The organism is Micromonospora sp. NPDC005299 (assembly GCF_042872345.1).
Taxonomy (GTDB): Bacteria; Actinomycetota; Actinomycetes; order Mycobacteriales; family Micromonosporaceae; genus Micromonospora.
In genome coordinates this window covers 292,618-347,299 of the sequence record NZ_JBIAKG010000001.1, presented here as the reverse complement: position 1 = coordinate 347,299, position 54,682 = coordinate 292,618, and the positions used below count along the sequence as shown (strand labels likewise).

57 protein-coding genes, 2 tRNA genes and 1 pseudogene (2 of these 60 running past the window's edge) are annotated in these 54,682 nt (G+C 74.1%); 35 read left to right on the top strand and 25 right to left on the bottom strand.

The annotated features are described in order from the left end of the window. The 3 genes from ACFYPD_RS01690 to ACFYPD_RS01680 form a co-directional block, all read left to right on the top strand. On the top strand, nt 1-1,840 hold the 3' portion of the coding sequence (locus ACFYPD_RS01690) for an ATP-dependent DNA helicase UvrD2 (RefSeq protein ID WP_387107618.1). Its footprint begins 314 nt before the window's first position; the window shows 1,840 of its 2,154 coding nt (coding positions 315-2,154); the start codon falls outside the window, past its left edge; the stop codon is at nt 1,838-1,840. 130 nt (nt 1,841-1,970) lie between these two features. After that, nucleotides 1,971-2,225: a hypothetical protein gene (locus ACFYPD_RS01685; RefSeq protein ID WP_387107616.1), complete on the top strand. Its 255-nt coding sequence runs from the start codon at nt 1,971-1,973 to the stop codon at nt 2,223-2,225. A 136-nt stretch (nt 2,226-2,361) separates the two neighbouring features. After that, nucleotides 2,362-2,727, top strand: coding sequence for a WhiB family transcriptional regulator (locus ACFYPD_RS01680; RefSeq protein ID WP_387107613.1), 366 nt, complete (start codon nt 2,362-2,364; stop codon nt 2,725-2,727). A 297-nt stretch (nt 2,728-3,024) separates the two neighbouring features. On the opposite strand, the gene ACFYPD_RS01675 is transcribed toward ACFYPD_RS01680, so the two are convergent. The 3 genes from ACFYPD_RS01675 to ACFYPD_RS01665 form a co-directional block, all read right to left on the bottom strand. Further along, on the bottom strand, nt 3,025-4,371 hold the full coding sequence (locus tag ACFYPD_RS01675) for an ABC1 kinase family protein (protein WP_387107611.1): 1,347 nt from the start codon (nt 4,369-4,371) through the stop codon (nt 3,025-3,027). A 10-nt stretch (nt 4,372-4,381) separates the two neighbouring features. After that, nucleotides 4,382-5,494 (bottom strand): TOMM precursor leader peptide-binding protein, encoded by a 1,113-nt coding sequence (locus ACFYPD_RS01670; RefSeq protein ID WP_387107609.1) that lies wholly within the window; start codon nt 5,492-5,494, stop codon nt 4,382-4,384. A 180-nt stretch (nt 5,495-5,674) separates the two neighbouring features. Further along, nucleotides 5,675-5,842: a DUF5679 domain-containing protein gene (locus tag ACFYPD_RS01665; RefSeq protein WP_012014940.1), complete on the bottom strand. Its 168-nt coding sequence runs from the start codon at nt 5,840-5,842 to the stop codon at nt 5,675-5,677. A 475-nt stretch (nt 5,843-6,317) separates the two neighbouring features. Here ACFYPD_RS01665 and ACFYPD_RS01660 point away from each other — a divergent pair, with 475 nt between their 5' ends. Together ACFYPD_RS01660 and ACFYPD_RS01655 are read left to right on the top strand one after the other, a co-directional pair. Continuing rightward, the gene (locus tag ACFYPD_RS01660) at nt 6,318-6,848 is read left to right on the top strand and encodes a M48 family metallopeptidase (RefSeq protein WP_387107608.1); all 531 of its coding nucleotides are present in this window, start codon (nt 6,318-6,320) and stop codon (nt 6,846-6,848) included. A gap of 136 nt (nt 6,849-6,984) precedes the next feature. Next, entirely contained in the window at nt 6,985-7,587 is a 603-nt protein-coding gene (locus ACFYPD_RS01655; RefSeq protein WP_387107605.1) for a hypothetical protein, read from the top strand. Nucleotides 7,588-7,650: 63 nt separating this feature from the next. Here the strand turns inward: ACFYPD_RS01655 and ACFYPD_RS01650 are convergent, their stop codons facing one another. Then, nucleotides 7,651-8,853, bottom strand: coding sequence for a zinc-dependent metalloprotease (locus ACFYPD_RS01650; RefSeq protein WP_387109131.1), 1,203 nt, complete (start codon nt 8,851-8,853; stop codon nt 7,651-7,653). A 184-nt stretch (nt 8,854-9,037) separates the two neighbouring features. Here ACFYPD_RS01650 and ACFYPD_RS01645 point away from each other — a divergent pair, with 184 nt between their 5' ends. The 7 genes from ACFYPD_RS01645 (at nt 9,038) to ACFYPD_RS01615 (ending at nt 15,419) form a co-directional block, all read left to right on the top strand. Beyond that, nucleotides 9,038-10,051, top strand: a complete 1,014-nt coding sequence (locus ACFYPD_RS01645) for a PDZ domain-containing protein (protein WP_387107603.1) — start codon at nt 9,038-9,040, stop codon at nt 10,049-10,051. Nucleotides 10,052-10,174: 123 nt separating this feature from the next. Beyond that, the gene (locus ACFYPD_RS01640) at nt 10,175-13,156 is read left to right on the top strand and encodes a UPF0182 family protein (protein WP_387107602.1); all 2,982 of its coding nucleotides are present in this window, start codon (nt 10,175-10,177) and stop codon (nt 13,154-13,156) included. 149 nt (nt 13,157-13,305) lie between these two features. Then, nucleotides 13,306-13,815, top strand: a complete 510-nt coding sequence (locus ACFYPD_RS01635; protein WP_387107600.1) for an RNA polymerase sigma factor — start codon at nt 13,306-13,308, stop codon at nt 13,813-13,815. Further along, entirely contained in the window at nt 13,805-14,725 is a 921-nt protein-coding gene (locus ACFYPD_RS01630) for a hypothetical protein (RefSeq protein WP_387107597.1), read from the top strand. The genes ACFYPD_RS01635 and ACFYPD_RS01630 overlap by 11 nt, the downstream gene beginning before the upstream one ends. 60 nt (nt 14,726-14,785) lie before the next feature. Beyond that, a tRNA-Met gene (locus ACFYPD_RS01625) sits at nt 14,786-14,859 on the top strand. A 126-nt stretch (nt 14,860-14,985) separates the two neighbouring features. Next, nucleotides 14,986-15,059 (top strand) — tRNA-Met (locus ACFYPD_RS01620). 111 nt (nt 15,060-15,170) lie between these two features. Continuing rightward, a complete protein-coding gene (locus ACFYPD_RS01615) occupies nt 15,171-15,419 on the top strand; it encodes a hypothetical protein (RefSeq protein ID WP_357938388.1) in 249 nt (82 codons plus the stop codon). 46 nt (nt 15,420-15,465) lie between these two features. Here the strand turns inward: ACFYPD_RS01615 and ACFYPD_RS01610 are convergent, their stop codons facing one another. Further along, nucleotides 15,466-16,788: an ABC transporter substrate-binding protein gene (locus tag ACFYPD_RS01610; protein ID WP_387107595.1), complete on the bottom strand. Its 1,323-nt coding sequence runs from the start codon at nt 16,786-16,788 to the stop codon at nt 15,466-15,468. Between the two features lie 137 nt (nt 16,789-16,925). On the opposite strand from ACFYPD_RS01610, the gene ACFYPD_RS01605 reads away from it, so the two are divergent. Together ACFYPD_RS01605 and ACFYPD_RS01600 are read left to right on the top strand one after the other, a co-directional pair. Beyond that, a complete protein-coding gene (locus ACFYPD_RS01605) occupies nt 16,926-17,759 on the top strand; it encodes a phosphoribosylaminoimidazolesuccinocarboxamide synthase (RefSeq protein ID WP_387107593.1) in 834 nt (277 codons plus the stop codon). Nucleotides 17,760-17,813: 54 nt separating this feature from the next. Continuing rightward, on the top strand, nt 17,814-18,752 hold the full coding sequence (locus ACFYPD_RS01600; RefSeq protein ID WP_387107590.1) for a ribose-phosphate diphosphokinase: 939 nt from the start codon (nt 17,814-17,816) through the stop codon (nt 18,750-18,752). Between the two features lie 21 nt (nt 18,753-18,773). On the opposite strand, the gene ACFYPD_RS01595 is transcribed toward ACFYPD_RS01600, so the two are convergent. Then, nucleotides 18,774-19,238, bottom strand: a complete 465-nt coding sequence (locus ACFYPD_RS01595) for an ATP-binding protein (protein WP_387107588.1) — start codon at nt 19,236-19,238, stop codon at nt 18,774-18,776. 115 nt (nt 19,239-19,353) lie between these two features. Here ACFYPD_RS01595 and macS point away from each other — a divergent pair, with 115 nt between their 5' ends. Next, complete coding sequence (gene macS / locus ACFYPD_RS01590) at nt 19,354-20,478, top strand: MacS family sensor histidine kinase (RefSeq protein WP_387107585.1); 1,125 nt, start codon at nt 19,354-19,356, stop codon at nt 20,476-20,478. Nucleotides 20,479-20,489: 11 nt separating this feature from the next. Continuing rightward, nucleotides 20,490-21,122: a response regulator gene (locus ACFYPD_RS01585; protein ID WP_387109128.1), complete on the top strand. Its 633-nt coding sequence runs from the start codon at nt 20,490-20,492 to the stop codon at nt 21,120-21,122. A 3-nt stretch (nt 21,123-21,125) separates the two neighbouring features. Here the strand turns inward: ACFYPD_RS01585 and ACFYPD_RS01580 are convergent, their stop codons facing one another. The 3 genes from ACFYPD_RS01580 to ACFYPD_RS01570 form a co-directional block, all read right to left on the bottom strand. Beyond that, on the bottom strand, nt 21,126-21,698 hold the full coding sequence (locus ACFYPD_RS01580; RefSeq protein ID WP_387107583.1) for a DUF5709 domain-containing protein: 573 nt from the start codon (nt 21,696-21,698) through the stop codon (nt 21,126-21,128). A gap of 80 nt (nt 21,699-21,778) precedes the next feature. Next, entirely contained in the window at nt 21,779-22,507 is a 729-nt protein-coding gene (locus tag ACFYPD_RS01575; RefSeq protein WP_387107581.1) for an ATP-binding protein, read from the bottom strand. A gap of 59 nt (nt 22,508-22,566) precedes the next feature. After that, the gene (locus tag ACFYPD_RS01570; RefSeq protein WP_387107579.1) at nt 22,567-23,565 is read right to left on the bottom strand and encodes an SDR family oxidoreductase; all 999 of its coding nucleotides are present in this window, start codon (nt 23,563-23,565) and stop codon (nt 22,567-22,569) included. Between the two features lie 237 nt (nt 23,566-23,802). Here ACFYPD_RS01570 and ACFYPD_RS01565 point away from each other — a divergent pair, with 237 nt between their 5' ends. Next, complete coding sequence (locus ACFYPD_RS01565; protein WP_387107576.1) at nt 23,803-25,056, top strand: glycosyltransferase; 1,254 nt, start codon at nt 23,803-23,805, stop codon at nt 25,054-25,056. Here ACFYPD_RS01565 and ACFYPD_RS01560 read toward each other — a convergent pair. The 4 genes and pseudogenes from ACFYPD_RS01560 to aroA all read right to left on the bottom strand — a co-directional run bounded on the left by ACFYPD_RS01560 (nt 24,951) and on the right by aroA (nt 29,258). Continuing rightward, nucleotides 24,951-25,924 (bottom strand): annotated as a pseudogene (locus ACFYPD_RS01560) (hypothetical protein). The gene ACFYPD_RS01565 and the pseudogene ACFYPD_RS01560 overlap by 106 nt on opposite strands. Before the next feature lie 60 nt (nt 25,925-25,984). Beyond that, nucleotides 25,985-26,803 carry a histidinol-phosphatase gene (gene hisN / locus ACFYPD_RS01555; RefSeq protein ID WP_387107574.1) on the bottom strand — a complete coding sequence of 273 codons (819 nt, stop codon included), beginning with the start codon at nt 26,801-26,803 and terminating at the stop codon, nt 25,985-25,987. A 60-nt stretch (nt 26,804-26,863) separates the two neighbouring features. Continuing rightward, the gene (gene rsgA / locus ACFYPD_RS01550; protein ID WP_387109125.1) at nt 26,864-27,793 is read right to left on the bottom strand and encodes a ribosome small subunit-dependent GTPase A; all 930 of its coding nucleotides are present in this window, start codon (nt 27,791-27,793) and stop codon (nt 26,864-26,866) included. A 163-nt stretch (nt 27,794-27,956) separates the two neighbouring features. After that, nucleotides 27,957-29,258: a 3-phosphoshikimate 1-carboxyvinyltransferase gene (gene aroA, locus ACFYPD_RS01545; protein ID WP_387107571.1), complete on the bottom strand. Its 1,302-nt coding sequence runs from the start codon at nt 29,256-29,258 to the stop codon at nt 27,957-27,959. Nucleotides 29,259-29,359: 101 nt separating this feature from the next. On the opposite strand from aroA, the gene ACFYPD_RS01540 reads away from it, so the two are divergent. From ACFYPD_RS01540 to rsrA, 5 genes are all read left to right on the top strand, one after another. Continuing rightward, the gene (locus ACFYPD_RS01540) at nt 29,360-30,067 is read left to right on the top strand and encodes an SOS response-associated peptidase (protein ID WP_387107569.1); all 708 of its coding nucleotides are present in this window, start codon (nt 29,360-29,362) and stop codon (nt 30,065-30,067) included. Nucleotides 30,068-30,277: 210 nt separating this feature from the next. Further along, the gene (locus tag ACFYPD_RS01535) at nt 30,278-30,670 is read left to right on the top strand and encodes a WhiB family transcriptional regulator (RefSeq protein WP_355056140.1); all 393 of its coding nucleotides are present in this window, start codon (nt 30,278-30,280) and stop codon (nt 30,668-30,670) included. Between the two features lie 100 nt (nt 30,671-30,770). Then, the gene (locus tag ACFYPD_RS01530; RefSeq protein ID WP_387107567.1) at nt 30,771-31,388 is read left to right on the top strand and encodes an alpha/beta family hydrolase; all 618 of its coding nucleotides are present in this window, start codon (nt 30,771-30,773) and stop codon (nt 31,386-31,388) included. A 250-nt stretch (nt 31,389-31,638) separates the two neighbouring features. Further along, nucleotides 31,639-32,445 carry a sigma-70 family RNA polymerase sigma factor gene (locus tag ACFYPD_RS01525; protein WP_313718336.1) on the top strand — a complete coding sequence of 269 codons (807 nt, stop codon included), beginning with the start codon at nt 31,639-31,641 and terminating at the stop codon, nt 32,443-32,445. A 2-nt stretch (nt 32,446-32,447) separates the two neighbouring features. Further along, entirely contained in the window at nt 32,448-32,735 is a 288-nt protein-coding gene (gene rsrA, locus ACFYPD_RS01520; protein ID WP_151465002.1) for a mycothiol system anti-sigma-R factor, read from the top strand. A gap of 100 nt (nt 32,736-32,835) precedes the next feature. On the opposite strand, the gene ACFYPD_RS01515 is transcribed toward rsrA, so the two are convergent. After that, nucleotides 32,836-32,910, bottom strand: coding sequence for a 50S ribosomal protein bL37 (locus ACFYPD_RS01515; RefSeq protein WP_369700219.1), 75 nt, complete (start codon nt 32,908-32,910; stop codon nt 32,836-32,838). Between the two features lie 228 nt (nt 32,911-33,138). Here ACFYPD_RS01515 and ACFYPD_RS01510 point away from each other — a divergent pair, with 228 nt between their 5' ends. Together ACFYPD_RS01510 and ACFYPD_RS01505 are read left to right on the top strand one after the other, a co-directional pair. Continuing rightward, nucleotides 33,139-33,354, top strand: a complete 216-nt coding sequence (locus tag ACFYPD_RS01510; RefSeq protein ID WP_089012714.1) for a biotin/lipoyl-binding carrier protein — start codon at nt 33,139-33,141, stop codon at nt 33,352-33,354. Next, on the top strand, nt 33,351-33,863 hold the full coding sequence (locus ACFYPD_RS01505) for a GNAT family N-acetyltransferase (protein WP_387107565.1): 513 nt from the start codon (nt 33,351-33,353) through the stop codon (nt 33,861-33,863). The genes ACFYPD_RS01510 and ACFYPD_RS01505 overlap by 4 nt, the downstream gene beginning before the upstream one ends. Before the next feature lie 27 nt (nt 33,864-33,890). Here ACFYPD_RS01505 and ACFYPD_RS01500 read toward each other — a convergent pair whose 3' ends face one another. Beyond that, nucleotides 33,891-34,460 (bottom strand): TetR/AcrR family transcriptional regulator, encoded by a 570-nt coding sequence (locus tag ACFYPD_RS01500; protein ID WP_387107562.1) that lies wholly within the window; start codon nt 34,458-34,460, stop codon nt 33,891-33,893. 115 nt (nt 34,461-34,575) lie between these two features. Between ACFYPD_RS01500 and ACFYPD_RS01495 the strand changes: the two genes are divergently transcribed. Next, the gene (locus ACFYPD_RS01495; protein ID WP_387107560.1) at nt 34,576-36,168 is read left to right on the top strand and encodes an MDR family MFS transporter; all 1,593 of its coding nucleotides are present in this window, start codon (nt 34,576-34,578) and stop codon (nt 36,166-36,168) included. 68 nt (nt 36,169-36,236) lie between these two features. Here ACFYPD_RS01495 and ACFYPD_RS01490 read toward each other — a convergent pair whose 3' ends face one another. Beyond that, nucleotides 36,237-37,949: a tetratricopeptide repeat protein gene (locus ACFYPD_RS01490; protein ID WP_387107557.1), complete on the bottom strand. Its 1,713-nt coding sequence runs from the start codon at nt 37,947-37,949 to the stop codon at nt 36,237-36,239. A gap of 185 nt (nt 37,950-38,134) precedes the next feature. On the opposite strand from ACFYPD_RS01490, the gene ACFYPD_RS01485 reads away from it, so the two are divergent. Beyond that, on the top strand, nt 38,135-39,166 hold the full coding sequence (locus ACFYPD_RS01485) for an SIS domain-containing protein (RefSeq protein WP_387109122.1): 1,032 nt from the start codon (nt 38,135-38,137) through the stop codon (nt 39,164-39,166). Between the two features lie 25 nt (nt 39,167-39,191). Beyond that, a complete protein-coding gene (locus ACFYPD_RS01480) occupies nt 39,192-40,739 on the top strand; it encodes a histidine kinase N-terminal domain-containing protein (protein ID WP_387107555.1) in 1,548 nt (515 codons plus the stop codon). 16 nt (nt 40,740-40,755) lie between these two features. Here ACFYPD_RS01480 and ACFYPD_RS01475 read toward each other — a convergent pair whose 3' ends face one another. Next, complete coding sequence (locus ACFYPD_RS01475; protein ID WP_387109119.1) at nt 40,756-42,213, bottom strand: glycosyltransferase family 39 protein; 1,458 nt, start codon at nt 42,211-42,213, stop codon at nt 40,756-40,758. A 463-nt stretch (nt 42,214-42,676) separates the two neighbouring features. On the opposite strand from ACFYPD_RS01475, the gene ACFYPD_RS01470 reads away from it, so the two are divergent. Genes ACFYPD_RS01470 through ACFYPD_RS01455 form a run of 4 tightly spaced genes read left to right on the top strand, consistent with a single transcriptional unit; the run spans nt 42,677 to nt 46,048 of the window. Further along, nucleotides 42,677-44,389, top strand: a complete 1,713-nt coding sequence (locus tag ACFYPD_RS01470) for a nitrite/sulfite reductase (RefSeq protein WP_387107552.1) — start codon at nt 42,677-42,679, stop codon at nt 44,387-44,389. Further along, nucleotides 44,386-44,544 (top strand): IS1 family transposase, encoded by a 159-nt coding sequence (locus ACFYPD_RS01465; protein ID WP_146167879.1) that lies wholly within the window; start codon nt 44,386-44,388, stop codon nt 44,542-44,544. Before ACFYPD_RS01470 ends, ACFYPD_RS01465 begins: the two co-directional genes overlap by 4 nt. Further along, nucleotides 44,541-45,305, top strand: a complete 765-nt coding sequence (locus ACFYPD_RS01460) for a phosphoadenylyl-sulfate reductase (protein WP_387107550.1) — start codon at nt 44,541-44,543, stop codon at nt 45,303-45,305. Before ACFYPD_RS01465 ends, ACFYPD_RS01460 begins: the two co-directional genes overlap by 4 nt. Continuing rightward, nucleotides 45,287-46,048, top strand: a complete 762-nt coding sequence (locus ACFYPD_RS01455; RefSeq protein ID WP_387107548.1) for a sirohydrochlorin chelatase — start codon at nt 45,287-45,289, stop codon at nt 46,046-46,048. Before ACFYPD_RS01460 ends, ACFYPD_RS01455 begins: the two co-directional genes overlap by 19 nt. A gap of 114 nt (nt 46,049-46,162) precedes the next feature. Here ACFYPD_RS01455 and ACFYPD_RS01450 read toward each other — a convergent pair whose 3' ends face one another. Continuing rightward, the gene (locus ACFYPD_RS01450) at nt 46,163-46,420 is read right to left on the bottom strand and encodes a WhiB family transcriptional regulator (protein WP_088975879.1); all 258 of its coding nucleotides are present in this window, start codon (nt 46,418-46,420) and stop codon (nt 46,163-46,165) included. A 447-nt stretch (nt 46,421-46,867) separates the two neighbouring features. Continuing rightward, nucleotides 46,868-47,818, bottom strand: a complete 951-nt coding sequence (locus tag ACFYPD_RS01445) for a diacylglycerol/lipid kinase family protein (RefSeq protein WP_387107545.1) — start codon at nt 47,816-47,818, stop codon at nt 46,868-46,870. Between the two features lie 43 nt (nt 47,819-47,861). On the opposite strand from ACFYPD_RS01445, the gene ACFYPD_RS01440 reads away from it, so the two are divergent. Beyond that, complete coding sequence (locus ACFYPD_RS01440) at nt 47,862-48,251, top strand: hypothetical protein (RefSeq protein ID WP_387107543.1); 390 nt, start codon at nt 47,862-47,864, stop codon at nt 48,249-48,251. A gap of 20 nt (nt 48,252-48,271) precedes the next feature. On the opposite strand, the gene ACFYPD_RS01435 is transcribed toward ACFYPD_RS01440, so the two are convergent. The 3 genes from ACFYPD_RS01435 to sodN form a co-directional block, all read right to left on the bottom strand. Next, complete coding sequence (locus tag ACFYPD_RS01435; RefSeq protein ID WP_387107541.1) at nt 48,272-48,679, bottom strand: ATP-binding protein; 408 nt, start codon at nt 48,677-48,679, stop codon at nt 48,272-48,274. 32 nt (nt 48,680-48,711) lie between these two features. Further along, a complete protein-coding gene (locus ACFYPD_RS01430) occupies nt 48,712-49,167 on the bottom strand; it encodes a GNAT family N-acetyltransferase (protein ID WP_387109116.1) in 456 nt (151 codons plus the stop codon). A gap of 65 nt (nt 49,168-49,232) precedes the next feature. Further along, entirely contained in the window at nt 49,233-49,637 is a 405-nt protein-coding gene (gene sodN, locus ACFYPD_RS01425) for a superoxide dismutase, Ni (RefSeq protein ID WP_091262331.1), read from the bottom strand. Nucleotides 49,638-49,721: 84 nt separating this feature from the next. On the opposite strand from sodN, the gene ACFYPD_RS01420 reads away from it, so the two are divergent. The 3 genes from ACFYPD_RS01420 to ACFYPD_RS01410 all read left to right on the top strand — a co-directional run bounded on the left by ACFYPD_RS01420 (nt 49,722) and on the right by ACFYPD_RS01410 (nt 52,420). After that, nucleotides 49,722-50,066 (top strand): S26 family signal peptidase, encoded by a 345-nt coding sequence (locus ACFYPD_RS01420; RefSeq protein WP_387107538.1) that lies wholly within the window; start codon nt 49,722-49,724, stop codon nt 50,064-50,066. Between the two features lie 140 nt (nt 50,067-50,206). After that, nucleotides 50,207-51,382, top strand: a complete 1,176-nt coding sequence (locus tag ACFYPD_RS01415; protein ID WP_387107536.1) for an NADP-dependent malic enzyme — start codon at nt 50,207-50,209, stop codon at nt 51,380-51,382. 75 nt (nt 51,383-51,457) lie between these two features. Next, nucleotides 51,458-52,420, top strand: a complete 963-nt coding sequence (locus tag ACFYPD_RS01410; protein WP_387107534.1) for a zinc-binding dehydrogenase — start codon at nt 51,458-51,460, stop codon at nt 52,418-52,420. A gap of 55 nt (nt 52,421-52,475) precedes the next feature. Here the strand turns inward: ACFYPD_RS01410 and ACFYPD_RS01405 are convergent, their stop codons facing one another. From ACFYPD_RS01405 to ACFYPD_RS01395, 3 genes are all read right to left on the bottom strand, one after another. Next, nucleotides 52,476-53,441, bottom strand: coding sequence for an alpha/beta hydrolase family protein (locus ACFYPD_RS01405; protein WP_387107532.1), 966 nt, complete (start codon nt 53,439-53,441; stop codon nt 52,476-52,478). 66 nt (nt 53,442-53,507) lie between these two features. Beyond that, a complete protein-coding gene (locus ACFYPD_RS01400; protein WP_387107531.1) occupies nt 53,508-54,035 on the bottom strand; it encodes a nucleotidyltransferase domain-containing protein in 528 nt (175 codons plus the stop codon). Nucleotides 54,036-54,063: 28 nt separating this feature from the next. Further along, nucleotides 54,064-54,682 carry the 3' portion of an alpha/beta hydrolase family protein gene (locus ACFYPD_RS01395; protein WP_387109115.1) on the bottom strand. Its footprint extends 326 nt past the window's final position, so 619 of the gene's 945 nt are visible here — the last part of the coding sequence; its start codon lies beyond the right edge, outside the window — the gene reads right to left on this strand; the stop codon is at nt 54,064-54,066.

Sequence of the window (54,682 nt, the reverse complement as noted above, 5' to 3'; positions counted from 1 at the left end):
CCTGCTGGAGGGCCGGGCCATGCCGGAGTTGCTGGACAGCAAGGTCCGGGTGGTCACCCTGGCCGCCGCCAAGGTGGGCCTGCGGGCCGACCGGGCCGCCGCCCGGGATCTGGCCGGGGAGATCGAGTGGGCCAAGTCGTCGCTGGTCGAGCCGGGTGAATACGTGGTGGCCGCGGCCAAGGCGCTGCGCGAGACCCCGCACGAGCCGGCGAAGGTGGCCGAGGTCTTCGCCGCGTACGAGCGGCTCAAGCGCGGCAACGGGGTGATCGACTTCGAGGACATGCTGCGCGCCGCGGTCTGGGGGATCGAGGAGCACGCCGACGTCGCCGAGCAGGTCCGTGGCCAGTACCGGCACTTCGTGGTCGACGAGTACCAGGACGTCAACCCGCTCCAGCAGCGGCTGCTGGACGCCTGGCTCGGCGGCCGGGACGACCTCACCGTGGTCGGCGACGCGAGCCAGACCATCTACTCGTTCACCGGGGCGACCTCGTCCTACCTGATCGACTTCCCGCGCCGCCACCGCAACGCCACCGTGGTCCGGCTGGTCCGCGACTACCGCTCCACCCCACAGGTGGTCGGGCTGGCCAACGCCGTGATCTCCCAGGCCCGGGGTGCCGAGGCCCGGCTCCGGCTGGAGCTGCACGGCCAGCGCCCGCCCGGCCCCGAACCCGAGTTGCGGATCTTCACCGACGAGCCGGCCGAGGCCAACGCCGTCGCCGCCCGCTGCCGGGCGCTGGTCGACGGCGGCACCCCGGCCCGGGAGATCGCGGTGCTGTTCCGCACCAACGCGCAGTCCGAGGCGTACGAGAAGGCGCTCACCGAGGCCGCGGTGCCGTACGTCGTGCAGGGGGCGGAGCGGTTTTTCGAGCGCCCCGAGGTGCGTCAGGCCATGATCGCGCTGCGCGCCGCCACCCGGTCGATCCCGGGGGAGACCCCGCTGCCGGCCGCCGTCGTGGAGGGGCTCGCCGCGGTCGGCTGGGCGCCCGACGCGCCCCCGGCCGGCGGGGCCGCCCGCGAACGGTGGGAGGCGCTCGCCGCCCTGCTCCAGCTCGCCGAGGAGTACGCGGCGACGCCCGAGGTGGTGCCCATCGGCGAGGCCGTCGCGATCGAGCGCCCGGTCACCCTGGGCGACTTCAACGAGGAGCTGGCTCGGCGGGCCGCCCAGCAGCACGTGCCCACCGTGGAGGGGGTGACGCTCGCCTCACTGCACTCGGCCAAGGGCCTGGAGTGGGACGCCGTCTTCCTGGTCGGGCTGGCCGAGGGCACCCTCCCCACCATCTACGCGAAGACCCCCGAGCAGGTCGAGGAGGAGCGGCGGCTGCTCTACGTCGGGGTCACCCGGGCGCGGGAGTGGCTCTGGCTGTCGTACGCGGCGGCCCGCTCGCCCGGCGGCCGGGCCCGGCGGCCGTCGCGGTTCCTGCCCCAGCTGGACCGCTCCGGCGGTGGCGAGCGGGCCGGCGCGAGCCCGGCCCGGCGCACCGAGCGGCGGCGTGCCCAGGTGGTCTCGTGCCGGATCTGCGGCGCCACCCTGCTCGCCGGGGCGGACCGGAAGCTGGGCCGCTGCCCGACCTGTCCGTCCGACCTGGACGAGGAGCTGTACGAGCGGCTGCGCGATTGGCGGCAGCGGGTGGCCGGGGCGCAGAAGGTGCCGGCCTATGTGGTCTTCACCGACGCCACGCTCACCGCGCTGGCCGAGCGGAAGCCGGGCCGCACCGAGGAACTGATCGCGATCGCCGGGATCGGCCCCCGCAAACTGGGACTTTACGGGGATACGGTGCTGGCCCTGGTGGCCGGTGCGGGGGTGGACGAGGTCTGCCCGCAGAAAAGTTTCGAAATCTAGCCGTAAATCGTTTGCCCTCGCCCCGAGGCGAGGAATAGCCTCAGAACACACCTCGCGAGCGGCGCCATTCTGGCTGCTCACGGGGGATGAGTCCAAGGTCGGCACGAGGAAAGACAGGGAGGTGGCACCCGTGGAGATCTTCACCTATGAGCGTTCGGCGGCGATGCCAGCTGCCTGCGCTCCGCTGTCGTCCGTCCGGGTGGCCCTTGCCGCTCGACCGTCGACTCCGCAGGTGCACCAGGTCCAGGTTCAGGCCGAGCTGAACCGGACCGTGGCGCCGCTGGCGGAGATCGAGGGGACCAGTGGCTTCACGGGCATGGGCATCGGTGACGTCAAGAAGCGCACGGATGTCCGCGGCGTTCCACCTCGAGGTAGACCGGTCTGATCCACCAGACCACCGGCTCACCTCGAGGCCGCGGAACCCGCATACCGGGATCCGCGGCCTCAGTTTTTTTTGCACCGCCGTAGTGCCGTCAGAAATGCGATCCACGAGATCGAAGTGAGAGAGAGGTGACCGGAGGATGAGTCTGGCGTTGGCCCCGCTCGACGTGAGCGTCGAGGTGGAGGCGAACCTGCCCTGCCGGAAGTTCGACCCCGACCTGTGGTTCTCCGACTCGCCTGCCGAGCTCGAGCTGGCCAAGTCGCTCTGCGGGGACTGCCCGCTGCGCGTCGAGTGCCTCGCCGGCGCGGTGGAGCGGTCCGAGCCCTGGGGCGTCTGGGGCGGCGAGATCTTCGAGCGTGGCGCGGTCGTCCCGCGCAAGCGGCCCCGTGGCCGTCCGCGCAAGGAGGACCTCGCTCGTGACGCCCAGCTCCGGGTCGAGGCGGAGGCGCGACTGGCGGCCAGTGGGCTGTCCGAGTCGCGTAACGCCGTCCGACTGGCAGCCTGACACAACCCCGTTCCAACGTCCCCGCCGGTGATCCTCACCGGCCACGAGAAAGCCGAAACCGATGCTGCACCTGCCGAATGGAACCGAGATGCAACTACTCCACGAAGCGTTGTCCCGGGCTCGAATGCGCCGGCCTCAGGCCGGCACCACCACGAGCACTGAGGCAACCCGTTCCGCCCGTACCGTCGCCATGCGCAGCCGCAGCCAGTCGGCCCGCGACCTGGGCGTTCTCTAGATCCCTACACCACGGAAGGGGCGGTGACCGAATGGTCACCGCCCCTTCGACGTGCGCGTCGGTCAGCTCACCGGGGCGAATCCGGGCAGCCAGCGCTCCAGGATCGCCCGGTAGGGCGCCTTCGCCTCCAACTGGCAGAGCACCCCGATCGAGCCCAGCGTCACCCGGTGGATCATCAGGTACGACGGGGGCAGGTTGAGCTGCCGGCTGAGCTGGTAGGTGGGGGAGCGGGGGCTGGCCAGCCGGGCCGCCTGAGCGCGCAGCCAGGCCCGGGTGAACCGGAACTCGTCCGCGGCGATCGGCTCCAGCATCGGTCGGAGGAAGTCCAGCACCGCCTCGGCGTCGATCGGCTCGGTGGGGCTGACGAAACCCTCGTCGCGCAGCCCGGCGACCACCGCGTCCGCGTCGTCGCGCAGCGCCAGCGCGGCGATCCGGCCGATCGGCTCGGGCGTCCCCTCCGGCATCCGGGCCACCGCGCCGAAGTCGATCACGCCGAGCCGGCCGTCCGGCAGCAGCCGGAAGTTGCCCGGGTGCGGGTCGGCGTGCAGCAGCCCGGCCCGCATCGGCGCGGAGAGGTGCAGCTCGGCCATGAGCCGCCCGGCCTCGTCGCGCTGCTCCTCGGTGCCCTCCCGGATGATCTGCGACAGCGGGGTGCCCTCGACCCACTCGGTGATCAGCACCCGGGGCGCGGCGTCGAGCACCTCGGGGATGTAGATGTCCGGGTCGCCGGCGTACGCGGCGGCGAAGGCGCGCTGCGACTCGGCCTCCAGCTCGTAGTCCAGCTCCTCGGTGATCCGCTCGCGCAGCTCGACCAGGAGCGGCTTGACGTCCAGCCCCGGCTGGATCGCGCGGAACATGCCGCCCAGCCGGGAGAGCTGTTTCAGGTCGGCGAGCAGGGCGTCCCCGGCGCCCGGGTACTGGATCTTCACGGCCACGTCGCGGTGGCGCGGGCCGCCGTTCGGCCCGTACCCCGGGTCGCGCCAGACCGCGCGGTGCACCTGGCCGATGCTGGCGGCGGCGGCCGGGGTGTCGTTGAACTCCACGAACCGGTCCCGCCAGCCCGGCCCGAGCTGCTCGGCGAGCACCTTGTGCACGGTCGCCGCGGGCAGCGGCGGGGCGGCCTCCTGGAGCTTGGTGAGCGCCTGCCGGTAGGGTGCCGCGATCTCGTCCGGCAGTGCCGCCTCGAAGACCGACAGGGCCTGCCCGAACTTCATCGCCCCGCCCTTGAGCTGCCCGAGCACGCTGAACAGCTGCTCGGCGGTGCGCTGCTGGATCTCGGCGGAGATGACGTCGGACGCGAGCCCGGTGACCCGCTTGCCCATGCCGAGGACGGTCCGACCGGCGAAACCGAGCGGCAGAGCGGCGAGCTTGGCGGTCCGGGACACGGCCCGGCGCGGGATGTCGGTCACCCGGTCATTGTTACCGACTCGGCGGCCCCGCTGCTGCTGTGCGGCCGGGAGCGGGTGCGGCCGACCGGATCGGGCGACGCCCCGAGCACCCGCAGGAGGGGTGCGGCGGCCACCGGCGATGCCGGAACCGGCCCGGCTGCCCGATTTCGACCGCGCAACCGAGCGTTTCCGGGGTGCCCCCGTCGAGGTGGGCCAACGCCTCGGCCGCCGCGTAGGCCGTCGCGGCCAGCCGGGTGGTGGCGGCGCAGGCCCGGTCGCCGTCGCCGGCCGCGAGCTGGGCGGCGAGCGCCGGCCAGTCCGGGTCGCGGTCCGTCCGGTGCAGGTCGAGGCAGCGCAGGCAGGGGCCCACCGGCGGGCGGACCAGCGGGCCGACCACCGGCACGCCGCCGCGCAGGTCGACCAGCAGGTGCGGCTGGCGGCGGCGCGCGTAGCCGGTGGCGAGCAGGGCCGCCGGGCGGTCCGCGCCGAGCTGGACCACCAGGTCGGCCCGGCCCGGCCGGAGCGGCGCGGTCGCCGTGCCCGGCGCGCAGCGCGCCAGCGCCGCGCGCACCGCCGGCGCCAGCGGACGGCCCAACTCGGCGCCGGTGAGGCCGGTCCCGACCAGGTCACCGGGGCGGACCGGGCCGGCCAGGTCGGGGGCGACGTGCCCGACGCCGGCCTGCGCCAGCGCGACGGCGATCGCCGCGCCGAGTCGCCCGGCCCCGGTGACCAGCACGCGCGCCGACCGTCGGCGGCGCAGCAGCCGGGCCGGCGTGCCGGGCAGGGCGGGCGCGGCCAGGGCCAGGGCGTCGGCCTCCCCGGTAAGCCGGGCCCGGACCGACCCGGTGAGGTCGCGGGGGAGCAGGCTCTGCGCGGGTACGACGAGAGCGGCGGCCCGGAGCGTGTCGAGCAGCAGCCGGGCCTCGTCGGGCGGGACCCGCGCGGCGGTGGCGGCGGCGAGCACGGCCCGCTCGCTACGGGTGCCGTCGAGCAGGTCGAGCAGGCGGGCGGCGCCCGGGGTGGTCACCTCCAGCAGCACGGCCCGGCCGGGTTCCACCCCGAGCTGGAGGGTGTGCCGGTCCCGCCACAGCCGGGTCAGGCCGGGCAGCAGCGTCGGACGGGCGAGGGGCACCAGTTCGGTCACACCACGAATCGTGACCGTGTCCGCGCTCTCCGTCGATCGTTGTCCACAGGTTCGCCGGGCGGTGGCCAGCGTTGTCCACAGGAAAACCCGGGTTGTCCACAACCCACCGGTAGTCGGTGTCGGCTACACGACGAGGGAGGGGTGGCGACCGCCACCCCTCCCCCGTGCGACCCGGACGGGTCAGACCTTGGCCTTGCCGAGGATGCGGTTCACTGTTGTGCCGCACACCGGGCACTTGCCCTTGGCCATGTTCATGCCGGTCTTCGAGACCTCCACGCGCCCCTCGAAGTCCCGCTTCTCCTTGCACTTCACGCAGTAACCGTTGTAGGTCTGGGCCTGGTCGGCCACGGTAGCCCTCCTCGTCTCGTCCACCGGACGCCTCCGGCGGGTTTCCCTGCGGCGGCCCACGGGTGGCGCCGGCGCCGGGGTTTCCGCGGTCACTCACGTGACCGCTGGTTGGCGGACCCTACCCAGGTCTGGGCAGTTCCATGTCAGCTGTGCGTCGACTCTGTGAGCAAGTCGACGTCGAGAGTGTGCATGCCGCGTTACGTCGGATAAGTCAGTTTCGCGGGGACACGCCGGGTGAATGCCCTCAGATCCCCCTTCGGGGCGGCCCCACCGCGACAGCTTGTCCGTAGATCACCTAACGTTGACAGGGGCCCGCAGGTGATGGTCAACTGCCGCCGCAAAGAAATTTTTCAGGACTCCTGACGACCAACCCCCATTTTCCGGGCGCGTGTCGTCGTGTTGACTCTTGCGGACTCCTGGTCAGTACGCATTAGCTTTCCCTCGTGACAGTCATCCGAGGCTGCGCGGACCAGTGATGGCCGGGACGCGGAAGCCCGTCGTCGAAGTACGGCGCAGCCAGCGCCGGCGACGCACGGTGTCCGCGTACCGCGACGGGGAACGGGTCGTGGTGCTCATCCCCGACCAGTTCTCCCGTGCCGAGGAGAGCGAGTGGGTCGACCGGATGCTGGCCCGGCTCGCCGCCCGCGAGGGCCGGCTCGCCCGCTCCGACGCCGAGCTGCTGGCCCGGGCCGCCCGACTGATCAGCCTCTACCTGCCCGAGCACGGGCCGGCCGCCGCCCCGGCCAGCGTCCGCTGGGTCACCAACCAGAACGGCCGCTGGGGCTCCTGCACCCCCGCCGACCGCACCATCCGGATCTCCCACCGGATCCAGGACATGCCGGAGTGGGTGATCGACTACGTGCTGCTGCACGAGCTGGCGCACCTCATCGTGCCCAGCCACAACGCCGCGTTCTGGGCCCTGGTCAGCCGCTACCCCAAGTCCGAGCGGGCCCGCGGCTACCTGGAGGGCGCGGCCGCCACCTCCGGCGTCCCCCTGACCGACTGACCGCCGTTCTGCCCTCACCCCCGCGCCGCCCACCCTCCGCGCTCCCTCCGCTCCCTCCGTGTCGGTCATGAGGTTGGCGCGGCGGGCGCTGCCGCGTCATCAGGGGCGAGGGTGGGCGGCGGGTTAGGGTCGTCGGGTGGCTCGACGTGTGGTGGTGGCGTTGCTCGGCCCGGTGGGTTGGACGCCGCCGGGGATCGATCCGGCGCGGTGGCGGAGCGCGCTCGCCGAGGACGTGGTGGACCTGCTGGCCACACTCAACGAGGTGGAAACCGCCGTGGCGGTGACGCCGGAGGACCGCTGGCTGGCCGACGCGGTGGTCTGGCCCGGCACGGCCGTGTACGAGGTGCCCGAACCCACCACCACCGCGGTGTTCGGCGCGCTGACCGGGTACGACCAGGCGGCCGTGGTGGTCGCCGACGCGCCCGACGTGCCGGGGCTGACCCTCGGCAAGTTGCTCCGGCCGCTGACCAGCCGTCCGGTCGCCGTCGCCCCGGTCGAGGGGAGCGGGACGGGGCTGCTCGGGGTGGCCGCCCGGCTGCCCGTGCCGGAGTGGTTGCCGGCACTCGACCTGGACACCGCCGCGCCGGCCGAGGTGCGTGCCGCCGCCCCGCGCCCCGGGGACGTGGCGGTCACCGCTGGCTGGCGCCGGTTGCGCGGCCCGGCCGACCTGGCCACCCTCGACCCGGCCTTCGAGGGCTGGGAGGCGACCCGGGCGCTGCTCTCCGGCCAGCCCGGCTGACGAGCACCAAGAGCTGCGCCGGGGCCCGCACGACGAGCGTGCGGGCCCCGGCGACATGCGGCGTCAGGACTTGTCGTCGTCCTCGCCCGGGGGCTGCTCCTCCGGCGCGCCGGGCGCGGTGAAGTCGAAGTTCGCCAGCTCCTCGTCCAGGTCGCTGGTGGTCGCGGCGAACGCCTCCGGGTTGGCGAAGTCCTCGTCCGACGGGAGCAGGTCGGGGTGACCCCAGACCGCGTCCCGGCCGGCGATCCCGCGGTGCTCGGTGAGCGCCGACCAGAGCACGGTCGCCTCGCGCAGCCGGCGCGGCCGCAGTTCCAGACCCACCAGGGCGGCGAAGGTCTGCTCGGCCGGACCGCCTGCGGCCCGGCGGCGGCGGAACGCCTCGCCGAGGCGGACCACGTTCGGCAGCCGGTCGCCGGCGGCGCTGTCCACCACGTGGCACACCCAGCCCTCGACCAGGGCGAGCACGGTCTCCAGCCGGGCCAGCGACGCCTTCTGCGCCGGGGTGTCCTCGGGAGTGAAGATGCCCTCCAGGGCGATCGCCTGCATCGACTCCGGGTCGGTCGGGTCGACCCGGCCCATCGCCTCCTCGATCGCCTCCCGGTTGACCCGGATGCCCGCGGCGTAGTTCTCCACCGCCGCGAGCACGTGCCCGCGCAGCCACGGGACGTGCTGGAAGAGCCGCTGGTGGGCGGCCTCGCGCAGGGCCACGTAGAGGCGGACCTCGTCCTCGGGCAGTTCCAGGCCCTCGCCGTACGCCCGGATGTTGGCCGGGACGAGCGCGGCGGTGCCGGCGGGGCCGAGCGGCAGGCCGATGTCGCCGGCGGAGAGCACCTCGGCGGCGAGCGAGCCGAGCGCCTGGCCGAGCTGGCCGCCGAAGAGCGCGCCGCCCAGCGTGGCGACCATCGACTGCATCGGGCCGAGCTGGGCCCGGGCCTCCGGCGGCACCAGGTCGCCCATGGCGCCGACCATGCGGCTGGCCACCGGGTCGCAGAGCTTGCGCCACACGTCGAGGGTCTTGTAGATCCACTCGTTGCGGTTCCAGGCGACCGAGCTGCGGATGCCGGTGGGCCACGAGGTGGCCGGCTCCAGCCAGAGGTCGGCGATGCGCAGCGCCTCCTCCACCGCGTTGCGTTCGAACGGCGAAACCGCCGGGTCGCCGGCGGCGGCGAGCTGGCTCGCGGCCACCTGCCGGGCGAGGTCCCAGTTGACCGGCCCGCTGCCCGGCGCGGAGAGCAGGTGCTGCAACTGCGACATGAACTGCTGCATCTGCGCGGGATCGTTGGGGTCTGGTGGTTGCCCACCCGGGAGCGCGAAGCCGAACGGAATATCAGGCACGACGTCTACGGTACGCGGGCCGCGCCGCAGGTCGTGCGCGTCGGCGTTGCGCTGAGGGCGAAGTCCGGCGGTCACCGCGCCGGACGTTCCGGGCCGGATCGGTACGCTCTGGCGCATGAGACGTCGCGGCGTGACCGTACTCCTCGGTGCACTGCTCACCGCCCTGCTCAGCGTCGGCGTGCTGAGCGTGCCGATCCCGTACGTGGTGCTCGGTCCCGGCCCGACCGTCAACACCCTCGGCAGCGAGGACGGCAAGGAGATCATCCAGATCACCGGCCGGGCGACGTCCACCTCCGCCGGGCAGCTCCGGCTGACCACGGTGGGTGTGCAGCCCACCGTCCGGCTGCGCGCGGCGCTGGCCGGCTGGTTCTCGAAGGACGAGGCGGTGGTGCCGCGGGAGCTGGTCTACCCGCCGGGGGAGTCGCAGGAGGAGGTCGAGCAGCGCAACGCCGAGGACTTCCAGAACTCGCAGACCAGCGCCGAGACGGCGGCCCTGCGCGAGCTGGGCTACCCGATCCGGGTGCTGGTCAAGGCGGTCACCGCGGGCGGCCCGTCGGTCGACGTGCTCAAGCCCAACGACGTGATCACCTCGGTCGACGGGCAGCCGGTGAGCAGCGCGGCCCGGCTCACCGAGCTGATCCGGGCCAAGCCGGCCGGCACCGCGCTGAAGATCGGCTACACCCGGGCCGGTGCGCCGGCCACGGCCACGGTCACCAGCCGGGAGCAGGACGGCCGGCCGCGCATCGGCATCGAGATCGACCAGCAGCAGCCGCACCCGTTCACCCTCAAGATCGACCTCGGTGACATCGGCGGCCCCAGCGCCGGGCTGATGTTCGCCCTGGGCATCGTCGACAAGCTGGAGCCGGCCGACCTGACCGGGGGGAAGGTCGTCGCCGGCACCGGCACCATCGACGACGAGGGCCGGGTCGGCCCGATCGGCGGCATCGCCCAGAAGCTGGTCGGCGCCAAGCAGGCCGGGGCGAAGGTCTTCCTGGTGCCCGCCGACAACTGCGCCGAGGCGGTCCGCAACCCGCAGCCCGACCTGCCGTTGCTCAAGGTGGCGTCGCTGGACGACGCGTTGACGGCGCTGGAGAAGCTGCGCGCCGGAGGGCAGCCGACCCGCTGCTGACCGGGCCACGCGGGCCACCGGACGATCGTGACGTGACCTTGACCCGACGTGTTCAGGAACACCCCGTACTCTGGGTGCCTGGTCGGAGCCGATCACATCGAGCGTGCGGAGCCAACAGTGGTCATGCGTAGCAGCCCCCTGCCGAGGATGAGCCGGCGCGGACGCGTCACCATCGGAGTCCTGATCGGGGTGTTCGTGCTCTTCACCCTGCTCGGGTGGGGGGTCAACGCGTGGACCGACTGGCTCTGGTTCGACGAGGTCCGCTACACCCAGGTCTTCACCGGGGTGCTCGCCACCCGCCTGCTGCTGTTCCTGGTGATCGGGCTCGGCATGGCGGTGATCATCGCCGGCAACCTCTGGCTGGCCCACCGGCTGCGGCCGCAACTGCGCCCGCACTCCGCCGAGCAGGCCACGCTGGAGCGCTACCGGATGCTGCTGAGCCCCCGGCTCGGCACCTGGATCGCCCTCGCGTCCGCGGTCATCGGGCTCTTCGCCGGCCTCTCCGCGCAGAGCCGGTGGAGCCAGTGGCTGCTGTTCCGCAACGGCGGCAGCTTCGGCGTGAAGGACCCGGAGTTCGGCGTCGACATCGGCTTCTACGTCTTCCAGCTGCCGTTCTGGCGCTACCTGCTCGGTGTCGGCTTCACCGCGGTGGTGCTCGCCCTGCTCGGCGCGCTGGCCGTGCACTACATCTTCGGCGGGGTGCGGCTGCAGGGCGTCGGGGACCGGATGACCAACGCCGCCCGGGCCCACCTGAGCTCGCTGGTCGCCGTCTTCGTGCTGCTCAAGGCCATCGCGTACGTGCTGGACCAGCGGGCCATGCTGCTGGAGTACAACGAGGGCGCCAAGCTCTACGGCGCCGGCTACGCGGACATCAACGCGCTGCTCCCGGCGAAGGAGATCCTCGCCTGGATCGCCGTCGTGGTGGCCGTCGCGATCATCGTGTTCTCCAACGCGTGGATGCGGAACCTCGTCTGGCCCGGCATCGCGCTCGCCCTGCTCGGCGTCTCGGCGGTGGCGATCGGCGGCATCTACCCGTGGGCCGTGCAGACCTTCGAGGTCAAGCCGAGCGCCCGGGACAAGGAGGCGCCGTACATCGAGCGCAGCATCAAGGCGACGCGGGCCGCCTTCGGGCTGAACGACACGAAGAGCGCCGGCTACGCGGCGAACAACCTCGTCCCGCCGGCCAGCCTGGCCACCGACACCTCGGTGGTGCAGAACGTCCGGCTGCTCGACCCGCAGTTGGTGTCCGAGACGTACACGCAGCTCCAGCAGGTCCGTGGCTTCTACGACTTCGGCTCGAAGCTGGACATCGACCGGTACGCGGTCGGCGGCAAGACCTCCGACTACGTGGTCGGGGTCCGCGAGGTCAACTACGGGGAGCTGACCGACCAGCAGAGCAACTGGATCAACCGGCACACCGTCTACACCCACGGCTACGGCCTGGTCGCCGCCCCGGCGAACCAGGTGGTCTGCGGCGGCCAGCCGTACTTCGTCTCCGGCTTCCTCGGGGAGAAGGCCCAGGAGGCGTGTTCCTCGCAGGCCGAGCAGATCCCGGCCCAGCAGCCGCGGATCTACTACGGCGAGCGGATGGAGTCCGACGACTACGCGATCGTCGGGCAGACCGGCGAGCGCAACGTCGAGTTCGACCGGCCCACCTCCACCGGCGGCGAGCAGTACTACACCTACACCGGCGAGGGCGGCGTCGAGATCGGCTCGTTCACCCGGCGGCTGCTCTACGCGATCAAGGAGCAGGAGTCGAACTTCCTCCTGTCCGAGGCGGTCAACGACGACTCGAAGCTGCTTTACGTGCGTAACCCGCGCGACCGGGTGGAGAAGGTCGCGCCGTTCCTCACCCTGGACGGCGACCCGTACCCGGCGGTGGTGAACGGCCGGGTCCTCTGGATCGTCGACGGCTACACCACGGCGGCGAGCTACCCGTACGCCGAGCGGATCAACCTGCAGGCCGAGACGACCGACGAGTTGACCGGCCAGGGCACCTTCCGGCTGGCCCGGGAGGACGTCAACTACATCCGCAACTCGGTGAAGGCGACCGTCGACGCGTACGACGGCACGGTCAAGCTCTACACGTTCGACGACACCGACCCGGTGCTCAAGGCGTGGAACAAGGCGTTCGGCGGCGACCTGGTGCTGCCCAAGGGCGACACCCCGCCGGAGCTGGCCGAGCACTTCCGCTACCCGGCCGACCTGTTCAAGGTGCAGCGCAACCTGCTCACCAAGTTCCACGTTACCGACCCCGGCGACTTCTACTCCGGCCAGGACTTCTGGCAGGTGCCGAACGTGCCGGACGCGCCGGACAGCGGGCAGAAGCAGCCGCCGTACTACTTGTTCACCCAGTTCCCCGGGCAGGAGTCGCCGCGCTTCCAGCTCACCGCGGCGGTCACCCCGAACGGGCGGCAGAACCTGGCCGCGCTGGTCTCCGGGTCGTACGTCGACGGCCGGCCCCAGCTGGAGGTGCTGGAGCTGCCGGACCAGACCCGGATCTCCGGGCCGGCGCAGGTGCACCAGCAGATGACGAACAACGGCGACATCCGGCAGCAGCTCAACCTGCTCTCCTCCAACCAGGCCCAGGTGCAGTACGGCAACCTGCTCTCACTGCCGTTCGCCGACGGGATGCTCTACGTCGAGCCCGTCTACGTGAAGAGCAGCAACCAGGACGCGTACCCGCTGCTGCAGAAGGTGCTGCTCTCCTACGGCGACGGCGGCTCGTACGTGGTGCTGGCCAACAACCTGAGCGACGGCATCAAACAGCTCGTCGAGCAGGGCAAACGAGCGGCGGGCAACCCGCCGCCGCCGAGCACCGACGACAAACCGCCGACGACCGGCGGCACCGCTCCGCCGGTGCTCACCGGTGAGCTGGCCGAGGCGGCCGGCAAGGTGCAGAGCGCGATCACCGAGGTCAAGGCCGCGCAGGCGTCCGGCGACTTCGAGCGGTACGGGCGGGCGCTGAAGGCGCTCGACGAGGCCATGTCCGCGTTCCAGCAGGCGCAGGTGGCGGCCAACCCGTCGCCCGGCCCGAGCGCCAGCGGCAGCCCCTCGGCGTCGCCGCCGGCCTCGCCCTCGTCCTCGCCGACACCGAACGGCTGACGCCGAACCGACCACCGGAGCCCGTGGTCCGCGACCCGTAGCGGTCGCGGACCACGGGCTCCTGTCGCATTCCGGACGGAGCACCCGCAACCCGGTGCTCGCTTCCACCGTCATCAGAGCAGGTGGGCGTGAGGGGAGGCGGAGTCCAGATGCGCGATGTGAACACGTTCGACGACTTCTACCGCAGCACGTCGGGGCGGGCGCTCCGGTACGGCCGGGCGGTGGCTGACGACGCCGGTGAGGCCCAGGACCTGGTCCAGGAGGCGTACGCCCGGGCCTGGCGGCAGTGGGGGAAGCTGGCCACCCACCCCGCGCCCGAGGCCTGGCTGCGGCTGGTGATCAGCCGGCTGGCGACGGACCGCTGGCGGCGGCTGCGCGGCTGGCGGCTCGCGGCCAGCCGGACCGGCCCGCCGCCCGACGTCGGGCCGCCCGGCGAGGACACCGTGCTGCTGGTCGGGGCGCTGCGGCAGCTGCCGGTCCGGCACCGGCAGGCTCTCGCCCTGCACTACCTGTTCGACCTGTCGGTGGAGGAGATCGCCCGGGAGGCAGGGGTCCCCACCGGCACCGTGAAGTCCTGGCTGTCCCGGGGCCGGGCCCGGCTGGCCGAGCTGCTGCCCGGCGTGGCCGCCGAGGAGCTGGAGGTCAACGATGTCGCGTGAACTGACCCGCCTCTACCGGGCGCTCGCCGCGGACTCCGACGAGCGGGTGCTCCCGGCCCCGGACCGGGTGCGCCGGCGGGCCGACCGCCGGGCCCGCCAGCGGGCCGCGGTCGGCGCCCTGGCCGTGGCCGCTGTGATCGCCGGCACCGCCGCCGGGACGCGGTTGGTGCTCGCCGCCGGGCCGGACGTCGCCCCGCAGCCGGCCGCCACCACCGGCAGCCCTTCGCCGTCGCCCACCGCGACCCCGTCTGCGCCGCCGAGCCGCACCACCCCGCCACCCTCCGCGCGTACCCCGGACGCGCCGCCGAAGACGAGCGCCCGGCCGCCGGCGGTCAGCCCGACGAGCATCCCGGACCGGGCCTTCTTCACCCTGGCTGCCGCGAACGACACCGGCATCGGCAACGCGTTCATCCCGGGACCGGTGCTGCCGGCGCTCTGCGGCGCCACGCCCGGCGAGGAGGGAATCGTCACCCGCCGCGCCCGCAGCCTGGCGTTCAAGCTGACCGACACCCCGAAGGGGTACGTCCCGGACGGCAGCTACCGGAACAGCATCACCGTCTATCGCGACGGGCGGGCCGACGACGCGCTGGCCGAACTGCGGCAGGCCGTGCGTGACTGCCCGACCCAGCCGGGGTCGGAGGGCGGCGAGGGTCTGACGTCGACCCAGCGGCTGCTGCCGGACGCCGGCTACGGCGACGAGTCGGTCCTGTTCGAGACGCGCCGGCCCGCCACGGACTACGAGGGCGCCCCGACCGTGAAGGAGGTGGTCCGGCTGGTCCGCGCGGTGCGGATCGGGAACGTGGTGACGGTGCTCTGGGAACAGGGCTGGGAGGGGACGTCGAGCCCGCGGTCCCAGGTCGACAGGGACAGCCGGCGCGCGGTGCTGGCGATCCGCGACTGGTTGCGTTGAGTGGCGCCCCGGGCCCGTTTTGCGGGCTCGGGGGGCCGTACGCTACGGTTAACGAGCCGACGCGGGGTGGAGCAGCTCGGTAGCTCGCTGGGCTCATAACCCAGAGGTCGCAGGTTCAAATCCTGTCCCCGCTACGTGTTCACGAAGGGCCCCGGAGTTCGCTCCGGGGCCCTTCGCCTTGCCCGGCCCGGCTCGGCGCGGCGGGATCGGGGAACCCGGCTGATCTCCACGGCGGACATGAGATAGGCTGTACAAGCCGACGCGGGGTGGAGCAGCTCGGTAGCTCGCTGGGCTCATAACCCAGAGGTCGCAGGTTCAAATCCTGTCCCCGCTACTCGTTCACGAAAGGCCCCGGAGGAAACTCCGGGGCCTTTCACCGTCTCCGGGCTACGTGATCCGGCCCGTCCGTCCTGCCGCGGTTGCACCTCTCGGCGAGGATGAGGACATGTCTGGTTGGAACAGATGGTGGGGCCGCCTCAGCGCGGTCCTCGGTGCGGTCGCGCTCTCGGTGTTCGTGCCGGTCGCGGCCTGGGCCTCCACGGGTACGGGTGAGCTGGTGGTGGAGGCCGCCCGGCGGCGGTCCCGGGGCGGCTTCGGCTTCCTCGGGTTGCTCTGCTGCCTGGTGGTGGTCGTGGTGATCGTGCTGCTGGTGTTGCGCCTGATGCGCGGCCGGCGCGGCGGCCCGCCGCGCTGACGGGAACCGGTCCGCCCGCCGCGCCCCCGGGCGCGGCGGGCGGCCTTCACTCGGCCAGGGCGGCGGTCGCCTGCGCCATGAACCGCGACGTCGCCGTCCGGGCGCCCGAGCGCTTGGCGCGGATGCTCTCGGCCGCGTCGATGAGCAGGGTACGCACCTTGGCGTGCCCCTTCGGCGGTGGCGCGGGCGCCGGCCCGGCCAGCTCGTCCAGCTCGGCGCCGAGGGCCACCACCCGCTTCTCGGTGCGGTCGGTGACGCCGTCGACGACGAACGCGCGGACCGGCACGGCGGCGTTCACGCCGCGCTCGATGCCGAGGATCCGGCCGGCGGCCACGTCGGTGGTCAGGAAATTGATCACGTCGACCACCACGGCTGGGTGGCGGCTGCCACGGTAGGCGGCCCAGTACATCGACGCGCGGGGCCACTGCGCCGCCGGCGTGCCCGGGAAGGCGGTCAGGCCCAGCTCGTCGTCGCTGAGCCGTTGCAGCTCCGGCAGCTGGTGCGACCAGGCGAACGACGCGGCCGCGTGCCCGGTGACCACGAGCTGGCGGGCCAGCTCGCCGCTGTCCGCCTGCTCGACCAGAGCGGCGCTGGGGGTGGCCCGGTCGTACCGGGCGACCTCCCAGAACTCGAACCAGTCCAGCAGCTCCCCGGAGCTGAAGCCGAGCTGCCGCCCCTGGTACAGCTCGCTGCCCTGGCCACGCAGCCAGAGCCACAGCGCGCGGTAGTCGCCCGACGGGTCCATGGTGCCGGCCACCCGGTTGCCGGAGGCGCGGGTGACCCGGGCGGCCCACCGCGCGTACTCCCGCCAGGACATGCCGGTGTGCGGCTCGGGCAGCCCCAGCCGGCGCAGCAGGTCGCGGTTGTAGACCAGCGCGGCGCTGGTCTGCGCGGCGGGCACCGCCACGGTCCGCTCGTCCACCCGGCCGTACCGGGCCAGGTGCTCGGGCAGGCCGCGCAGGTCGAGCCGGTTGTCGGCGACCCAGCTGCTGAGGTCGAGGACGATCTGCCGGCGGGCGTACTCGGTGAGCAGGGTGTCGTCGATCTGGAACAGGTCGGGCACGTTGCCCCCGGTGGCCTGGGTGGCCAGCCGGTCGTAGTAGCCGGCCAGCCCCTGCCAGGTCACGCGGAAGCTGACCCGGGGGTTCTGCTGCGAGTAGAGGCGCAGCGCCTTCTCGGTGGCCTCGGCCCGGCGGGTCCCGCCCCACCAGAACACCGACAGCTCGACCGGGCCGTCCTCGACCGGGGTCTCCTCCTGCTCCGGACCGCAGCCGGCCAGCCCGCCGGCGAGCAGCGGCAGCCCGGTCAGCGCGCCGAGCAGCCGCCGCCGGTCGATGCCGGGGCGGGGTACGGACTGCGGTGCGCGCACGGGTCTCTCCCGGGGTGCGGGCGGCTGCTGCGGACGGATCATTTACACAGGCCCCGGGCGGGGGTGTCAACGCCGGTGGGGACGGGACGGCCGGTGGCCGGGCCGGGGGCCGCCGTCACCCATGGTGTACTAGCGCCGTGGAACTTCTGCACTCGGGCAAGGTTCGGGACGTCTACGCCGACGGCGAGGACCTCATCCTGGTCGCCTCCGACCGCATCTCCATCTACGATGTGGCGCTGCCGACCCCGATCCCGGACAAGGGCCGCCTGCTCACCGCGCTGTCGCTGTGGTGGTTCGAGCAGCTGGCCGATCTGGTGCCGAACCACGTCATCTCGGCCACCGACGTGCCGGCGGAGTTCGCCGGCCGGGCGATCCGCTGCCGGCGGCTGGACATGGTCCCGGTCGAGTGCGTCGCCCGGGGCTACCTCACCGGGGGCGGCTTCGCCGAGTACCAGCGCACCGGCACGGTCTCCGGCGTCGAGCTGCCCCGCGGCCTGGTGGAGGCGTCGATCCTGCCCGAGCCGATCTTCACCCCGTCGACCAAGGCGCCCAAGGGCGAGCACGACGAGCCGATCACCTACGCCGAGGTGGTCGACAAGGTGGGGGCGGAAACCGCCGAGCGGCTGCGGCAGATCACCATCGACGTTTACCGGCGGGGTGCGGAGATCGCCGCCGACCGGGGCATCCTGATCGCCGACACCAAGATCGAGCTGGGCTGGGCACCGGACGGCACGCTGATCCTCGCCGACGAGCTGCTCACCTCCGACTCGTCGCGGTTCTGGCCGGCCGAGTCCTACCAGCCGGGCCGCGCCCAGTTCTCCTTCGACAAGCAGTACGTGCGCGACTGGGCCACCAGCAGCGGCTGGGACCGGCAGCCGCCCGCCCCCGAGGTGCCGGCCGAGGTGGTCGAGGCGACCCGGGCCCGCTACGTCGAGGTCTACGAGAAGCTCACCGGCAACCGCTGGGCCTGAGGCACGCGGGAGGGTCCACCGCCGCGCCCCGATCCATCCGTACGATCGGCAGACGTGCGTGACATTGCCGTGTTCAGCGGGACCGCCCACCCGGACCTCGCCGCCGAGATCTGTGCCCACCTCGACGTTCCCCTGCACCCGGTACGGGTGTCCCGGTTCGCGAACGACTGCCTGGAGGTGCAGTTGCAGGCGAACTGCCGGGAGCGCGACGTCTTCCTCATCCAGCCGCTGGTGCCGCCGGTGCAGGAGCACCTGGTCGAGCTGCTGCTCATGATCGACGCGGCCCGCGGCGCGTCCGCCGGCCGGATCACCGTGGTGCTGCCGCACTACGCGTACGCGCGGTCGGACAAGAAGGACGCCCCGCGCATCTCCATCGGCGGCCGGCTGGTCGCCGACCTGCTCACCTCGGCCGGCGCGCACCGGGTGCTCGCCATGACCCTGCACTCGCCGCAGGTGCACGGCTTCTTCAGCGTGCCGGTGGACCACCTGCACGCGCTGCGCGAGCTGGCCGCCCACTTCCAGGGCCAGGACCTGAGCAACACCGTCGTGGTCTCGCCGGACCTGGGCAACGCCAAGGAGGCGGCGGCGTTCGCCCGGATGCTCGGCACGCCGGTGGCGGCCGGCGCGAAGCAGCGGTACAGCGACGACCGGGTGCAGATCAGCACGATCATCGGTGACGTGGCGGACCGGGACGTCATCGTGCTGGACGACGAGATCGCCAAGGGCAGCACGGTGATCGAGCTGATGAGCCACCTGCGCGAGCGGCAGGTCCGTTCGATCCGGCTGGCCTGCACCCACGGCCTGTTCTCCAGCGGTGCGCTGAAGCGGCTGAGCGAGCAGGACGGGGTGCTGGAGGTCGTCTGCACCAACACGGTGCCGATCCCCGAGGAGAAGCGGGTGCCGAAGCTGGAGGTGCTCTCGGTGGCGCCGGCCCTGGCCGAGGCGATGCGACGCATCCACAACGGCGAGTCGGTGAGCGCCCTCTTCGGCTGAGGCCGGACGCGGGCCGCCCGGTCAGTCGTCGGCGGGGCGGGTGACGGGCTGGGCGGCCAGCGCCGCCGTGATCCGGACGATCGTGCCGGCCTCGCCGGTCTCCACCGCCATGGTGTCGCTCAGCTCCCGGGCCAGCCAGAGGCCCCACCCGCCGGCGGTGTCCGGGGCGGGCCGGGCGCGGTCGCTGAGCCGCTGCACGCTGATCCCCTGGCCGTGGTCGGCGACCTCGCAGACCAGCTCGCCGGGGCGGCGCCACAGCCGCAGCCGGCCCTGGCCGCCGCCGTGCCGGACCGCGTTGGTGATCAGCTCGTTGACCGCCAGCACGAAGTCGTCCAGCCGTTGCCCGGTCAACCCCGCCGCGTGGGAGCACGAGGTGACCGAATGACGTAGCTCGGTCACCTGGGCCTGGTTGAAGGCCTCGGCGATGAGGAGGGAAGGTTCGATGGGCACAACCGTACGCGGTGCGGGGGGTTCTGCGTTTGTCATGGCCCCGTCCCGGCGATGGCTCTCGGTGATTTTCGCGGCATTTCCACCGTACGTCAGGGTTTCTCGCGCCGCACCTCACGGGCGGCCGGTGGGCGGCTGTGACAGGGTGTCCCGCATGCCGTCGTCCCCCGGGGGCCTGGAGGTCCCGCTCTGGCGGTCCATCGCGGTGTTCCGCTTCGCCTCGCTGGCGTACGTGACCGTGCTGGTGCTCCGCGACGCCGACCGCTACGCGCACCCGGTCGCCGCCGGCGGCGTACTCCTGGGGATGCTGGCCTGGAGCGGGGTGGCCACGGCCGGCTACGCACGCCCGGCCGGACGGCGTTGGCCGTTGCTCCTGGCCGACCTCGGCGTGGTGCTGGCGATCATGCTGGCCACGCCGTGGGTGGTCGGCCGCGCGGCGCTCGCCTCCGGCGTGCCCACCCTGACCGTCGCCTGGCTGGCCGGGCCGGTGCTGGCCTGGGCGGTCTCCGGCGGCCGGCGGCGGGGCGCGGTGGCGGCGCTGGTGCTCGGCGGGACCGACCTGGCCACCCGGGAGCGGATCAGCCAGTCCTCGCTCACCGGGGTGATCCTCATGCTGCTGGCCGGCGTGGTGGTGGGGCACGTGGCCCGGCTCGCCGTGGAGGCCGAGGCGCGGCTGCAGCGGGCGGTGGAGCTGGAGGCGGCCACCCGGGAGCGGGAGCGGCTGGCCCGGGACATCCACGACTCGGTGCTCCAGGTGCTGGCGCTGGTCCGGCGGCGCGGGGCGGACCTGGACGGCGAGGCCGCCGAGCTGGCCCGGCTGGCCGGCGAGCAGGAGTCCGCGCTGCGCATGCTGATCGGCCGCGCGGGCGGCGCGCCGGACGGCGCGGGCGACGCCCGGGACCTGCGGGACCTGCTCGACCGGTACGCCTCGACGACCGTCCAGGTGGCCGCGCCGGCCACCCCGGTGCCGCTGCCCGCACGGGTGGCCGGCGAACTGGCCGCCGCGGTCGGGGCCGCGCTGGACAACGTGGCCCGGCACGCCGGCGGCCGGGCCTGGGTGCTGATCGAGGACGAGGGGGAGACGGTGACCGTCTCGGTACGCGACGAGGGGCCGGGGATCCCGGACGGGCGGCTGGTCGAGGCGGCCGCGCAGGGCCGGCTCGGGGTGGTGCAGTCGATCCGGGGCCGGGTGGCCGACCTGGGCGGCGAGGTGCGCATCGTCTCCGCCCCGGGCGCCGGCACCGAGATCGAGCTGACCGTGTCGCGGAGCGGCCGGTGAGCATCCGGGTCATGGTGGTCGACGACCACCCGATGTGGCGGGAGGGCGTGGCCCGCGACCTCACCGAGGCCGGCCACCTGGTGGTGGCGACCAGCGGGGAGGGGCGCCAGGCGGTCCGGGTGGCCGCGGCGGCCCGCCCCGACGTGGTCGTGCTCGACCTGCAACTGCCGGACGTCTCCGGCGTCGAGGTGATCCAGGGGCTGCGCGCCGTGCTGCCCGAGGTGCGGGTGCTGATGCTGTCGGCCAGCGGCGAGCCGCAGAGCGTGCTGGACGCGGTCAAGGCCGGTGCCACCGGTTACCTGCTGAAGTCGGCCGCGCCGGCCGAGTTCCTGGACGCGGTGCGCCGCACGGCCGCCGGCGAGCCGGTCTTCACCCCGAGCCTGGCCGGGCTGGTGCTGGGGGAGTACCGGCGGCTGGCCGCCGCGCCGGCCGCCCCGCACGACGAGGCACCCCGGCTCACCGAGCGGGAGACCGAGGTGCTGCGTCTGGTGGCGAAGGGCCTGTCGTACAAGCAGATCGCCGAGCGGCTCGGGCTGTCCCACCGGACGGTGCAGAACCACGTGCAGAACACGCTCGGCAAGCTCCAGCTGCACAACCGGGTCGAGCTGACCCGGTACGCGATCGAGCGGGGCCTGGACGACTGAGGCTCAGCTCGCCTCGGGCGGCCGGGTCTCGTGGACGGCCAGCTCCTCCGCGCTCGCCCCGCCTCCGGCCGCGCCGGCGTCGTAGGCGACGTTGTCGGTCTCCTGGTCGGTGTGTGCGCCCTCGTCCGGTTCGACCAGCCGCCCCACCTGGTGGTCGGCGACCGTGCCGAGCTGGCCGTGGTCGTAGAGGGAGACCGGGGAGTGCGGGTCGGAGGTCGGGCCCGGGTCGATCACGTCGGCGTCGAGCTGGGCCTGCGCGGCGGCCTCCTCGCTGTCCGCCTCGGCGGCGATGTCCGGATCCACCGTGCCGGCCAGCGGGTCGTCGGCGGGCCGCTCGTACTGCTCGCGGTCGAGCTTGTAGTCCAGCGACTCGCCGTCGAGCTGTTCCTCGGCGGTGGTGCCGAAGCGGTCCACGGCCACGGGCGTGCGGTCGCCGGGCAGCTGGGCCGGCTCCGGCCCGTCGGCCTCGCGCCCGGTCAGGACGTCGTCGTTGGCGCTGGAGTCGTCGTCGGCGGTGCCGGGCAGGCCGTTCGCCTCGGTGTCGGACACGGGGGTGGGGAACTCGTCGTCGCGCATGACCGGGATCTACCCACTGCGCTCGCCCGATTAACCGCAACCGGCGGGGTGGATCGGGAGAAACGGGGTGAAAAGGGTCCTCAGTTCCGGAGCGGGGCCTCATCCTCGGCGTGCAGCACGCACCAGACCACCTTGCCGTCCGGAAGTGGGGTGCTGCCCCAGCGCCGGGCCACCGTGTCGATGAGCAGCAGCCCCCGGCCGCCGGTGGAGGTGACCGGGGCCAGCCCGGCGTACGCCGGCCGCCGGCCGGAGTGGTCCCGGACCGCCAGGTGCAGGGCGCTGTCCTGGGGTGCCACCCGGACCGTCATCGGCGTTCCGGCGTGCGCCACCACGTTGTTGACCATCTCGGTGACCGCGATGGAGGCCGGCTCGGCCAACTCCGGCACGCCCCACCGGGCGCAGCCCTCGGTGATCAGCGCCCGCGCCTCCCGGGCCGCCGCCACCACCGGGGGCAGGTCGGCGGCGAGCACCGCGGCCAGCGGCGCGTCACGCAGCGCGGCCTGCGCCGTGTCGAGGGACCGGTGCACCGGAGCGGCGCCGTTCGGCTGGCCGGCCGGGTCGAACACCAGCAGGCCGGCGGCGGGCCAGTCGACCGCGACGCGGTGCACCTCGTCGAGGACGTCCCGGGCCGCCGGGTCGGCGATCCGCACCCGGGACAGATCGACGATCGCCGCGCCCGGCCGCTGCCAGAGCCGGGCGAGCAGCGCCCCCCGGACGGCGTCGAGCCCGGCCTGGTCCAGCACGCCGGTCAGCCGGACGACCGCGGAGGACTCGTCGGTCTCCACCAGGCAGCGCACGTCCGTCGGCATGATCGTCCCATTGTGCATGGCCGCCCCCCGTCGCGCATCAGTCCGGTCGGCGGGACCCATCAGCGGTCCGTCCGCGAACGCCGGCTCATCGCCGCCATGGTGCCGACCGCGGTGCCGGCAGCCGCCAGCCCGAAGGCCGCCGTCAGCCGGATCAGCTGCGCCCGCCGGCCCTGCCAACCGTCGGTCCGCTCCGCCGCCGCGTCGGCGTGGAACACGTTGCCGGTGGCGTCCAGGCGTACGCCCGGGCCGAACTGGGTGCGCGCCGCGTACCAGCCGAGCGCCCGTTCGGCCAGGGCCGGGGCGAGCCGCCACTGGATCCCCATGAGCCGCGCCGCGCCCCCGGCGTACGCCTCGCGGCGTGGCCGGCGCAGCAGCCGGACGATCGTCCCGGCCACCAGGTCCGGCGGGTAGACCGGTGGGGGCGGGGTCAGCTCCCGCCCGGTGTGGTTGGCGGCGTGCCGGAAGAACGGGGTGTCGATGCTCGCCGGCAGCACCGTGCAGAGCGAGATGTGGCCCCGGCCGGTGACCCGCAGCTCCTGCCGGACGGTGTCGGCCAGCCCCCGGATGGCGTGCTTCGTGGCGTTGTACGCCGACTGGTACGGCATGGCCACCTCGGCCAGCACCGAGGCGTTGTTGACCAGCACCCCGCCGCCGGCCGCGTCGAGCCAGGGCAGCGCCGCCCTGGTCCCGTGGACGGTGCCGAGGAGGTTCACCTCGACCACCCGGCGGAACTCGGTCACCGGAATCTCGTCGAAGAGCCCCACGGTGCCCACCGCCGCGTTGTTGACCCAGGCGTCGATCCGCCCGAACTCGGCCGCCGCCCGCGCCGCGAGCCGCTCCACCGCCTCCGGGTCGGTCACGTCCGTCGGCACCACCAGGGCCCGCCCGCCCAGCTCACGGCAGCGGTCGGCGACCCGGCGCAGCGCCTCCTCGGTCCGGGCCGCCAGCACCACGTCGGCGCCCCGGCGGGCCAGCGCGTACGCGGTGGCCGCGCCGATCCCGCTGGAGGCGCCGGTGATCACGACCGTGGCGTCGTCGAGGCTGCGGGTGAGAGGCATTCTCCGCCGGTACCCCCGGTCCGGCCGGGTCATGCCGCCGGAGTCGCCCGGATCACTGTTGCCGCGCGCCCGAACGGGGCAGATTGCCACGAACCCGACCGGGCCATGCGCTGTCCCATCCGTGCGACGGTCCCCCGGTCCGCTCCCGATCTGCCAGGTTTCGGCGCACCGGGGCCGGGTTAATGGGACCCTCTGACCGGAGGACCCACCGCTCGCGAAAACGCATGGAGGTGCACCATGCGCGTCGGCCTTGTGTGCGCGCACGCCGGCCCGTCCGTCGACGGTCCCACCGTCGGGACGCACCAGCACATCGCGCGGGTGGCGGCCGAACTCGCCGCACGGGGCCACGACGTCCGGGTGTACGAACGCCGCGACGCGCGGGGCCAGGAGTCGGTCGAGATGGACGGCTACCACCTGGAGCGGGTCCCCGTCGGCCCGCCCGCCCCGCTGCCCACCGCCGAGCTGGTGCCGTACGTCACCGAGTTCGGTCGCTGGCTGGCGCAGCGGTGGTCCGACGACTGGGCCCCCGAGGTGGTGCACGGGCACTACTGGGTCGGCGGTCTGGCCGCGGCCCACGCCGTCCGGGAGACCGAGATCCCGGTGGTGCAGACCTTCCACTCCCTCGGCGTCGAGCAGCTGCGCCACCTGGGCCGGGGGTACGACGGGCCGGGGGAGCGCATCCCGCTGGAACGGGCGCTGACCCGGGCCGTCGACATCGCGGTCGCCCAGTGCAACGACGAGGTCGACGAGCTGACCCGCATGGGACTCCAGCGCACCGCGGTGGCGATGGTGCCGACCGGGGTGGACACCGCGCAGTTCCACCCGGACGGCGAGGCGGCCCCCCGCGATCAGCGGGCCCGCATCCTCTCCGTCGGCGGGCTCGCGGCCGGGCACGGCCAGGACGACCTGATCCGGGCCATGCGGCTGGTCGGCGACGCCGAGCTGGTGATCGCCGGCGGCCCGCCGGCCGAGCAGCTCGCCGACCACGCCGAGGCGCGCCGGCTGCGCGAGCTGGCCGAGCGGACCGGGGTGGGCGATCAGGTGAAGCTGGTCGGCGCGGTCCCGCACGACCAGATGGCGACCTGGTACCGCTCGGCCGACGTGGTCGCCTGCACCCCGCACTACTCGTCGGCCGGCCGGGTGTCGCTGGAGGCGATGGCCTGCGGCGTCCCGGTGGTCGGCTACGCCATGGGCGGCATCGCCGACGCGGTGGTCGACGAGGTGACCGGCAAGCTGGTGCCGCCCGGGGACGTGCGCACCCTCGGGGTCACCCTCCGCCGGATCCTCGCCGACAACGCCGGGCGGTTCGCGTACGGGCACGCCGCGGTGGACCGGGTCCGGTGTAGCTACACCTGGGAACGGACGGCCGGCGCGCTGGAGCGGCTCTACGAGCGGGTGATCGGGCGCCGGAAGCCGGCCGAGCCGGCGGTGGAGGCCCCGCGCCCCGTCGAGGTCGCCGCCGACCAGCGCGGGCCGGTCGAGGCGGCCTGACTCAGCGCCGGGCGCGGACGGCCGAGCCGGCGCCGATCATGGAGGGTTCCCGGGTCCGGGCCACGGCGTGGTGGTGCTGCGGCTCGGCGTACCGGGTCAGGCCGACCACCGCGGCCAGCGTGGCCAGGAAGCCGACCCCGGCCAGCCACTCCCGGCCCGGCCAGATCCGGTCGTTGAGCAGCAGCAGGCCGATGATCGCCGCGGGCACCGCCCCGGCGGCGTCCATCGCGGCCACGGCGGCCGTGGTCGAGCCGCGCTGCATGGCCAGGCCGAGCAGGAGCTGGCCGACCACCGAGTGGGCGATCAGCAGGTAGAGCAGCGGGTCGCGGACGAACGCCTCCGCCGAGTCGGCCGAGGCGAGCGGCCGGGCCGCCACCGCGGCGGCGGAGAACGCCATCCCGGCCAGCGAGCCTAGCGCCACCGAGCCGGGCGCCCCGTGCAGCCGGGCGGCGAAGAAGCCGAGCACGGCGATCACCCCGAGCGCCACCGCCAGGCCGACCAGCCCGGCGGTGCCGAGTTGCCGGGACGGCGCCGGCTCGGCGGCCAGCACCAGCGCGATGATCCCGCCGAACAGCAGCACCAGCAGCGCCACCTCGGTGGCCGGCAGGCGCCACTTGAGCACCAGCACGCCGAGCACGGCGGTCACTCCCAGCCCGGCCGCCACGCTGGCCTGGACCAGGAACAGCGGCAGGTCCCGGCGGGCCAGGAAGGCCAGCACGAAACCGACCACCTGGCAGAAGAGCCCGACCAGGTAGGTCCGGTGCCCGACCAACCGCAGCAGCAGCCCGGGGTCGAAGGTGTGCTGCACGGTGGTCCGCGCCGCGGCCACCGACTGGAGGAGATTGGCGAAGCCGTACGCGACGATCATCGCCGCCAGGAAGCACCAACCGGAGGACACCACCTGGCGAGGATAGAGGTTACCGGCGGGTCAGCGCTCGGCCGGCCGGCCGAGCCGGGCCAGGATGTCGTCGTGCAGCGCGCCGTTGCTGGCGACGGCGCTCTGCTCGCCCGAGCCGTCCCCGGCCGGGGACGGCCGCCCGGCCAGGTCGGTGACCGTGCCGCCGGCCTCGGTGACGATCGGGACCAGCGCGGCGATGTCCCAGAGCGACAGCTCCGGCTCCACCATCACGTCCAGGGCCCCCTCGGCCAGCAGCATGTAGCCGTAGAAGTCGCCGTAGGCCCGGCTGCGCCAGGCGTCCCGCATGATCTGGAGCATCGCGTCCAGCCGGCCGGCCTCCTCCCAGCCGGTCAGCGAGGAGTAGCAGAAGCTGGCGTCGGCCAGCGTGGTCACCCCGGAGACCCGGATCGGCGCGCCGGACGCCGCGTCCGGGCCGGCGAAGGCGCCCGTGCCGCGGGCGGCCCACCAGCGCCGGCCGAGCGCCGGGGCGGACACCAGGCCGAGCACCGGCCGGTCACCCTCCAGCAGCGCGATCAGGGTGGCCCACACGGGTACGCCCCGGACGAAGTTCTTGGTGCCGTCGATCGGGTCGACGACCCAGCGCCGCCCGTTGGTGCCGGTGGCGGGCAGTTCGCCGTACTCCTCGCCGAGCAGGCCGTCGCCGGGCCGGTGGGCGGCGAGCAGGGCCCGGATCTCCCGCTCCACGGCGGTGTCCGCGTCCGAGACCGGGGTCAGGTCGGGCTTCGACTCGACCCGCAGGTCAAGGGCCCGGAACCGGGCCGTGGCGACCGCGTCGGCGGTGTCCGCGAGCCGGTGGGCGAGGGCGAGGTCGTCGGCGTACCCGGTCATGCCGGACACGCTAGCGACGCCCGTGTCGCCATGACCGGCGGGTGGCCCGGGTTCCGCCGGTCAGGAACCGGCGAGCGGGTCGCCCGGGTTCCGCTCGGGCTCGCGCGGGTCGCCCTCGCCGCTGCGGGAGGCCAGCAGCCGGCGGTACGAGGCCAGCCGGCGCGGGTCCGCCTTGCCGGCGGCCACCCAGGCGTCCAGCGCGCAGTCCGCCTCCTCGGCGGTGTGCTGGCAGTTCGCCGGGCAGTCGACCGTCGCCTCCACCAGGTCGGGGAAGCCGTGCAGCAGGCTCTCCGCGGAGACGTGCGCCAGCCCGAAACTGCGTACGCCCGGGGTGTCGATGATCCAGCCCGGCTCGCCGTCGGCGAGCGGGGGCAGCCCGAGCGCGACGGCGCTGGTCGAGGTGTGCCGGCCCCGGCCGATCGCGCTGACCGTGCCGACCGCCCGGTCGGCCTCCGGGACGAGGCGGTTGACCAGCGTCGACTTGCCCACCCCGGAGTGCCCCACCATCACCGAGACCCGCCCGGCGAGCAGCGCGCGCAGCGCGGCCAGGTCGGAGTCCGGCCGGATCAGCACGTACGGCAGCTCCAGCTCGGTGTAGTAGCCGAGCACCGTCTCGGGGCCGGCCAGGTCGGCCTTGGTCAGGCAGAGCAGCGGCTCGATGCCGGCGTCGTACGCGGCCACCAGGCAGCGGTCGATGAACCCGGTGCGGGGCGGCGGGTCGGCCAGCGCGCTGACGATCACGAGCTGGTCGGCGTTCGCCACGACCACCCGTTCCAGCCGCCCCTCGGCGGTGGTGGCGTCGTCTTCCGCCGTCCGCCGCAGCACCGAGCGGCGTTCGGTGATCCGGACGATCCGGGCCAGCGCGCCGGCGGCGCCCGAGGTGTCGCCGACCAGGCCCACCCGATCGCCCACCACCACCGACTTGCGGCCCAACTCGCGGGCCCGCATCGCGGTCACGGTCGGGGAGTCGGGCCCGGCGTCGGGGAACACGCAGGTGTAGCGCCCCCGGTCGACGGCGATCACGAACCCGTCCACGGCGTCCTCGTGACGGGGCCGGGTGCGCGTACGCGGGCGCGACGACCTACCGGGTCGGACCCGGACGTCGTCCTCGTCGTACTCCCGCCGCTTCGTCGCCAGGACCGTCCCCCCGTCGTCAGCTCTTGCCGGTCACCATCCCTGACCATAGTGCCGGGAACTCCGGCATGGTCTTGGAGGTGCACGAGACGTCGTCGACCTCGATGCCGGGGACCGCCAGCCCGGCCACCGCCGCGGCGTGCGCCATCCGGTGGTCGTCGTAGGTCCGGAAGGTCCCGCCGCGCAGCGGGCGGGGCCGGATCTCCAGCCCGTCGGTGGTCTCGGTGAGGTCCGCGCCGAGCGCGGTGAACTCCTTGGCCAGGGCGGCGACCCGGTCGGTCTCGTGCCCCCGGATGTGCCCCACGCCGGTCAGCCGGGACGGGGAGTCGGCGAGCATGGCCAGCGCGGTCAGCACCGGGGTCAGCTCGCCGACGTCGGACAGGTCGGCGTCCAGCCCGCGGACCGTGCCGGTGCCCCGCACGGTCAGCCCGGCGGTGCCCAGCGTCACCTCGCCGCCCATTCGGTGCAGCAGCCCGCGCAGCTGCTCGACCGGCTGGAGGCTGCTGCGTGGCCAGCCCTGGAGGGTCACCTCGCCGCCGGTGACCAGGGCGGCGGCGAAGAACGGCGCCGCTCCGGAGAGGTCCGGCTCGATCTCCCAGCCGCGCCCGGTCAGCGGGCCGGGCTCGACCGCCCAGACGTCGGGCGTGGTGTCGTCGACCGCCGCGCCGGCGGCGCGCAGCATCTGCACGGTCATCCGCAGGTGCGGCGCGGACGGCACCGGCGGCCCCTCGTGCCGGACCACCACGCCCCGGTCGAAGCGCGGCCCGGCCAGCAGAAGCCCGGAGACGAGCTGGCTGGAGGCGGAGGCGTCGATGACCACCTCGCCGCCGGTGACCCGGCCGGCGCCGAGGACGACCAGCGGCAGGCTGCCGGTCGGCGGGGCGTCGATGCGGACGCCGAGGGAGCGCAGCGCGTCGATCAGCGGGCCGAGCGGGCGGGTCCGGGCGTGCGGGTCGCCGTCGAAGGTGACCCGGCCCTCGGCCAGGCCGGCCACCGGCGGCAGGAACCGCATCACCGTGCCGGCCAGGCCGACGTCGACGTGCGCCGGGCCGACCAGCGGGTGCGGCCGGACCAGCCAGCGGTCGTCGTCGGAGACGGACATGTGCGCGCCCAGCTCACGCAGGCCGCCGGCCATCAACTCGGTGTCGCGGGCGCGCAGCGGCCGGTCGAGCGTCGACGGCCCGCTGGCCAGCGCGCCGAGCACCAGGGCCCGGGCGGTCATCGACTTGGAGCCGGGCAGGCGCAGCGTCGCGGCGACCGGGTCGCTCGCGGTCGGCGCGGTCCACGGCTGCGGCGGCCGCGTCGCGGTCAGATTCCCCACGCTCACATTCTGCCAACTCCGCAGGCCGGTGGAACCGCCCGTCGTGCCTGCTCCCGGTTGGCGGGACAGCCGGAACGTCGGCGGCGGGTTAGCGTTGCGCCATGTGCGGGAGGTACGCGATGGCCCGGAGCGCGGGCGACCTGAGCGCGCTCTTCGAGTCGTCCGACGAGACCGGCGGGGTCGGCCCGGACTTCAACGTCGCCCCGACCGATCCCGTGCCGCTGGTCCGGCTGGCTCCGGAGGGGCACCGGCTGCTGTCCGTCGGCCGCTGGGGGCTGGTGCCGCACTGGTCCCGCACCGCCACGGGCGCCGCCCGCATGATCAACGCGCGGGTGGAGACGATCGCCACCAGCCGGGCGTACGCCCCGTCGTTCGCCCGCCGGCGCTGCCTGGTCCCGGCCGACGGCTGGTACGAGTGGGTGCGGCAGGCCGACGGCCGGCGGCAGCCCTACTTCATGACCCCGCGCGACGGCTCCGTGCTGGCCTTCGCCGGCATCTGGTCGGTCTGGGAGCCGGCCGGGGAGGCCCGGCTCACCTTCAGCGTGCTGACCACCGCGGCGGTCGGCGAGCTGGCCGAGGTGCACGACCGCATGCCGCTGCTGCTGCCCCGGGAGCGCTGGGCGTCCTGGCTCGGCCCCACCGCCGAGCCCGCTGAGCTGCTCGCGCCGCCCGCGCCGGCCTGGCTCGCCGGGCTGGAGATCCGCCCGGTCTCGCCGGCGGTCGGCGACGTCCGCAACGACGGCCCGGAGCTGACCGCCCGGGTCCCCCTGGCGCGCGCGGAGGCCGATACGGAAATGACCCTGTTCTGATCACGCTCAGCACATTGTCGTGTGCTGATTTGCCGGGGTTGCGCCTGAAACGTCGCCCGGCCGTTTAGCCATGTTTACCGAAGGCCCTTGTCCCCGCCTGCGCAAGTGCGATAGAACACAGCGCCGGTGTTGGGCGTCTGTTCGCACGGGGCGGATGACACCCATCGATCATTCATGATCATTGCCGGTCCCACGGGGGAGGTGGGTGTATTGACACGGGCACGCATGCCCCGCCCGCACGAGGTGGCCGCCGCGCGGCGAGATCCGCGATTGCTGCGGGCCCTGCGCGAGCGGCGCCACGACGAGGCGTGGCGGACCAGAGGAACCTGCCAGAGCGTGGATCCGGAGACGTTCTTTCCGGCGCCCAACGAACCGGCCGACGCGGCCGTGGCGCTCTGCCGCAGTTGCGACGTTCAGGGGTCCTGCCTCGCCTGGGCCCTGGAGGTGGGCGACTGCCACGGCGTCTGGGGCGGCACCACACCGCGCGAGCGGCGGGCCATGCTGGTCGCCTGGCGCAGCGAGGTGCAGCCGGATCCGGACGCGCTCGACGAGGCCGGCCCGCCGGTCCGCGACCGCCTGCTCACGCTGGTGCCGTCGAGCTGACTCCGTTTCGCCGTCGCCCGCGTTTCCCCGTCGGAAACGCGGGCGCCGCGTTTCCGCACCTGGCGGCCGTCGCGGCCCGGGCCGCACGCAGAATGGGCCGGTGCGGCACAGCGACGAGATCGGGACACCCCGCGGACCGGCCATGGTCCACACCGACCTGCCGGCGGCCGGCGGCGTCACCATGCTGGTGCTCGGTCACGGGGCCGGCGGCGACGTGGACGCCCCGGATCTGGTGGCGGTCCGGGACGCGGTGATCGGCGCCGGGGCGGGCGTGGTCCGGGTGACCCAGCCGTACCGGGTCGCCGGCCGGCGCGCCCCCGCCCCCGCCGGACACCTCGACGAGGCGTGGACGGCGGTGCTGGCCGAACTCCGGACCCGCCACCCGGAGGCGGCCCGCTGGGTGGTCGGCGGCCGGTCCAGCGGCGCCCGGGTCGCCTGCCGCACCGCCCGCACGGTCGGCGCCGCCGGCATCGTCGCGCTGGCGTTCCCGCTGCACCCCCCGGGGCGGCCGGAGCGCTCGCGAGCCGAGGAACTGCGCACCGGCCTGCCCACGCTGGTGGTCAACGGCGACCGGGACCCGTTCGGGGTGCCCGAGCCCGGCCCCGGCGTCGAGGTGATGACCCGCCCGGGGGAGCGGCACGACCTGCGCGGCGACCCGGCGACCACAGCAGCCGTCGTCCGCGACTGGCTGCGCGCCCACGGCTGGCTTCCCGCCTGAGGCACGGCGGGAGGGGCGACACGCGGCCGCGGAGGGGTCGGCGTGACCGTCGGTGGCGGCGGGTCGTTGCTACGGATGGTGTCGGGCGTCCGGTTCGGGCGTCCGGGGCCACCCTCCCAGGCCCTTCCTGGTCCCAGCGTCGGTCGCGGCCGAGGCCGGGGCCAGGAACGGGTGGGGCGGCGTGGAATGTCCGGCCCGGCGGCGAGCGTTACTACTCCCGGATGACTTTTCCAGCCGAGAGGGGTGACCGGTGCCGACCGAGACACGCAGCCGGGAGCGGGACGAACGGGACGCGCGGCAGCTCAAGCGGCTGCTCGACGCGCCGGACTGGCCCGCGACGGCGTCGGCCGTGAGCACCAGCACACAGTCCGGAAGTGAATCTGCCGACAGGTGGGTACGCGTATCCTCGGCGGGAAAGCATCCGACGCGAGGGGACGTGCGGTTGACGACCGAGAAGACGGACGAGCGCAGGGCCCGCTTCGAGCGGGACGCGATGCCCTTCGTCGACCAGCTCTACGCTGCCGGGCTGCGGATGACCCGCAACCCGGCGGATGCCGAGGACCTGGTCCAGGAGACGTACCTGAAGGCGTACGCCGCCTTCCACCAGTTCGAGCAGGGCACGAACCTGAAGGCCTGGTTGTACCGGATCCTGACCAACACCTACATCAACTCCTACCGGAAGCGGCAGCGCCAGCCCGTGCAGGCGCCCACGGACGAGATCACCGACTGGCAGCTCGCCGAGGCGGAGTCGCACACGTCCAGCGGGCTGCGCTCGGCGGAGACCGAGGCGCTGGACCGGCTGCCGGACAGCGACGTCAAGGAGGCCCTCCAGCAGTTGCCGGAGGAGTTCCGCATGGCGGTCTACCTGACCGACGTCGAGGGCTTCTCCTACAAGGAGGTCGCCGACGTCATGGGCACCCCGATCGGCACGGTGATGTCGCGGCTGCACCGCGGCCGTCGTAATCTGCGCAAGCTGCTCGAGCAGTACGCGGCGGAGCGGGGTTTCACCTCCGCGCCGTCGAAGGGTTCGACCGCCGCCGCCAGCCGGGAGGTGTGACCGTGAGCTGTGGACAGCCGCACGAGACGGACTGCCGTGAGGTGCTCGCCGAGGTCTACCTCTACCTGGACCTGGAGTGCGGTGAGGAGCGCCGCGTCCTCATCCGGGAGCACTTGGAGGAGTGCGGGCCCTGCCTGCACGAGTACGGCATCGAGCAGGAGGTGAAGGCGCTGGTCGCCCGCTGCTGCGGCAACGAGACCGCGCCGGAGCAGTTGCGCGAGCGGCTGCGGGTCCGCCTGACCGAGCTGGTGGTCTTCGAGACCACCGAGTCCCGCGAGCTGGCCGACTGACGGCAGCGGGCACGAGCTGAAGACACCGGTGGCCCGGGTCCGTCTGGACCCGGGCCACCGGTGTGTCCGGCCCGGGGGCCGGCACCGCTCTGATCCGGGATCAGGAGTTGGGGCGCTTGCCGTGGTTGGCGCCGCTCTTCTTCCGGGCCTTCTTCTTGCGGGCCTTCTTCGCCATGCTCTGCCTCCTTGTGCTGGTCACGGTCCGGCCGCGGGCGAGCGCGGCGGAGGTCGCGTACCGGTTCCCGGGCGCCGGGAACCGACCGCGCTGATGCTAGTGCCGACGGCGGTCGCCGGGGACCGGCGGGGGCGGAACCGGCGTGCCGGGCGCGCTGTGCCGGGGCGTGAGCGGGCTCATGATTGGATACCGTTCGCAGGAACAGCGGTGGAGAGGGAGGGCCCGGAGATGGCCGAGGAGATCCGCGCCGAGATGGTGGCGAACGTCTGGAAGGTCGTCGCGTCGGCCGGGGACACCGTGTCCGAGGGGGACACGCTGGTGATCCTGGAGTCGATGAAGATGGAGATCCCGGTGATCGCCGAGTCCGACGGCGTGGTGCAGCAGATCGCGGTCAACGAGGGCGACGTCGTGCAGGACGGTGACCTGATCGCGGTGATCGGTTGACCGGGCTTCAGGTCCGTCGGGCGGAGCCGGCCGACTTCCCGGCGGTGGCCCGCCTGACGGTCGCCGCGTACGAGGCCGACGGGCAGCTCAAGGGCGAGACCGGCTACGCGCCGGTGCTGGCCGACGTGGCGACCCGGGCGGAGACCGGTGAGGTGCTGGTCGCCGTCGACGACATCACCGGTGAGGTGGTGGGCGCCGTGACGTTCGTGCTGCCCGGCACCCCGTACGCCGAACTCGCCGGCCCGGGTGAGGCCGAGTTCCGGATGCTCGCCGTCGACCCGGCCGCGCAGGGCCGGGGCGCCGGGGCGGTCCTGGTCGGGGCGTGCGTGGCGCGCGCCACCGAGCTGGGCTGCTCGGCCGTGGTGATCTGCGTACGCAACGGGATGGCCCCCGTCGCGCAGCGGCTCTACGGGCGGCTGGGCTTCGTGCGGGTGCCGGAGAAGGACTGGACCCCGCTGCCCGGGGTGGAGTTGCTCGGCCTGCGCCTGGACCTGACGCGCCCCGCCTGACCCGGGCCGGCCCGCCGGCGGCCCCGGTCAGGAGGCGTCGGCGATCCTCGCGAGCAGCTCGTCGGCGACCTCGAGGGCGATCTTCTTGCGCTCGTCGTCGCTGATGCCGGGGGTGCGGACCGCGAACCAGCTGCTGTGCACGGCGAACAGGGTCAGGGTGGCGCGCAGCTGGGCGGCCGGCGAGTCGTCGCCCCGGCACAGCTCGTGCGCCAGCCGCATCATCCGGTCGCGCATCTGCTGCCCGGCGGCGAGGCTCTTGAGCACTGTCTGGTTCTGTTCGAAGAACCGCATCACCGTGGGCAGCTCACCGGCGAACATCGCGTCGGCGTACCGGCTCAGCAGCGCGCGCCGGGTCGCCAGGGTCGCCGGCTGGGTGCCGGCCCACTCGATCAGCTCGTCCATCCGGCGCAGCCGGTCGTCGACGAAGCTGCTGACGATCTCGTCCTTGCTCCTGAAGTGGTAGTAGAGGGCGGCCTTGGTCACGCCGAGGCGCTCGGCGATCTCCCGGAGCGAGGTCTTCTCGTACCCCTGCTCGGTGAAGAGCTCCAGCGCGACGGCCTGGATGCGTTGCCGCGTGCCGCCTGTGCTCTCCCTCACCCGCGCACCACCCAATTCGCTTGACGGTTCCTACTGACCAACTTACCGTCCGGCTAGTAAGGTAACTAGCCGGACGGCAAGTAAGTAGGTCACAGATCTTCGGGGGAGCTTACCCATGACTCAACAAGCCCAGGCGACGGTGCGGCCCAACATCCGGGTCGTCCTGTTCGGTCTGATGATCGCGATGATGCTCGCGATGCTCGACAACATGATCGTCAGCACCGCGCTGCCTCGGATCGTCTTCGAATTCGGCGGGGCGGACCACTTCACCTGGGTGGTCACGGCGTACGTGCTGGGCACCACGGTCTCCACCCCGATCTGGGGCAAGCTGGGTGACCTCTACGGCCGCAAGGCCGTGTTCCTGACCTCGGTGGTCGTCTTCCTGGTCGGCTCCGCGCTCTGCGGCATGTCCGGGTCCAGCGTCTTCGGCGGCGTCGACACCGGCATGATCGAACTGATCGCCTTCCGGGCTGTCCAGGGTCTCGGCGCCGGCGGCCTGATGGTCGGTGTCATGGCGATCATCGGTGACCTGGTGCCGCCCCGCGAGCGGGGTCGCTACCAGGGCATGATCGCCGGCATCATGGCCATCGCCATGGTGGCCGGCCCGCTCGTCGGCGGTTTCATCACCGACCACCTCTCCTGGCGCTGGGCGTTCTACGTCAACCTGCCGCTCGGCGGCGCGGCCCTGCTCGTGCTCGCCACCACCATGCACCTGCCGAAGTACCGCACCGAGCACAAGATCGACTGGCTGGGCGCCGCGCTGCTCTCCGTCGGCATCACCGCGATCGTGCTGGTCACCACGTGGGGCGGCAACGAGTACGACTGGGCGTCCCCGCAGATCCTCGGCCTCGCCGCGCTCGCGCTGGTCGCGCTGGTCGCCTTCGGCCTGGTCGAGCGGCGGGCCCCCGAGCCGATCCTGCCGCTGGCCCTGTTCGCCAACCGGAACTTCACCCTCATCTCGGTGATCGGCTTCCTGCTGGGCTTCGCCATGTTCGGCGCGATGAACTTCCTGCCGCTCTACCAGCAGACCGTGCAGGGCGCCTCGGCCACCAACAGCGGCCTGCTGCTGCTCCCGCTGATGTTCGGCATGCTGGTGGTCTCGCTCGGGGTCGGCCGGGCCATCACCAAGACCGGGCGCTACCGGGCCTTCCCGATCGTCGGCGGCGTGGTGATGACCGTGGGCATGGGCCTGCTGACCCGGCTCGACCTGGGCACCAGCAAGACCGTCTCCTCGCTCTACATGGTGGTGCTCGGCGTCGGCATGGGCTTCCTCATGCAGACCTCGATGCTGATCGCGCAGAACAGCGTGGAGCAGAAGGACCTGGGCGCGGCGAGCGGCGCGGCCACCTTCTTCCGGTCCATCGGCGGCTCGTTCGGTGTCTCGCTCTTCGGCGCGATCTTCGCCAACCGGCTCGCCGACTCCGCCGCCGGTCCGGCCTTCGCCGGTGGGGGCGGTGGCGAGGGCGGCGCCATGAACCTGGAGAAGCTCAAGGAACTCGCCGGCCCGGTGCGGGAGGCCGTGCTCGGCGGGCTCTCCGACGCCATCTCGCACGTCTTCTTCTGGGCGGTCTTCTTCACCGTGGCGGTGCCGGTGCTCGCCTGGTTCATCAAGGAGGTGCCGCTGCGCTCGACGAACGACGCGCCGCCGGCCGACGCCACCCCGGAGGACCAGGCCGAGGCCGCCCTCGGCAAGGCCCCCGTCGCCTGACCCACCCGCCGCGGCCACGCCGACCCGCCATCGGGTACGGCGTGGCCGCGCCGCGTCTCCGGGTGTCCTCAGCGGTGACGGAGGAGCGTGACGAGGCGGCGCCAGAGGCGGCGGAGGAACCCCGGCCGGGTGGCCGGGGCGGCGCCGCTGATCAGGGCGTCGGCCACGGTGCGGGTGGACGGGTCGAGGTCCGGGGTGGCCAGCGCCAGGTGGGCCAGCGACACCGCGATCGGCACCCGGCGCTCGCGGGCCACGGCCGCCACGCCGGCGAGCCGCTCGGCCACCATCCGGGCCACGTCGGCGCGGACCGCGGGATCCACCCAGGCGGCCGTGACCAGGGCGAACAGCGCCGCCTCGGTGACCCAGTCCGCCACGCCCCAGACCAGCTCCAGCAGTACCCGGCGCCGGGTCGACTCCGCCCACGGCTCGTCGGTGCGGTGGTGCAGCAGGCCGAGGCAGGCCCAGACCTGCACGGACCGCACCCAGAGCGACGGGTCCTGGCCGGCCAGCACCCGCCCGAGGGCGGTGGCCGGCGCGGCCGGCGGGTGCACCAGCAGGCCGAGCAGGTCGGCGAGGTCCAGGGTGGCCAGTCCCACCGCGGCGTCGTACGCGGCCGGCGGGTGCGGCCAGGCCGGGTGGGCGAGTTGCCGGACCCGTTCCGCCGCCTCGGCCGAGGGGGTGGGCAGGGTGGGCGCGGCCACCGTGCCGTCGTACCGCCAGAGCGGGCAGGTGGTGGCCCGGCGGGGTTCGCGCGGGTCCGGGTCGGCCACCGCCGCCTGCGGCGGCGCGTCCGGCACCGGCCCGCCGGCCGGGGTCACCTGGCCGAGCCAGGGGCGGCCGCGGCAGCACTCGGCCAGGTCGCCGTGCTCGTGGGTGTCGTCGGGGTGGTCCCGGACGAAGTCGGCGAGGGCCACCAGGTGGGCCACGTCCCCGTCGCGCTGGAAGCGCAGCCGGTGGGCGGTGTGCACGGCGCAGTCGAAGGTCGGGTCCTTGGCCAGGGCCCGGTCGATCCAGCCCAGCGCCTCGTCGAGCCGGCCGTGGTCCGCCAGCGTGCCGGCGATGTCGGCGTAGACCGCCAGGTCGTCGGGGTCGAGGGCCACGGCCCGCTCCAGCGCGGCGAGCGCATCCCGGGTCCGGCCGGCGCTGCGGTACGCGTAACCGAGCCACACCTCGCCGAGTTTGGTGGGCTGTGCGCGTACCCCTCGGGAGGCCCAGGTGACGGCGAGGGCGACCTCGCCGAGGCGCCGGGCCAGCGCGGACGCCGCGCCCAGCAGCAGCGGGTGGGCCGGGTGCACGGTGACCGCGTTGCGGGCCAGGGTGAGGTACGGGCGCAGCGGGTCGCGCAGCCGGCGGGGGACCGGGTCGGGCGCGGTCGCGCAGACCTGCATGAGGATCCGGGCGGTGCGCTCGGGGTCGAGCCGTTCGGGCAGATCGGGCGCGGTCACCCAGGGCACGGCCGCCCACTCGGCGGCGGGGGCGTAACCGGTCGCCGCGGCCAGCAGGTCGAGCCCCTCGGCGGGGCGGCCGGCAGCGGCGAGCAGGTGGGCCCGGGCCACCACCGCGCCGACGAAGGCGTGGTGGCCGAGCGGGAAGAGGTCCAGGTCGCCGCCGCTGGCCGCGGCGAGCCGGGCGAGCGTCTCGTGCACCTCGGGCAGCGTGGGGGCCTGGACGAGGGCGGCGGCCACGTGGCCGGCGGCGTGCCGGAGGTCCCCCTCGGCCAGCGCCAGCCGGGCCAGCGCCAGTTCCTCCTCCGCCGAGAGCGCGGGGTCGTCCTCGGGCACGTCGTCCTCTCGGGTGTTCGGGTCCGCCAGCCGGGCAAGCCTAGGGGATCATGCGGCCGGATGGTGATCCACTGCGCACTACTGTTCGTTCCGTTGCCTGTATCCGCTGAAAGGTGCAAGACTGAGCACCGAACGCGCGGCAATCGCGCAAGAGGGGGTCTTCCGTGACGCGTCCAGGGGCCGGGATGGCCGCCGACATCGACGAGCAGCCGGCCGGCTACGACCGCCTGCTCTCCGCCGAGCACGCCGGGGCGATCGCCCGGGTCGCGGCGGTGATCGCCGAGCGCCGGCCCCGCCACGTGGTCTTCACCGCCCGAGGCACCTCCGACCACGCGGCGCTCTACGCCGCCTACCTCACCGAGATCCGGCTCGGCCTGCCCGCCGGGCTCGCCTCGCCCAGCGCCGTCACCGTCTTCGGCGCCCGGCCGGACCTCTCCGACGCCCTGGTGGTCGGGGTCAGCCAGAGCGGCGGCTCGCCCGACCTGGCCGAGGTGCTGCGGGTGGCCCGGGAGTCCGGCGCGCTCACCCTGGCCGTGACCAACAACCCCGACTCGCGCCTGGTGGGCACCGCCGAGCTGAGCGTGGACATCGCCGCGGGGCACGAGCGGGCCGTCGCGGCCACCAAGACCTACACCGCCGAGCTGCTCGCGCTGCTCATGCTCGTCGAGGGGGTACGCGCCGGCGACGGCGTGCTCCCCGCCGAGGAGCGGGAAGCCCTGGCCCGCCTGCCCGAGCTGGCCGAGCGCACCCTGTCCGACGCCACCCCGGCCCAGCTCGCCCCGCGCTACCGGTTCGCCGCCCAGCTCGTCACCACCGGCCGGGGCTACGCGTACCCGACGGCCCGCGAGGCGGCGCTGAAGCTGATGGAGACCTCCTACCTGCCGGCGCTCGCCTTCTCCGGCGCCGACCTGCTGCACGGCCCGCTCGCCATGACCGACCCGGACGTGCCGGTGCTCGCCGTGGTCGGCTCCGGCCCCGGCGGGCGGTCGATGCGCGAGGTGCTGCCCCGGCTCGGCGAGCGCCGTGCCGACGTCGTGGTGGTCGGCTCCGCCGAGGTCGAGGCGACCGCCCGGATGGCCGTGCCCGAGGTCGACGAGCGGTACGCGCCGCTGCTCGACATCCTGCCGCTCCAGCGGCTCGCCCTGGCCCTGGCCCTGACCCGGGGCGAGGACCCGGACGCCCCGCGCGGGTTGAAGAAGGTCACGGCGACGATGTGAGTCCCGGCGTGGCACGCTGTTCAGCGTGTCCACCCTCCGTGACCTCGCCGAGGAGCACACCTCGCTCCGGCCGGCCGACATCGACCACCTGCACCGGATCGCCGGCGACTGGCAGCTCCTCTCCGACCTGTCCTTCGCCGACCTGCTGCTCTGGGTGCCGGTCGACGGTGACGGCACGTTCCTCTGCGTGGCGCAGGTCCGCCCGACGACCGCGCCGACCGCGTACCTCGACGACCAGGTCGGCCGGATCGTCGGCGGGCCGGAGGTGGCGCACCTGGAGGTCGCCCACCGGCAGGGCCGGATCTGGCGGGAGGGCGACCCGGTCTGGTACGGCGACGTGCCCGCCCGGCACGAGGCCATCCCGGTGCGGCTGCGCACCGCCGACGGGGAGTCCGGCGAGGTCGTGGCGGTGGTCGGCCGGGACACCAACCTCTCCACCGCGCGCACGCCCAGCCAGCTCGAACTGAACTACCTGACCACCGCCGACGACCTGGCCCAGATGATCGCCGACGGCACCTTCCCGCCGCCCCGGCACCCGGGCGAGACCACCTCGGCGCCCCGGGTCGGCGACGGCCTGGTCCGGCTGGACGCCAATGGCAAGGTCACCTACGCCAGCCCCAACGCGCAGTCCGCGTACCGCCGGTTGGGCTACGCCTCCCATCTGGTGGGGGAGGACCTGGCCAAGCTGCACCGCCGGCTCGCCGGCGACCCGCTGGAGGGCACCGACGCCGGCAACGCGGTGCTCGCCGCGCTGCGCGGCGAGGCCCCGCCCCGGCGGGAGATCGACGCCCGGGGCGCCACCATGCTCACCCGGGCGCTGCCGCTGATGCCCGCGGGCGTGCCGATCGGCGCCCTGGTGCTGGTCCGCGACATCACCGAGGTACGCCGCCGCGACCGCGCCCTGATCACCAAGGACGCCACCATCCGGGAGATCCACCACCGGGTGAAGAACAACCTCCAGACCGTCGCCGCGCTGCTCCGCCTCCAGGCCCGCCGGGTGGCCATGCCCGAGGCTCGGGTCGCCCTGGAGGAGTCGGTACGCCGGGTCGCCTCCATCGCGCTGGTCCACGAGACGCTCTCCCTGTCCAGCGACGAGGCGGTCGAGTTCGACGGCATCGTCGACCGGGTGGCCAGCGCGGCCACCGAGGTGGCGGCCACCGAGGTGACCGTCGGCATGCGCCGCCAGGGCAGCTTCGGCGTGCTGCCCGCCGAGATCGCCACCTCGCTGGTGATGGTCCTCAACGAGCTGCTGCTCAACGCCGTCGAGCACGGCTTCCCGCCAGCCGGCGAGGAGGGCGAGCCCGGCCCCGCGGGCGCGCCGGAGCCCGCGGTGGTGGTCACCGCGCACCGGTTCCGCAAGCAGTTGCACGTCTCGGTCGCCGACAACGGCCGTGGCCTGCCCGCGCACTTCGACGCCGAGAAGGGCGGCAACCTCGGCCTCCAGATCGTCCGGGCCCTGGTCACCGGCGAGCTGCGCGGCACCATCGAGCTGCGCAACGGCACCAAGGGCGGCACCGAGGCCATGCTGGTCGTCCCCCTGGCCCGCGGCACCGCCGACCGACTCGCCGGCTGACCGGCTTCCGCCCGGGTCACCGGGTGAGCAGGGCGACCGTGAGGCCGGGGCGGGGCCACACCTGGCGGACCGTGAAGGCGTCGCGCAGGGCGTCGCCCTTGGCGCCGGGCACCGCCGCCAGCGGGTCGGCGCGCCGGCCGGTGACCACCAGCCAGACCCGGTCCACGCCGGCCAGGCACTCCGCCGGGCGGTCGCACTCGGCCGCCCAGAGGTCCGCGCGCTGCCGCTGGTCGCGCACCACCAGCACGTCGCGCGGCCGTCGCGCCCCCAGGTGGTACGCCAGGCCGAGGTCCGGAAAGAGCCAGCTGTTCCGGGGCGAGTAGACGATCGCGTCGCCCGGCTGCTGGTGGTCAGCGACGATCCGGGCCACGCCCGCGTAGTCCACCGGGGCGGTCCGCGGCCACTCGTGGGTGCGCCGCAGCGCCGCCTGGTCCGGCAGCCCGAGCAGGCCGGCCAGGGTCACGACGGCCAGCGCCGGCGCCAGCCGTACGCCGGCCAGCGCCGCCCCGGCCAGCAGGCCGGCGAACGGCACCGTGAAGATGAGGTACCGGGTCACCCAGAGCGGCACCGCCGTGCCGGCGGCGAAGAGCAGCAGCACCGGCAGCAGGACGGCCGCCCCCGGCAGCAGCGCCCGCCGGCCGAGGCGGGCCGCCCCCAGTGCGGCGAGGCCGACGAGCACGCCGCCGACCACCCCGCTCTGCGCCACCGCGCCGGGCAGCGCGGCCAGGTCGTCGACGCGGACCAGGCGTACCCAGTCGAGTTGGCGGCCGCGCTGGCCCCGGGCCACCAGCACCAGCGGGGCGACCAGCACGGCCGCCGGGAGCAGCGCCACCAGCCACCGCCACAGCACGCCGGCCCGGGCGGCCGGGGTGGCCGGGCCGGTCCGATCGGGAGGCGGGTCGAGTCCGGCCGCCGAGAGTCCGCGCCCGGCGACCACGAGCACCACGAGGGCGTGCGCGGCGAGCAGGGTGAACGCGATCAGGTGGAGCAGCCCGAGCGCGGCGACGGCGAGGGCGTACCCGGCCCAGCGCCGCCACGTCGGCCGACGCAGCGCGTCGACGAGCAGCAGGGTGGCGAGCACGGCGAGCAGGGTGGCCGGTGCGTAAGGGCGGGCCTCCTGGCCGTACCGGGAGGTGGCCGGCAGCACGGCGAGGAGGAGCCCGGCGAGCAGCCCGGCCCGGGCGCCGAGCAGCCGGGCGCCGAGCCGGGCGGTGAGCGCGGCGGCCCCGGCCATGGCCAGCGCGGACGGCAGCCGCAGCGCCGTCGGCGAGGTCCCGGCGAGCGCGGTCCAGCCGTGCATGAGCAGGTAGTACGGCCCGGTCGCGGCGTCGATCGTGCCGGCCAGCCGGGCCAGGTCGGGGACCGGGCGGCTGGCGGCGCTCCAGGTCGCCAGCTCGTCCCGCCACGGCTGTGCGTGCCCGATCCCGGCGCCGGTGACCACCAGGGTGAGGAGGCCGGGGATCGCCCACACCAGCCAGTCCCGGCGGCCGTGGGGGGGTGTGGGCTCGGCGGGCGGGGTCACATTCCGCAGCGTCACACGGCGGCGGCGCCCGCCGGGCCGGTCCGCCGATTTGTCCCCACCCCTGGCCGCTGTCGCCGCGCTGCCGCGCCGACCCGCGTCGAGACCGCGGCCGGGACCGGGCGACAACCGCTGCCCGTGATGTGGGATCACACACTCAGTCATTGGCCGGCCATCGGCGGCTGTGGGAGCATGTGGCCTATGACCGCCGCTGTCATCCGCCGCTTCGTGGCTCGTCGCCACGTCGATTACGGCCGTGTCCGCAGCGCGATCTGTCCGGCCCACTGACGACGCCCGACCCATCCGTCTCGGGCGCGTTCCGCGCCGGCCGTCATCGACATCGCCGTCCTCGGCCCTCACTCAGGGCCGGCCGCCGCGTCCGCGCTTTCAGGCACAGCAGACAACGGAGGACGCCGCGATGGCGGTCAGCAGCACCACCACGACCCGGCCCGACGCCCCGGCGTCGGCCGCCCGGGCCCCCCGCCGGCCCCGTGGCGAGGGGCAGTGGGCGCTCGGGCACCGCGAGCCGCTCAACCCCAACGAGCGGATGAAGAAGGACGACGACCCGCTGAACGTGCGGGCCCGGATCGAGAACATCTACGCGCACCGGGGCTTCGCCTCGATCGACCCGCAGGACCTGCGCGGCCGGTTCCGCTGGTGGGGCCTGTACACCCAGCGCAGGGCGGGCATCGACGGCGGGCGCACGGCCGTGCTGGAGCCGCACGAGCTGGAGGACGAGTTCTTCATGCTCCGGGTGCGGGTGGACGGCGGTGAGCTGAGCCTGGCCCAGCTCCGGGTCGTCGCGGACATCTCCCGGGAGTTCGCCCGGGACACGGCCGACATCACCGACCGGCAGAACATCCAGTACCACTGGATCCGGGTCGAGGACATGCCGGAGATCTGGCGCCGGCTGGAGGCGGTCGGCCTGCAGACCACCGAGGCGTGCGGCGACTGCCCCCGGGTCGTGCTGGGCAGCCCGGTCGCCGGGGTGGCCCGGGACGAGGTGCTCGACCCGACGCCCGCGGTTGACGAGATCGTCCGCCGGTACGTCGGCGACAAGGCGTACTCGAACCTGCCCCGCAAGTTCAAGACCTCGATCTCCTGGCTGGTCGACACCCCGTACGAGGCGAACGACATCGCCTTCCTGGGCGTCGAGCACCCCGACCACGGTCCCGGCTTCGACGTCTGGGTGGGCGGCGGGCTGTCCACCAACCCGATGCTGGCCAAGCGTCTCGGCGTCTGGGTGCCGCTGGCCGAGGTGCCGGACGTCTGGGCCGGGGTGGTCGGCATCTTCCGCGACTTCGGCTACCGCCGGCTGCGCAACCGGGCGCGGCTGAAGTTCCTGGTCGCCGACTGGGGCGTGGCGAAGTTCCGCGAGGTGCTGGAGAAGGAGTACCTGGGCCGGGCGCTGCTCGACGGCCCGGCCGCGACGCTGCCGGCGAAGCCGGTCGACCACATCGGCGTGCACCCGCAGCGCGACGGCGACAACTACGTGGGCGCCGCCCCGGTGGTGGGGCGGGTCTCCGGCACCCAGCTCGCCCGGCTCGCCGACGTGGCCGAGGCGCACGGCAGCGGCCGGGTGCGGCTCACGCCGTACCAGAAGCTGCTGGTGCTGGACGTCGCGCCGGAGCGGACCGACTCGCTGGTGGCGGAGCTGCGCGGGATCGGCCTGGAGGCCCGGCCGTCGGCCTGGCGGCGCGGCACGATGGCCTGCACCGGAATCGAGTTCTGCAAGCTCGCCATCGTCGAGACCAAGCGGCGCGGCGAGGAGCTGGTGGCCCGGCTGGAGGAGCGGCTGCGCGACTTCGACGCCGACATTTCCATTCACCTGAACGGCTGCCCGAACGCCTGCGCCCGCACGCAGGTGGCCGACATCGGCTTGAAGGGCCAGCTCGTGGTGGGCCCGGACGGCCGGCAGGTGGAGGGTTTCCAGGTGCACCTCGGCGGCGGCCTGGGCATGGCCGCGGGGCAGACCGCCGGCTTCGGGCGCAAGCTGCGCGGCCTGAAGACCACCGCCGACGAGCTGCCGGAGTACGTGGAACGGCTGGCCCGCCGCTACCTGGCCGGCCGGAGCGAGGGCGAGAGCTTCGCCAACTGGGTGATCAGGGTCGACGAGGAGGAATTGCGATGAGCGATGCCCGATCTGCGCCTCTCTACTGCCCGTACTGCGGGGAGGAGGACCTGCGGCCGCACGAGGCCGGGCACGGCGCCTGGGAGTGCCACGCCTGTGCCCGGGTCTTCACGGTCCGGTTCACCGGCCTGCTGAGCCGGGCGGTGACCCGATGAGCGCCCTGCCCTCCGCCGCCGGCCTGGGCCTGGTCGGGATCGGTGGGCCGGCCCCGGCCGACCCGGCCCGGCGCGACCCGGAGGAGCTGCGCACGCTGGCCGAGCGGGCCGGCCGGGAGCTGGAGGGCGCGCCCGCGCTGGAGATCGCCCGGTGGGCCGCCGAGACCTTCGGCGACCGGTTCTGCGTGACCAGCTCGATGGCCGACGGGGTGCTGGCCCACCTGGTCTCCCGGGTCGCCCCCGGCGTCGACGTGGTCTTCCTGGACACCGGCCTGCACTTCCCGGAGACGCTCAAGGTCCGCGACGAGGTGGCCCGGCGGCTCCCGGTGACCGTGCGCTCGATCCGGCCCCGGATGACCGTGGGTCAGCAGGACGGCCAGTACGGTCCCCGGCTGTTCAGCAAGTCCCCGGACGACTGCTGCCAGTTGCGCAAGGTGGAGCCGCTGGAGCGGGCGCTGGCCGGGTACGACGCCTGGGCCGCCGGGCTGCGCCGGGACGAGTCGCCGACCCGGGCCAACACGCCGGTGGTGGCCTTCGACGCGCGGCGCGGCAAGGTCAAGGTCAATCCGATCGCGGCCTGGAGCCAGCGGGATGTGGACGCCTACGTGGCCCGCTACGACATCCCGGTCAACGAGCTGTTCGCCCGGGGCTACGGCTCGATCGGCTGCTGGCCCTGCACCCGCCGCACCCGGGCGGGGGAGGACCCGCGGGCGGGCCGCTGGGCCATGTTCGAGAAGACCGAGTGCGGCCTGCACACCTGACCGCCGAGCCGCCGGTGGTGCTGGTCGCGCACGGCAGCCGGGACCCGCGGGCGGCGGCGGCGACCCGGGCGCTGGCCCGGGCCGTGGCGGCCGCCCGTCCCGGCGTCCCGGTGCTGCCGAGCTGGCTGGACCACACCGACCCGGGTCCCGCCGTGGTGCTGCGGGACCTGGCCGCCGCCGGTCACCCCCGGGCGGTGCTGGTGCCGTTGCTGCTGACCGCCGCGTACCACCGGAAGGTCGACGTCCCGGCGGCGGTGGCGGCGGCCCGCGCGGGTGGCGCGGACATCGAGGTACGGGTGACCGACGTGCTGGGCCCGGCGGACGGGGTGGTAGACGCCCGGCTGCTGGCGGGGCTGCGCCGGCGGCTGGCCGAGGCGGAGCCGGGTGGCTTCGACGGCGTGGTGCTGGCGGCGGCGGGCACCCGGGATCCGCGGGCGCGTGGTTCGGTGGGGCGGGTAGCCGCCGCGCTCGGCGCCGAGCTGGGCGTGCCCTGCCAGGTGTCGTACGCCTCGGCGGCGCCCCCCGGGGCCGGTGTCGCGGTGGCCCGGCTGCGCGCGGCGGGCGCCCGCCGGGTGGCCGTGGCCGCCTACTTCCTGGCCCCGGGCCTGTTCCACGACGCGGTCCGCGCGACGGCGGAGCGGGCCGGCGCCGTGGCGGTCGCCGATCCACTGACCGATCTGCCCGAACTCGCCGACCTGGTGCTGCGTCGGGTCGACGCCGTGCCGGTCGGCAGCCCGGTGTGAGGCGCGTCGCCTTCATGATCAGCAAGGGCGCCGGCCGGGTAGCCGACCGTCATGTGTCCGGACAGCAGAACGCCCCGGCCGGGATCCCGGCCGGGGCGTGCGCGTGCGTGCGAATCAGGCGGAGTGAGCGCGCAGCACCCGGAGCCCGCCGCGGCGCTTCACCGCGCGGCGCTCCTCCTCGCTCATCCCGCCCCAGACACCGGCGTCCTGACCGGACTCCAGCGCCCACTGAAGGCAGTGGTCGGTCACCGGGCAGCGCCGGCAGACGGCCTTGGCCTGTTCCACCTGCAGGAGGGCCGGGCCGGACGTCCCGATCGGGAAGAACAGCTCCGGGTCCTCGTCGCGGCAGACGGCATCGTGGCGCCAGTCCATGGCGGCAACACTCCTCATTCTCAAATGGGTGGCCAGATTACGCTTCGTTGCTATTCCTATATGCGTCCGCATTGCCGATCGGTGACGGTCAGCATCCATCAATTCGGCGCTGCGTGAGCAGGCTTGCGACCCGTGGACCTGCTGGAACAGCTCAACCTGCCGAGCATATCCAGGCAATGTCCCGGTAACACGCTTTCGCTTGTGAATACTTTCACGAACTGTCGTGATGTCAAGGGTGGCGCTCGGAAAAACTCCGAACAGTGAGCGGGCTCACCACCCTTTTGTCCGGGTTTCAGAGCGCTCTGGTTACCCGGCGTGCCACAGTCGAGGATCAATATAGTACGGTCTGCGTGACGTTGCTGACATTTCCGGCACCTTCCCTCGGCGTGGCGGCCACCGCTTGATGCGGTGCGGGGGCCCGCGTCAACCGAGGGGAGTACCCGAGACCTAGCAGATTACTCTCAGTGCGGCAGGGATGGATGCGAATCTGACTTTTTCCCGCTCGCCGAGGTAGTCGCCGTCCAGCTGGAAGGCCAGCGGACGGGCCGAGAGCAGCGTGAACTCCGCCACGTCGTGCAGCCGGAGCACCTGCCGGCCGCGCGGATCGGGCTCCCTGTCGAAGAACTGAGTCACCGTCCGTGCCGTGCTGGCCACCTTGAGCCGCCGCATCGCGAGCACGTCCAGGCCGAGGTCGAACGACGCCTCCGGGTTCGGGTTGATCTCCCGGTCGCCCAGGTAGGTCCACGGTGCGGTGTTCTGGATGATGACCGTCCCGAGGTCGGTCTCGGCGGCCTCGCCCGGGCGCTCCAGCGAGATCGACGGGTGCCGTCGGTCCGAGGCGAGGAAGTACTGGCTCACCGTGGAGCGGAAGTAGAGCGCCGGTGTGGACACCCGGCCCCGCTTGCGGGCCCGCTCGACCCGCTGGATGACGGCGGCGTCGACGCCGAAGCCCGCGCAGAAGGTGAAGTAGCGGTCGTCCGCCCGGCCCAGTCCGATGGTCCGGGACCGGCCCAGCCGCAGCCCCTCCAGGATCATGCTGGTCCCGTCCGGCCACTCCCGCGGCAGGCCGAGGGCCCGGGCGAAGACGTTCGTCGACCCGCCCGGAACGGTGGCCAGCGCCGGCAGCCGCTCCGCCAGGGTCGGCCCGGTGCGGAAGGTCGGGGGCTCCGCGGCCATCAGGCCGTTCACCACCTCGTTGACCGTGCCGTCGCCACCGAGCGTCACCACCAGGTCGACGCCCTCCTGGGCGGCCTCCCGCGCCAGGTCCATGGCGTGGCCCCGCCGGCGGGTGTACCGCACCGACAGGTCGACTTCGCTGCGCAGCGCCCGGACCAGCACGTCCCGGCTGCGCTCGCTGGTGGTGGTGGCCTTCGGATTGACCACCAGGACGGCCCGCATGGGCGGCACTGTACCGCGACTACCCACGGGTATCGTGTCGCGCGTGACGATCGACTCCGGGCCGGTCCCCGGCACGCTCCGCTGGGCGGTGCTCCTGCTGCGCGCCGAGGCGGTGGCGCTCGGCCTGGTCGCGGCATGGCTGATCTGGTCCGACCTGACGGCGCGCACCACCGACCTGACCTCGGCGCTGCTGGTGACCGCGTTCGCGGTCGCCGGGGCGGTCGCCCTCTGGGCGCTCGGCGCCGCGCTGGCCAATCGCCGGTCCGGGGCCCGGGCGCCGGCCATCGTGCTCCAGCTCATGCTCCTGCCGGTCGGCTGGTACATGATCCAGGGCGGGCTGGGCTGGCTGGGCGTGCCGCTGATGGCGCTCGGCCTCGGCGTCACCGGCCTGCTGGTCAGCACCCCGACCAACCGGGCGCTCGGCTTCGACTGACGCCCGGCCGGCCGGAACGGTCAGAAGCCGGAGGCGCGGCGGGTGAGCAGGGAGATGGTGGCCCGGCCGTCGGCGGCTCGGGCGCTCGCCGCCGTGGTCAGCGCCGTGAGCACCTTCCAGGCGAACGACGACTCCGAGGGCAGCGTGGCGCCCCGCACGGTCGGCACGGTCACCTCGACGGTGAGCGCGTCCTCGGTGACCGCGAAGCGGCACTCCAACTCGGCGTCGCGGGTGGCGATGGCGAGCAGCATGGCGCACGCCTCGTCGACGGCGATGCGCAGGTCCTCGATCTCGTCGAGGGCGAACTGGAGCCGGGCCGCGAGACCGGCGGTGGCGGTGCGCAGCACGCCCAGGTAGCCGCCGTCGGCGGGCACCGTGAGGTGCACGATGTCGTCGTCCGTCGTCGGCTGGCCGGTCAGTTGAGTCACGCCTCATCCCCCCGGTGCGGGACTCTACCCGGTCAGGCGTCCGGCCGCGTGGGGGCGGCCGTCGCCTGCGCCGCGAGATCGTGCAGCGCCGTCCCGGCCAGCCGGTACGGCACCCACTCGTCCATCGGGGCGGCCCCGATCGCGGCGTAGAAGCGGGCCGCCGGATTCCAGTTGATCATCCACCAGTCGAGCCGCCGGTAGCCGCGCTCGACGCAGATCGCGGCGAGGGTGGCGAGCAGCAGCCGGCCCGCGCCGGTGCCGCGCGCGGTCGGCCGGACGTACAGGTCCTCCAGGTAGATGCCGTGCACGCCCTCCCAGGTGGAGAAGTTGAGGAACCAGAGGGCGAAGCCGATCGGCTGGTCGGCGCGGTCCACCGCGACGTGCCCGAACAGCGCCGGCGCCGGGGCGAAAAGCGCTGCGGTGAGCTGCTCCTCGGTGAGGTGGCACTGCTCGGGGGCGCGTTCGTAGTCGGCGAGTTCGTGCACCATCGCGACGACGGCCGGCACGTCCTCGGGACGCGCCGGCCGGATCGTCGGTGCCTGGGCGGGCAGGCTCACGCCTGCTTGGTCTCCCAGAAGATCTTGGCGATCTCGTCGATCTTCTGCAGCAGCTGGTCGGCGACGGCCGGGTCCATGCTGCCCTTGGCGCCGGCCGAGCCGGCGAGCTTGGTGGTCTCGTTGAAGAGCTGGTGCAGGTGCGGGTACTTCTCGAAGTGCTGCGGCTTGAAGTAGTCGGTCCAGAGCACCCACAGGTGGTGCTTGACCAATTCGGCCCGCTGCTCCTTGATCAGGATGGCGCGCGTGCGGTACTCCGGGTCGGTGTTGGCCTGGTACTTCTCGCAGATCATTTTGACCGACTCGGCCTCGATCCGGGCCTGCGCCGGGTCGTAGACGCCACACGGCAGGTCGCAGTGGGCGCTGGCGGTCACACGGGGCGTAAGGATGCGAGGAAGGCGCATCAGGGTCCTCCATGGGATGTTTGCGATGATCCAAGACGACACTACTCCTGGAGATGCTCCCCGGCGGGCGGGAGGTGAAACCCCATGGGTGCCCTGGATCACCGGCTGCGCGGGCCGCTGGTGCCGGTCCTGGTCACCGGACCGTCCATGGCCCCGACCCTGCGCCACGGCGACGCCGTGCTGGTGCGCACCGGGGGCCGCCCGGTACGCCCCGGTGACGTGGTGGTGGCGGTCTTCCGCAGCCGCCCCGACCTGCTCGTGGTCAAGCGCGCGGTCCGTCGCCAGGACGGCGGTTGGTGGCTGCGCGGCGACAACGGCCTGGTCACCGACGACTCCCGGGCGTACGGGGTGGCCGACGTGCGGGGCCGGGTGATCGCCCGGTACTGGCCACGTCCCGGGCGGGTCACCGGCGGACCACGTCGGATATGACCCCGATCACACCCCGGTGCGGCATGCCTGACTATGCTCGGAAAGTGCCCGGGTGACCCCCCGCACCGCCGCCCCGCTGGCCGCTGACCACGCGCGCCGAGCCGGCCGGTCCGTCTGCTCGACAGATCCTGGAGTCACCAATGTCTACGTCCACCCCGGACCCCGCCGATCCCGTTTTCCGGCTGCACCTCGGCGGCAAGATGGCCGTCGCCTCGACCGTGCCGCTCACCAGCCGGGAGGACCTCTCCCTGGCGTACACCCCGGGTGTGGCCCGGGTCTGCGAGGCGATCGCCGCCGACCCGGACCTGGCCGACGACTACACCTGGGTGTCGCACACCGTCGCCGTGGTCACCGACGGTTCCGCCGTGCTCGGCCTGGGCAACATCGGCCCGCGCGCGGCGCTGCCGGTGATGGAGGGCAAGGCGGTGCTGTTCAAGCAGTTCGCGGGCGTGGACGCCGTACCGATCTGCCTGGACACCCAGGACGTGGACGAGATCGTGGCGACGGTGCGGGCGCTCGCCCCCTCGTTCGGCGGGATCAACCTGGAGGACATCAGCGCGCCGCGCTGCTTCGAGGTGGAGCGCCGGCTGGACGAGGCGCTGTCCATCCCGGTCTTCCACGACGACCAGCACGGCACCGCCATCGTGGTGCTGGCCGCCCTGCGCAACGCCGCCGCCCTGCTCAACCGCAAGCTGGGCGACCTGCGGGTGGCGGTCAGCGGGGCCGGCGCCGCCGGTGTGGCCGTGACGAAGATGCTGGTCGCCGGGGGCGTCAACCCGGACCAGGTGGTGGTCTGCGACTCCAAGGGCATCATCGGCCGGCACCGCGAGCTGACCGGGACCAAGGCCGAGCTGGCCGAGACCACCAACGCCGCCGGGCGGCAGGGCGACATCACCGAGGCGCTGCGCGGTGCGGACGTCCTGGTCGGCGTCTCCGGCGGGCAGATCCCGGAGGCGGCGGTTGCCGGGATGGCCCCGGGCGGCATCGTCTTCGCGCTGGCCAATCCCACCCCGGAGGTGCACCCCGAGGTGGCCGCCCGGCACGTGGCCGTGGTCGCCACCGGGCGCAGCGACTACCCCAACCAGATCAACAACGTGCTCGCCTTCCCCGGCGTGTTCCGGGGCGCGCTGGACGCCCGGGCCACCCGGATCACCGACGGGATGAAGGTGGCCGCCGCCGACGCCATCGCCAACGTGGTGGCCGAGTCGCTGACCCCGGAGGCGATCGTGCCCTCCCCGCTGGACCCGCGGGTCGCCCCCGCGGTGGCGGAGGCCGTCGCCGAGGCCGCCCGCCGCGACGGTGTGGCCCGCCGCTGATCGTTGAGGAAGGGGGCCATCCGCACGGCTTTTGTGGGGAAGGTCCCCTTCTTAACGGGCCCTCAGCTTGTTACGGTGCCGATCATGCGTGCTGCCTTCGCCTCGGCCTTCGACGCCGACAACCCGCTCGCCGCGCTCACCGTCGGCGACCGCCCCGAGCCGACCCACCCGGAGGACGACTGGGTCACCGTGCAGGTCCGGGCCAGCTCGCTCAACCACCACGACCTCTGGTCGCTGCGCGGGGTGGGCCTCAGCACCGACCAGCTCCCCATGATCCTCGGCTGCGACGCGGTCGGCACCGACCCGGAGGGCAACGAGGTGGTCGTCTACCCCGTGGTGCCCACCCGGGGCGACCCGCGCGGGGTCTCGATCCTCTCCGAGCACTTTGCCGGCACGTTCGCGGAGCGGGTGGCCGTACCCCGGATGAACCTGCTGCCGCTGCCCGACGGCCTCTCGGCGACCGACGCGGCCTGCCTGCCCACGGCCTGGCTCACCGCGTGGCGGATGCTCACCACCCGGGGCCGGGTCGGCGACGGGGAGTCCGTGCTGGTCCAGGGGGCCGGCGGGGGCGTGGCCACCGCGGCCGTCGCACTCGGCGTCGCGCTCGGCAAGCGGGTGTACGCGACCAGCCGCGACGCCGCCAAGCGGGAGCGGATCACCGAGCTGGGCGCGACCGCGCTGGAGCCCGGCGCGCGGCTGCCCGAGCGGGTCGACGTGGTGATCGAGACGGTCGGCGCGGCCACCTTCGACCACTCGTTGAAGTCGGCCGCCCCGATGGCCCGGATCGTGGTCTCCGGCGCCACCGCCGGCCACGAGCCCAAGGTCAACCTGCGCCGGGTCTTCGCCATGCAGCTGGAGATCCTCGGCACCTCGATGGGCACCCCCGACGAGCTGACCGAGCTGCTGGCGTTCTGCGCCGAGCACGAGGTGCGCCCGGTGGTGGACAGCGTGGTGCCGTTCAGCCGGATCGAGGAGGCGTTCGCCCGGCTGCACTCCGGGGACGTCTTCGGCAAGGTCGTCGTCGACCACACCGCCTGACCGGCGTCAGGAGGGGGCCCCTGCTCTACCGGAGGCGTCCGGAAGGGGTCCCTCCTTACAGGTGGTCGTCCAGGGTGGCCAGGCCGCCGCGGGTGGCGTCGGCGGGGAGCCGCTTCTTCGCCGCCGCGTCCCCGTAGAGCGTCCAGCGGAGGAACTCGACGGTGGTGTCGGCGACCACCCGCAGCGCCGGGGTGTCGCCGAGCAGGGCCCGCCCGTGGTCGCCCTTCGGCAGGCTGAGCATCGCCTTCGGCCACGGCACCGCGTCGTAGACCGCCTTGCCGGCGGCGTAGCCCACCACCTCGTCGGCCTCCCCGTGCACGAAGAGCTGCGGCGCCGCCGCCCCGGCGAACGCGGTGCCGACGCCGAGCGCCGTGCCGGCGAAGACGATGCCGGCGTCCAGGCGCGCGTCCCGGCCCGCGGTGAACAGCCCGATCGTGGTCACCCCGCCCGCGCTGTGCCCGGTCGCGGCCACCCGCTCCGGGTCCAGCCGGCCGTGCAGCGGGTCGTCCGCCTTCCCGTCGAGGGCGAGCACCTGGGTCAGCACGTACGACACGTCGGCCGGCTGGTTGAGCACGTCGAGCGGGTTGCCGTCACCACCGGCGCCGGTGTGCGGGAACTTCGGCGCGGCCACCACGAACCCGGCCGCCGCCCAGCGGGTCAGCAGCACCTGGTAGTCCTCCGGCCGGGCGCCCAGCCCGTGGCTGAACAGCACCACCGGGAACCGCCCGGCCGCCGCCGACGCGGACCGCTCCGGCGGGCCACCGGCCTCCCCCCGCGCCGGGTACCAGAGGGTCACCGGCAGGGGACGGTCGCCGTCGCGGTTCAGCTTCAACTGGCGTACGCCGACCGCGAAGGTCCGGGTGGGGGCATGCCCGGCGGGTACCCGCGGCGCGGGCGTCGTGGCCTTCGGCGGGGCGTCGGGGGCGGCTCGCCCGGCCGGGGCGGTCCCGCCCGAGCAGCCGGCCAGACCCGTGCTGAGCAGGGCGGCGGCGGTGACGAGGGCGGCAGGGCGACGGTGCATGAACACGATTGTGCCTCGCGCTCTCGCCTGACCGGCCGGCATCGCACGCAGCGTGACGCGATCGCCTCAACCGGCCGGCGGCCGCCCCGCCCGCAGCCGGGTCAGGTCGGCGGCGTCCTTGGCCCGGCGGGGCCGCTCGGGCATCCAGACCGGGTACATCTCCTTGAACTCGATCTGGGCGGCGACGCTGATCACCGGGGCGGTGTGGGGGCCGATGCGGCCCGGCGGGGCGTCCAGCATCCCCTCCGGCAGCGTGGTGCCGGCCCACGGCCCGGCGCCGACGACCACCCGGCCCGCCGGGTCCCGGTCCAGGTACGCGAAGCTCAGCTCGACGTCGCCCCGGACGAGGTCGAGTTGCGTCTCGACCGGCATCCGGGGGTCGGGGCGCCAGCCCCGCCCGCCGAGCCCGGCCGCCAGCGGGCCGGCGTCGCGCCGCCAGCAGTACCAGTCGACGTCCACGTGCGGCCGGGTCACCGCGCCGAGGTGGAAGTCCATCGCCCACCCGCCGCGCAGCCACACCGCGATCCCGGCCGCGCCGGTCACCTCGACCACCTCGCGGATCGCGTCGAGTTGCCGCCCGGCCAGCCCGTCCATCCCGGGGACGCTACCGCGGCGGAATCGATCATGCGGGCCGCGGCTGTCCGGGGAGGGCGCGGGTGGTGAGGGTGGTGACGCCGGGAAGGAGGGCGTCGGCGGGCAGGCGGTCGCGGGCGCGACGGTCGTCGTAGAGGGTCCAGCGGAGGAAGTCGGTGGTGGCGGCGAGCACCTGCGCGAACCCGGGACGGCCCGGGGTCAGGTACTCGCCGTGGCCCTGGCCGGGCAGGCTCAGGAAGGCGGCCGGCCCGAGGCTGCGGGCGTACGCGGCCCGGCCGACCGACTCCGGCACGACGGGGTCCGCGCCGCCGTGCACGAAGAGCAGGGGCGCCACCGGGCCGGCGAAGCTGCCGGCCGACCCGCCGCCGGCGATGACGATGCCGGCGCGCAGCCGGGGGGAGTGCCCCGAGGTGAACATGCCGGCCGTGGTGAAGCCGCCCGCCGAGTGCCCGGCGGCGGCGAACCGGTCCACCGCGAGGTGCCCGGCGAGCGGGTCTCCGGGCCGGGCGTCGAGGCGGACCAGGTGGCGGATCAGCCGCCAGCCGTCGGCGGGCTGGTTCCGCACGTCGGCCCGGGTGAAGTCGCGCGCCCGCAGGTTGGTCCGCGGGTAGGCCGGCGCGGCCACCACGAACCCGGCCGCCGCCCAG

Coding starts and splice junctions, on each gene's coding strand:
- ACFYPD_RS01680 (WP_387107613.1), top strand. CDS start 2,362: ATGAGTCTGGCGTTGGCCCCGCTCGACGTGAGCGTCGAGGTGGAGGCG.
- ACFYPD_RS01660 (WP_387107608.1), top strand. CDS start 6,318: ATGGCCGGGACGCGGAAGCCCGTCGTCGAAGTACGGCGCAGCCAGCGC.
- ACFYPD_RS01650 (WP_387109131.1), bottom strand. CDS start 8,853: ATGCAGCAGTTCATGTCGCAGTTGCAGCACCTGCTCTCCGCGCCGGGC.
- ACFYPD_RS01645 (WP_387107603.1), top strand. CDS start 9,038: ATGAGACGTCGCGGCGTGACCGTACTCCTCGGTGCACTGCTCACCGCC.
- ACFYPD_RS01640 (WP_387107602.1), top strand. CDS start 10,175: ATGCGTAGCAGCCCCCTGCCGAGGATGAGCCGGCGCGGACGCGTCACC.
- ACFYPD_RS01635 (WP_387107600.1), top strand. CDS start 13,306: ATGCGCGATGTGAACACGTTCGACGACTTCTACCGCAGCACGTCGGGG.
- ACFYPD_RS01630 (WP_387107597.1), top strand. CDS start 13,805: ATGTCGCGTGAACTGACCCGCCTCTACCGGGCGCTCGCCGCGGACTCC.
- ACFYPD_RS01615 (WP_357938388.1), top strand. CDS start 15,171: ATGTCTGGTTGGAACAGATGGTGGGGCCGCCTCAGCGCGGTCCTCGGT.
- ACFYPD_RS01595 (WP_387107588.1), bottom strand. CDS start 19,238: ATGACAAACGCAGAACCCCCCGCACCGCGTACGGTTGTGCCCATCGAA.
- macS (WP_387107585.1), top strand. CDS start 19,354: ATGCCGTCGTCCCCCGGGGGCCTGGAGGTCCCGCTCTGGCGGTCCATC.
- ACFYPD_RS01585 (WP_387109128.1), top strand. CDS start 20,490: ATGGTGGTCGACGACCACCCGATGTGGCGGGAGGGCGTGGCCCGCGAC.
- ACFYPD_RS01580 (WP_387107583.1), bottom strand. CDS start 21,698: ATGCGCGACGACGAGTTCCCCACCCCCGTGTCCGACACCGAGGCGAAC.
- ACFYPD_RS01575 (WP_387107581.1), bottom strand. CDS start 22,507: ATGCCGACGGACGTGCGCTGCCTGGTGGAGACCGACGAGTCCTCCGCG.
- ACFYPD_RS01570 (WP_387107579.1), bottom strand. CDS start 23,565: ATGCCTCTCACCCGCAGCCTCGACGACGCCACGGTCGTGATCACCGGC.
- ACFYPD_RS01565 (WP_387107576.1), top strand. CDS start 23,803: ATGCGCGTCGGCCTTGTGTGCGCGCACGCCGGCCCGTCCGTCGACGGT.
- hisN (WP_387107574.1), bottom strand. CDS start 26,803: ATGACCGGGTACGCCGACGACCTCGCCCTCGCCCACCGGCTCGCGGAC.
- ACFYPD_RS01540 (WP_387107569.1), top strand. CDS start 29,360: ATGTGCGGGAGGTACGCGATGGCCCGGAGCGCGGGCGACCTGAGCGCG.
- ACFYPD_RS01510 (WP_089012714.1), top strand. CDS start 33,139: ATGGCCGAGGAGATCCGCGCCGAGATGGTGGCGAACGTCTGGAAGGTC.
- ACFYPD_RS01495 (WP_387107560.1), top strand. CDS start 34,576: ATGACTCAACAAGCCCAGGCGACGGTGCGGCCCAACATCCGGGTCGTC.
- ACFYPD_RS01485 (WP_387109122.1), top strand. CDS start 38,135: ATGGCCGCCGACATCGACGAGCAGCCGGCCGGCTACGACCGCCTGCTC.
- ACFYPD_RS01470 (WP_387107552.1), top strand. CDS start 42,677: ATGGCGGTCAGCAGCACCACCACGACCCGGCCCGACGCCCCGGCGTCG.
- ACFYPD_RS01465 (WP_146167879.1), top strand. CDS start 44,386: ATGAGCGATGCCCGATCTGCGCCTCTCTACTGCCCGTACTGCGGGGAG.
- ACFYPD_RS01460 (WP_387107550.1), top strand. CDS start 44,541: ATGAGCGCCCTGCCCTCCGCCGCCGGCCTGGGCCTGGTCGGGATCGGT.
- ACFYPD_RS01450 (WP_088975879.1), bottom strand. CDS start 46,420: ATGGACTGGCGCCACGATGCCGTCTGCCGCGACGAGGACCCGGAGCTG.
- ACFYPD_RS01445 (WP_387107545.1), bottom strand. CDS start 47,818: ATGCGGGCCGTCCTGGTGGTCAATCCGAAGGCCACCACCACCAGCGAG.
- ACFYPD_RS01430 (WP_387109116.1), bottom strand. CDS start 49,167: ATGGTGCACGAACTCGCCGACTACGAACGCGCCCCCGAGCAGTGCCAC.
- sodN (WP_091262331.1), bottom strand. CDS start 49,637: ATGCGCCTTCCTCGCATCCTTACGCCCCGTGTGACCGCCAGCGCCCAC.
- ACFYPD_RS01420 (WP_387107538.1), top strand. CDS start 49,722: ATGGGTGCCCTGGATCACCGGCTGCGCGGGCCGCTGGTGCCGGTCCTG.
- ACFYPD_RS01415 (WP_387107536.1), top strand. CDS start 50,207: ATGTCTACGTCCACCCCGGACCCCGCCGATCCCGTTTTCCGGCTGCAC.
- ACFYPD_RS01405 (WP_387107532.1), bottom strand. CDS start 53,441: ATGCACCGTCGCCCTGCCGCCCTCGTCACCGCCGCCGCCCTGCTCAGC.
- ACFYPD_RS01400 (WP_387107531.1), bottom strand. CDS start 54,035: ATGGACGGGCTGGCCGGGCGGCAACTCGACGCGATCCGCGAGGTGGTC.